A 57,671-nucleotide genomic window follows, 5' to 3' on the forward strand; every position below is an offset into this window, starting at 1 on the left:
GAAGATCAGGTTAGAGTGCAGCTCAACTTCCGCGTTGCTGAACCAATCCTGGGTATCCATGATCGATGCCTCGACCACGATATCCATGGTTTCACCCGCTTCCAGGGTGAACTCGCTCGGAGTCACCTTGATAGACACACCATTTTGCGCCATCTGTGAACGAGAATCGAAGGCCCAGTTCATCACGTCGTCATGGGTCACGCTCCAGCTACCGGCGGTTGTCGCCTTGATGGTACGGATCCACTGACACTGTGGCTTACACTCGAAGTTCACCAGCTGAGGAATATTCAGCTTGTGCACCGCGCCGCCATTTTGCGGATCGGCAGCCTTAAAGTTTTCAACCGTTTCATCCATGATGAAACCGGCCTTGGCGGCGTTAGCCACGTTGATACGACCCGTACCGGCACGGTAGGTAGACGCTAGTGCCACATCACCGTTCTCGTCGTTGAGTCTGTGATATTGCACCTTGTTCTCCGCCGTCATCGCCAGCGCAGATTGGATCTCGGTAGCGCTCCAGCTCGGCTTGGCCTGCTTGAGCAGCGCCATGGCACCGGCAACGTGTGGCGAGGCCATAGAAGTACCGCTTAGGAAGGCGAAATCACCGGATGCGCCACCAGAGACGAATGGATGCTCATCGGCAAAGGCGGCGTAGATGTTAACGCCAGGGGCCGCAACCGCAGGGATAAGGGCTTCTGGGGTCGATGGGCTAGGACCGCGTGACGAGAAGGCCGCCAACCAGTCTGCGCGCTCTGGATCCAGGTCGCGATCGATTGTGGTTTCAGAGATGGTTAGCACATGGTTGCTACCCTTGGCCAGCCAGTCGCTCAGGCCGTAACCTGACATGCCGTTGTCCCAGCGACCATCCCACTCCTGCTTGGTGATATGTATGCTTGGCACAGAATAGGCTGCCGTCGCCACAATACTGTCGGCATTGGCGTAGTTGTACATGATCATGCCATCGGCGCCGCCAGCCAGGATGTTGTTGGCCTTGGCGCTACGGGCGATACCGTTAGGATCGTTCAGATCGTTACGCTTACACACCACGATCACATCGGTCGGGTTGCCATCGGCGTCGGTCAGATCGAAGGTGCCAGCCGGGAACGGCTCACCGCAGTACTCGTCGCCATAGTCGCTGGCCTTAACCACCATACCCGTCACCGAGCTGGTGTTTACCGCGCCGCCGACGATCTCGCTCCAACGTGGTGCTTCATCGCCACCCATAGGATCGACCAGCTTGGTCTCAACCAAGATCTCACGAGAGTGGGTACTCGCCGCCACGTTCATTAGCCAAGGCGAGGCATGATCGATAGCGCCGAAGTATTCCTTGTAGCCTGCTGGCTGACCCGAGTTACCCGCCGCAGCCGCAACTGAGATGCCGGCTTCGCGAGCCGACAGGAAGGCTAGCTCGACGTCGTCGCTCCATGGGTGAGAATCCTGGCCACCGATAGAGAAGTTAATCACGTCGACGCCGTCGCTGATGGCATCTTCGATACCGGCGATCAGGGCTTCACCCGGACAGCCTGGGTTGAGTTCGTTCGATGGGTGACATACCTGGTAAGAGATGATGTTGGCGTGAGGCGCCACACCGCTCATGCGCGGGAAGAGTGCCTCTTTGACTACGCTACCATCGTTAACCGCGCCTGGCGCCGGATTGACGAAATCCACATCCAGCAGCACGTTACCCGCGGCGGTCGAGGCCACGTGAGAGCCATGGCCCTGGTAGTCTTCACCCACGGCTGGGCGGGTATCGCCATATTCACCGCTGGTGAAAAAATCTGTGATCACTGGGTATGAGCGCACACCGATAAGCTTGTCGTTACACATGCCCTCGAAGCCCTCTTTGAGACAGTCACCCACGTACTGGCCCGCCCCCCAAGGGTTTTGATGGTCATAGCCATCGTCGCCCACATCGGCAAAAGATCTGTGGTCTGTGTTCACCCCGGTATCGATAATACCGACGATCACATTCTCCCCCTTGTAGGGAACCGAATCTGTCACAGTACCTGTCCAGATCTTGTCGGCGCCGATCAGCTCTGGGCCGACATCGGACAGCAGGTCATAGGTCTTAGAGCGACGAACAGAGGCGACACTTGCCATCTGAGAAACACGCTGCGCCTCCTCCTGGGTCATGGTCATAGAGAAACCGTTGACCGCATTGGTAAACTGCTGGCGCACAGGGCGATCGCCCAGGGTAGCCGACAGCTCAGAGATGACTGCCTGCTGCTTGCTTAGCAGTTGGTCGCGGTACTGTTTGATCTCGCGGTTAACCGGCTGACCGGCCACAAACAACTTAGCCTCACCAGGCTTAGCCTTGACAGCACTACGCTCGGCACCGCCTTGAGCCAGCAGACTAGCGCCCGCCTGAGCCAAGGGCTTCTGATAGAGCCTGACGATGTAGACGTGCTCACCAGTCAGTCCCTCTTCGGCAACGAACTTCTGGTTCTGATGGCTGATCTGAACGTTCAGGCCATCGTTTTGCAACAGGTTAACCTCTTGCGTGCTACCGGCATTGAGTTTTTTCGCCTGCTCGGCGGTGATCTTCAGCGGCTCGAGTCTTTCGACCTTACCCGGCTGTATCGCCGCATGGGCCATACCGGCACTGTAGAGTGCGGCTGCCACGGCTGTTACTAATGTTTTCACCTTCATGGAACTTCCACCTTTTTTGTAGTTATGCCCTGATGAAGCTTGTTGTTTGCATACTTATTCACCAGCGGACTAACATATAATCATGATGGCTTAACTAAGGTGGATAGCTTTGGTGTAGCATTTTGTAGTTTTGTTAAAAAACAAACATTTGGTTAACACTCGGTGTTTTTTGAAGATGCCAGGTCAGACCAGAGTTATCCAAAAAACTTCAAATACAAACAAAATCATTTAAAAACAACCAAATAAAACATCACCACCGAAAATCGCTCGAAACAAAGCATGATAACAAAGCCGCTACAAAAGTAAGGCGACGCACAGCACAACCGATAGGCAAGTGTGAAGCATCACCTTCTTATCCCCATGCTTGCCACATAGCAAAATGATGTTATGCTCTGGCGGCGTTAAGAGGTTGAAGCATGATTATCCATTCAATAGACACGAGTCGCTCAGCGGACTCACCATGAGTGAAAAAATCGACCGGATGACTCTGATTTCGAGCACTGATGTCGATCAAGGATGCCAGCAAAGCGAAAGCGCAGATTTGCCAAGCTTAAAATTGCCAAGCTGAAATTTGGCAAGCGGCAGCTCTTGGGGATTCGATATGAGCTAACCCAAAGCCTCTACTCGAAAAATTTCTCCAAGGCATGTAGCATTTTGTACACTTATATATATTTTTACAGACTTTTAACCTGAGATGGTTTTAGATGCTAATTTCAGTTTCAGGATGTGGATGAAGGCCATGAAGTACCTCTTGTCCGGTCTTATTTTCCTCACGGTTTTTTTCCTGTACGAGGCTAGGGCCGAAGAGCAGATAGATGACATTACCACGGGCGAATTTCACTTCACCCTCGCCTTAGGCTATGGCGGAATCGAGAACCCCAGGGCCAAGTCAGACGATATCACCACCTACGCTCTGCCTAGCTGGTCCTACTATGACGACCGCTTCTATGTGGAAAATTTCACTCTGGGTTACAGCCTGTATGAGTCCGATAGCCTGCTGGTCGATCTACAGACCCGCCTGAACGAAGATGGCTTCTTCTTCGAACTCGACGGCTGGAACAAGGTCTTCCTGAGCGACATCCTCGGCTTTAAACCCAACAAGCAGCCGATATTCGGCCCGGCGATCCCCGAGGTGCCGATCGAACGCAACATCTCCTATCTCGGCGGACTGAGCACCACCTGGCTCACCCCCTACAGCGATTTCACCCTGGGCTATTTTCACGACATCAGCGGCGTCCACCAGGGCAACGAGATCCATCTTAAGGCCAAGAAGAGCATGGCATTTTCCTGGGGGGCCCTAGGGTTCGAGGTGGGCGCGATCCGCAAGAGCAGCCAGCTGATCAGCTACTACTACCATTTCACCGAGGAGGAGTTGGGCCGCAGCCGGGTGCAGCAACCTCAGTCGGCGGCCATCAACTACCACACCAGCGGCGTCGTCAATGTGCCCCTGTGGCAAGACATTAATTTTGTAGCCATTATCACCTACACTTGGTTAGGAGACGAGATCACTAAGAACCTCATGATAGAGAAGGATGGATACCTGTCTGGGTTCATCGGAGTCAGCTATGCCTTCTAATGCCATCAAGCTGATACAGTGCATGTTACTGCTGGCCCTGGCCACCAGCTTCTACAGCCAGGCCAACAGCACTCAGGTCAATTTTAAGCCCAAGACCTGTGCAGTACTCGAGGCCGGCACGCCCTGTCAAATGACGCTCAAGATCAGCTATAAACTCGAGGCATTGGAACAAACCTGTATCTGGATAGCCCTTAAGGAGGCTCCTGAGCAGTGCTTCGATCGCCTTAGCGTGGATCACCTGCTGGAGCTGACGCTCACCAAGGATACCCAGGTACTGATCAAAGATCTCAACAATAAGGTGCTCGATGAGGTGACCATACAGATCGCCACCTATCAGCCCGTTAACACTCGCAAACGACGAGGACTCAACTGGAACCTGTTATGAGCAAACCTAAGATTCTCCTGATTGAAGACGATCTGGATTTGGCGGAGCTCACCCTGCTCTACCTGACACAGCAAGGCTTCGACCTGACCCACAGCGAATCGGCCCAGGCGGTGGCTAATTTGCCCACCGATCTAAGGTTCGATCTCATCATCTGCGACATCATGCTACCCGACAGCGACGGCTTCAGCCTGTTCGCCGAGCTACAGGCGCGCTACCAATGCGTGATCATCTTCATGACCGCCCTCGACGGCCAGCAGGAACAGATAAAGGGCTTAGAGCTGGGCGCCAGCGACTATATCGTCAAGCCGGTCAATCCCGAACTCTTGGTGGCTCGCATCAAGGCCAACCTGAGAAAGCTCCCCAGCGAGGCGCCGCCACAGAGCGTCACTCTGCACGATTTCACCATAGATCATACCCATCAACAGCTGACCATAGGCGACCGCCCACAGAAGGTGACGACCCAGGAATTCGACCTGCTATGGATCTTCGCCCAGCACCCGGGCAAGGTGCTCAGCCGCGAATACCTGTTCGAGCAGTATGTGGGCCGCCCCTACGACGGCCTCGATCGGGCAATCGATCTTAAGATCAGCCGCCTGAGAAAGAAGATAGACAGCTATCAGATAGACGGCCTCACCATCAAGACGGTGCATGGCCAGGGCTATCTGTTTAACTATCAGCCCCAGCTCTCGGACAAGGGATGAAGTTTCAATTCTACCGTCTCTATGCCCTGCTGATCTTAAGCAGCGCCCTGATCATCTGGTCTTTCAGCGAGATCCACGGCGCCATGCAGCACCAGGTGGAGTCCTACCAGATAGATGTCGACAGCGTGTTTCGCGGCCTGAGCGAAGAGGACAACAGCGTGCTGTTCCGCCAACTCTCCCGCGACGAACTGGCGCTGCCCCAGGACCTGGCCGATAAACTGGATGGCGGCGAAACCATCGCCCTCACCCTGAGCGGCGGCAAGACCTACTACTACCGCCAGGCCCCAGAGATTAGCGATTCAAACAACAAAGAGCCGGCCAAGGTGATCGCCTTCGGCCCTGTGCTGCGCAAGCCCACTCAGGCGGTGCCCACAGAGCTTATCATCTTCGCCCTATACGCCAGCCTGGGCTGTCTGGCGCTGCTGCTGATCTGGCCCCTGTTTCGGGATCTCTCCCAGCTGCAGGCATCCGCGGTGGAGTTCGGAGCCAATCCAAGAAAGATGGAGCAGACGATCAACAAGCGCTCGGCCATCTATCCCCTGGCCAAGGTATTCCATGAGGTAACTGTGCAGATCGTCGACTTCCTGCAGATGCACAAGGAGCTGTCGCGCACCATCTCCCACGAAGTCAGGACGCCTCTGGCGCGCATGCGCTTCGCGCTGCAGCTGAGCAAGGCGGAGCTGGATGAGAAATACTGGCAGCGACTCAACGCCGATATCGACGAGATAGAGCAGCTGGCCAACAACTACCTCTCCTTCGCCAAGCTGGAACACAGGGAGGCGCAGATAAAGAAAGAGGCCGTCAGCACCCAAGCCTTCCTCGACCAGTTAGAAGAGAAGTTTGCCCTCTACCAGGACAAGATAGGCATCACTTTTATTGCCGACGACAGGCTTGCGGTATTCGACGCCAGCTCAATGAGCATAGCCACCCAAAACCTGATCATGAACGCCTTGCGCTTCGCCAAGCAGAACATCCTGGTGCGTTTTATCTGCGAAGGCGATCTGTGTCAGATAACCGTTGAAGATGATGGCCCAGGTTTCGAAGGCAAGGGCAAACAGCTGCTGGCCGCTTTTGCAAGGGACAAGGAACAGTCCGACGGCTCAGGCTACGGCCTGGGGCTCTACATAGCACGCAAGATCGCCATCTGGCATCAGGGCCGATTAGAGGTGGCTAAGTCCGAAGAGCTAGGCGGTGCCAGCCTCACCCTGCTCTGGCGCAATCGGCCAGCAAAATAGACTCGGCTCGCCGCTCCGTTAAACTTGTCTCATCCTAAAAAAGCCCACCCAGCACGCCGAACAGCATCCCCGCCAGCGCGAAGCCTAGTAACAGCATGAGAATGCTGGGCCGATAACGCACTTGCCAGGCTAATCCTGTTAACACGAGCAGCGCATCGGGCCAGGCGAGGATGGCACTGGCTATCACAGGCGAGATAAGCGCCGCCAGCAGCAAGCCTACCACGGCGGCGTTGATTCCCATGATGGCGCCGCGAAATCTCGCCCGCCCCATCAGGCCATGCCAGCTGCGCAGCAAGGAGAGTTGCAGCAAGAATCCCGGGAGGAAGATGGCAAGCGTTGCCACCAGAGCCCCCAGCAGGGGCGACTCCAGCCATGACTCTGCGCCGAGAAAGGCCGCCAGGGTAAACATGGGGCCAGGCACCGCCTGAGCCAGGGCATAACCCGTCAGGAAACGTTCGCTGGTCAGCTGCTGGCCGACACTCGCCTCCAGCAGCGGCAGCACCACATGACCGCCACCGAACACCAGGGCACCCGCCTGATAAAACTGGGCAAACAACTGAAACAGGCTATGGCCAGTCCCTAGCCAGAAGAGCGACAGACCAAACAGCAGGATAAATAGCATAAGCGGCAGCATCTGCGGCCGTAAGCCGCCCTCTCCTCCCTTCGCACCTTGCTGCCCTGTATCCTGCTCAAGACCTTGAAGCGCCGATGGTGCCAGCCAGACGGCGCCGATGACAGCGACCAAGATCAACAGGCCTAGCTGGCTGGCCAGGGTGCCGACAAACAGGGTGAACGAGGCGCAGAGCATCATAATTAGCCGGGTGGCGCCGCGACGACAGAACTGATTGAACATACTCAGCACGGCATCCGTCACCACCACGACCGCCATCAGCTTGAGGCCGTGGATCAGTCCCTGAAACCAGCTGGTATCCAGCCAGCTCAGGCTAGCCACCGCCATGAGGTAGAGGAGCAGAAATGAGGGCAAGGTAAAGCCCAGGAAGGCAGCGAGCGCGCCGGAAAGTCCCGCCTTGTGATGGCCGATAGCGAAACCCACCTGGCTCGAGCCCGGCCCGGGGATCACCTGACTCATGGCGACGATGGCGCCAAAACGCTCGGCGTCCAGCCAGCCAAGTTCATCGACGAAGCGCCGCTTGAAATACCCGATATGCGCCGCCGGCCCGCCGAAGCTCATCAGCCCCAGGAGCAGAAACTGCTTAAATACCTCGCCCAAGTTGTCATCCTCCGTCAACGCGCGCCCGAGATTTGACCACGCCGCTTAAGCCAGCGTAGCCTTTTGAATAGCATGGCTATTTAAATTATGACAGACAGATGACAGCCTGATGACAGACTCAAAAAAGAGACTTGAGAGCTAACATTAGCAACTTGGCCGGTTACTCGCCGATGCGCTGCAGCATCACCAGCACCTCGAAATGATCTGTGTGGGGGAACATGTCAAACAACTGTACCTTGGTCACCCGGTAACCTGAGATGCAATGTAGATCTTTGGCCAGCGTCTTGGGATTACAGCTGGAGTAGAGAATCGCCTTAGGGGCAAACTCACTCAGGGAGTGGCACAGGGCCTCGCCGATACCGCGTCTGGGCGGGTTGACTATAATAAGCTCCGGCTTCTCTTGACCGCGGCTGTCGCTGGCGAAGCTGGTCGAGTCCAGCGCGGTGAAGCGCACCTTATCAAGCCCCAGCGTCTCGGCCGACATCTTGGCGCAGGCGATCGCCTCGGCCTCGATCTCTATGCCGGTGAGGGCCACATCCTTCGAGGCGCAGTGCAGGCCGAAACCGCCGACGCCGCAGAAGAGATCCCAAATGGATTTAGGCGCCAGCTCACGGATCCACTCCCGCGCGCTCAGGTAGAGTTTGGCCGCCACTTCGGGATGGGTCTGGAAGAAGCTCTTGGGACGAATGTAGAGGGGCACGCCATTAAATTCCTCCTCCAGCCGGGTCGCCTCGGTGAGGAAGATCTCCTCCTCTCCCTCCAAAATAGCCATATGTACGGGCTGCAGATTTACCGACACCACCTTGATCTCTGGGTGCTCGGCTAACAGCCTTGGCAGTTCACGTTCGATACGGGGAATGGCCTGCTCTGAGCGCAGCACGAAACGCAGCATATACTCGCCGCGTACTTGACTGCGGGTCAGCAGGATAAATTTAAGCTCGCCCTTGGCCTTATCGACCCTATAGGGCGGGATGCCGGCCTGGCGCACGAACGCCTCTAAACGATGCAGCAACTGCTGCATATCCTGAGGATAGAGGCTGCAATCACACAGGCTTACCGCCTCGCCGCTCGGGCTTACCAGCCCCAATATAGGTTGATGGGCGGCGCCCAGCACCACCATCTTGGCCTTGTTACGAAAACCGCTCTCTGGCCCCACCACGGGAGGAAGCCACTGCCCCACCGGCAGATCTTTCAGTAATGCCTCCAGGGTCGCCGTTTTCGCCGCCAGCTGATCACTCAGGGGCGTCTTGAGATGACGACAGGAAAGACACTGATTAGCATCGAAATAGGCACACTTCACGGATGGTTTGCTCGCAGCTTGGCTTAAAAAGGCGCCCTACTTTAGCCTTTTTGAGGAGAAAAATCACCTGTCGCCGAGGGTGACAGGCTTACCAATGATTCATCTACCACGGGCGTGAGGCGCAACTTATCGACATCGGCACGTATCGGCTTGGGCCCGCGGCGACTCTTGACCCAGGCCAACGCCTCCTTGGCCGTGTGCCTGAAGGTGGTCAGCTTGCCACCATAGACGGTAAGCAGGTTGGGATGAGTATCGCGCGACAGCATAATGGTATCCCTGGGCAGATCGAACGCCTCGCCGCCCTGCTTGGGCAGCACTCGCACGCCGCAGTATCGCCCTGTGATGCGCCCTTCGTGTGCGCCATCATTCTCACTCAGAGGGAAATAGTGGCGATAGATCCCCAGCAGATAGGCCTCCTCGGCCGGCGTCACACCCGCCGCGTCCACCGCATCGATTGGGGTCTCTGTGGTGCCTATCATTGTCTTACCCTGCCAGGGCATGACAAACACCACCCGCTTATCGAAGATAGACTCCAGGTAGAAGATGCCGCTGGGTGCTGGGATATCCAGCACAAGATGGCTCCCCTGCACCAGCTCTACCGGCGAAACCTCCACCTTAGGGATGACCCGCTCGAGAGTCTGATTGACCCAGGGCCCGGTGGCATTGATGACGCAGCGACTGCTGAGGCGCCGCGATTCACCCTTATGGCTAAAGCTGACGATGCAGGAGTCTGGCCTGTGCTCTATCTGCTCAAGGCTGATCTGGGTCAGCAGCTCGGCGCCTAACTGTCTGGCACTCTGGGCCACAGCGCGAGTCAATGCGCCATCGTCGGTCTGGGCGTCCCAGTAACGAAATACGGCGCGCAGCCCCTTGAGCTTGAGACCGGCCAGCTCACTCCAGCGACTGGCCGGCACAGACTGAAACTGGCCCAGGGGATCCAGCTCGCTGAGCAAGGCATACAAACTCAGCCCCGCCCGAATGGCCAGGGGACCACGCTGGCTGCCACGGTAGAGGGGAATGTAGAAAGGCACAGGCTTTACCAGCTCGGGCGCCAGTGTCAGCAGCGCCTTGCGCTCACTCAGGGATTGGCGCACCAAGCCGAGTTGGCCCGATTCTAAGTAACGCAGGCCGCCATGGATCAACTTACTGGAGTTCGACGAGGTCTTCTCGCCCAGATTATCCTTCTCAAGCAGCACCACAGAGTAGCCGGCGGCCTGGGCACACTGGGCGATACCCACCCCGGTTATTCCGCCACCAATCACCACTAAATCCACTGCTTGCATATCGCATCCTTTCGCCAAATAAACCTATCTATTCTCTCTCTGGCTCGCCGCATCCAGATAGCGGTAGGCCTTGTCACACAGGCGCTTGAGTTCAATAAACTCTTCGGGCTCGCCCCCAAGTTTGCAGCGCATCTGCATAGGGATCGACCGGGCCTGCTGCTGCAGCTCACGGCCTGCGTCGGTCAGCTGCAACACCCGCACCCGCTCGTCGGCTTCGCTGCGCCCGCGGGTCACCAGGCCTTTGCTTTCCAAGCGTTTTAGCAGAGGCGTCAGGGTGCCCGAGTCCAGGTGCAGCTGCTCACCCAGGGTCTTGACGCTGATCCCCGGCTCCTGCCACAGCACCAACATCGCCAGATATTGCGAATAGGTCAAGTCCAACGCCTCCAGCAGAGGGCGGTAGGCACGCACCATGGCATTGGCGGCGCTATAAAGCGAGAAGCAGACCTGGTTTTCGAGGGCCAGGGGATTAGGGTGAGAATCTTGGCTCGTGGATTGACTCATGAATTGGATCGCCATTATTAAATTGCACACAACTTTTACCAAGTTTACGCCATGCGCAGGCCAAAGTGAAAAATTATCAAAAAAATTTTTTACTGCATAGTTAGTCAATAATCTGTCATCTTTACAGAGACTTAATCAAATAATTAAGTAAAACCATCTAGATGCGGCTCGACTGAATCCTGACGCTAGGTTAAATACTCAAAAAGGCTGAAACTTCCGCCCCTTTCCACCAACAAAGATGGTTGCTTTTCGAGCGATAATCCCCTAAATTCCCCCCACTATTCAGCTCGATACACTAAAAAACACAATGGAGGTGTTCACTATGAAGCAATTGCTGCTAGTGATGTTGTCATTACTCTTTGCCGCCCAAGCCAGTGCCGCCTGCCCGCAAAACATCAGCTTTGGCGATATTCCTTTTGAGAAAAACAGCTCTTACTTTGATAGCCGATATGCCAAACAGTTGCAGGCGCTGATCGAGAAGACTCAAGCCGACAGCGGTTACCTGCTGCTGGAGTTCCCCCTCTATAAGGGCGAGACAGATAAGAAGATCAGAGACTATAACCTCTGGCTCGCCAACCGCCGCATCGAGCGGGTCAAGACCTTCCTGACCAAGGCCGACTACAACCAGCCTGTGGTCACTAAGCTACTGACGGCCAGCAAGGAAGATACCCGTACCCTGAGCCTTCACTGGTGCCAGCAGGGCGAGAGCGAAACCACCATCGCCAGCACGGTAGACCCAAGCCGTCACCAGTTAAAGTAAGCGCCTCAAGGGGTATGCTGTAGCCAATAGGCTGGAGCTAAGTAAGCCCTAGCTAAATAGGTGCTAGTCGGCAGGCCGCCTCCCTCAAAATTGGCGAGGCGGCAGCTTGACGATAGACAAAAATCCGCGCCAGTTAACACTTCCTGTACATTTCAAGATTTGCGTTGCAAATCTTAAACATAAACTTAGTCTCCCCCACCACCCGCAGTAAACTGTCCCTAGGGTCTGTTGATCTTTCCTGTTTGTTTTTGCAGCATTCTGTAGGCCATTTATACAAGACAGAGTCCGTGTAGTGTAGTTATTCTACATGAGCGGGCGATAACGCAGTAGAAATGGCCTACACAAGCTGCCCGAAGGGTTCATCTAAACGCGCCTTGCGCTGTGTTGCCTGCTATTTACATAGCATAACTATGCCGCACAGCATGCGCCTTGAGCAAAACGCGTTTAGATTGAACAAAAATTAAACCTGAAAAATAAACAGGCCCTAGAGGATTCACGCCTTTGTCATCGTCTTTTGGCAAGTCAGCCCCGGGGAGGGATTATGTTTAGAGCCCTGATGTTTTGTTTTCTGTTACTCTCGAGCGCACTACCCAGCTTCGCACAGGCCGAGGAACACACTGCGTCTCAGAATGCCACCTGGCATTATGTCGACGCCGACGGCCAGCTGAAGATTAAGCTCTATTTCTTCTGGTCTAAGACCTGTCCGCACTGCGCCGAGGCGCACCCCTTCATCGACAGTCTGCCGGAAAAGTATCCCTGGATAGAGCTGGAGTCACACATGGTGTCTCAGGCCGGGACTCAGGAGAAATGGCAGGCAATCGCCGAGCAGACCAAGGTTGCCGCTCGCTCCGTGCCCTATATCGCCGCCTGTGAACAGGCGACCGTGGGCTACAGCAGCGAAGCCGTGACGGGGCAATTTATTCTGCAGCAGCTCAAGGCCTGTTACCGCGCCCTGGGTGGTGTAGTAGCTGACGATGATCAGGCGGCCCAGACAGGCTCAGCAGCCTCAGAGGGCGAGCCACTGTTTGCCACCTGTAGCGCCAGTAGCGAGCCCGGTACCTGTGACCTGGGGCTGGAAGAAAGCGCACCTGCCGCGCCCGTCACTAAGGTACAACCCATAGAGCTGCCACTGATCGGCGTGGTGGCGCCAGAGCAACTCTCCTTGCCAGTGTTAACCGTGGTGCTCGCCGGGGTCGATGCCTTTAACCCCTGCGCCTTCTTCGTGCTGCTGTTTCTGCTCTCTATCATGGTAAATGCCAAGAGCCGCAGCCGCATGCTGATCGTCGGCGGCATCTTCGTCTTCTTCTCGGGCTTTATCTACTTCCTGTTTATGATCGCCTGGCTCAACATCTTCGAACTGTTGGGCGCGGGGAGCGATGGCGGCCTCATCATACTCGGGGCCGGCCTGATGGCCTTGGTCGCTGGTGCCATCAACATCAAGGAATACTTCTTCACCAAGGGCGAGGTCAGCCTCTCCATGTCGGCGGAAAACCGCACCGGGCTTATCAAGCGCATGGGTAAACTCACCAGCGCCAGTAGCATGGCGGCGATGATTGCCGGCACTGTGGTCTTGGCCATATTGGCCAACGCCTATGAGCTGCTGTGCACCGCAGGCTTCCCAATGATCTACACCAGCGTCTTGTCTATGCATGAGCTGCCGGCATTCGAGCGCTATCTCTACCTGGCCTTCTACAACATAGTCTATGTGATCCCGCTGGCGGCTATCGTGATCGCCTTCAGCGCCACCCTGGGTAAGCGCAAGCTCACCGAGAAAGAGGGACAGACACTGAAGCTGATGTCGGGGATCATGATGATAGGCCTGGGCGGCATGCTGGCCCTTGATCCGACCGCGCTGCAAAATGCCGGCCTGGCCATTGGCTTGATCTTCGCCTCCATCAGCCTGACCTTCATCATCAGCATGGGACGTAAGTTGATAGAGAGACGCGGCGCCACCAGTTAATTTGGCAAAGGCTAAAGTTTTCCAAAACGCTGCCGATAGCACTATAGTTAACCTAAGCGAATTTTTCGGTTAACTATAGTCACAAAGTAAGTAGGCTCTCACCCAGTTTAAGGCGGTAATCATGGCAATAACAGTTGGAACCAGTAATCTACAACCTAATCTAAGCAATGGAAGCGTTGGGGTTAAAGTTGCACAGCTCGCCAAAGAGCAGCAGCAGGCAGAGGGAGAGATTGCACTACAACTGATTGAAGCAGTTGACTCGGCGCCTAGCGCTGGGCCTGTGGGAAATAGTGGTCACAACATTAATACCACAGCTTAGATCAGAGCGAACTTCGCAAAGCCCTCATCATGAGGGCTTTTTTTATGGCCCTTATTTGTCGCTGTTTGATGTTGCCTCAGGCTCATCACTCCCCTTGCCTGCCTCAAGGCTTGCCGACATCAGACAAAGTTATTTGGCTAACGCGGTAAAAAATACTAAGCTGAGCCGACCTTGCTATATGCCCAGGCGAGCAAATCTGGCAAAACTGGTTACAGATAGCTAGTCACAAACAGTGGAAGATTAATTATGGAGGATAACAAGATGCGAGGAGCCGGCGGCAGTTCCGGAGGAATAGGCCTGTTTTTAGTGGGCTTGGTGATGATGTGTGGTGGTTTCTACCTGCTGCTAAATGCCATTTCCGTGACATCAAACTTTAGCCTAGGCTATCGACTCTACAACGTCGGTGGCATGGGGATCACCGGTGGCACCATACTGATCCCACTGATCTTCGGCATAGGCATCATCTTCTACAACGCCAGAAACCTGCTGGGTTGGCTCTTGACCCTAGGCTCACTCACGGCGCTTATTTTTGGTGTACTCTCCAGCGTCAGATTCAACCTCAGGACCATGAGCACCTTCGATCTCTTGGTCATACTGGTGCTGGCAATTGGCGGCCTGGGGCTGTTTTTACGCTCGCTCAAGGCCATAGACGCCAAATACAGCTAGCCTTTTATGGGCGCCTTCCAGAGGCGCCGTCAAGACTGGTAGGAACTGACGACCTTATCTTCGGCCGCCTCCCCCTTGGCCACCCCAGTACTGTATCTATCCCGCCCCTGGGCCTTACTCTGATAGAGGAGCTGATCGGCGCAGGCCAGCAGCTCATCCGCATCCAAGCCCGGCTGCCACAAACAGACCCCCTGAGAGACGGTGACATAGGCGCCGAGAGTAGAATCGGGATGGGGGATCTCGGCGTCCTTGAGCTCATAACGTATCTGCTCGGCAATATGGCGCGCCCCGTCGAGATCTGTATCGGGCAAAATGATGGCAAACTCCTCGCCGCCATAGCGCGCCGCCAGATCCCGAGGCCGGGAGGCCACACCATGCAGCACCTCACCCAGCCTTACCAGACAGCGATCGCCATCGCTATGGCCCAGGCTGTCGTTAAGGCGCTTGAAGAAATCCACGTCCAACAAGATCATGCTCAGAGGATCGCCGGTGCGCTCGGCGGCCTTGATCTCCAAGGCGAGCACCTCATCGAAATGACGCCTGTTACTCAGGTCAGTTAGACCATCTATCAGCGCCATACGCTTAAACTGCTGCAACAACTGCTGTTTCTCGGCGTCGCGCAAGATAGCCTTACGAAACCATTGCAGCAACACCTTCTGCCCGGTAATGATGATCACCAAGAGGCAGACAAACTTGGTCAGGGCAAAAATGGGATTTTCCGGGATCTCGATAAGCCGGGTCACCAGGCTAACCAATAGCAGAGGCACCACACTGACCAGTAGCCAGCGGCGCACCGGATAGAGAGAGATGGCGAAGGTGAATACCAGCACGTCGGTTACCGAATCGACGGTGGCAAGAGAGCCATATTCGCCCAACAGGTTATAGGAACTGGTGAGCCAGTAATGGCCCACCACAAAGTAGATCCAGGCAACTTCTAACACCAGTAGATAGGCCAACACCAGCCCCATGCGATGCTGCTCTGGCTGACGATAGAGGATCCCCGCCAGACCAAACAGGGCGATGCACAGGGTTGGCATTTGCAGCACCAGAAGATCCTGCAGCGTCAGAAGACTATTCTTCTGTAGCATGGACGCAAGGAAAATGGCGACAAGTAGGAACACAGAGAGATAGGCGGTCCATTTTACCGAGCGGCAAAGATAGATATGGGTTTCTTGGACTAGTAGTTCGTCAAAGCTTTTTGGCTTACTATTCATCGTGTCTGTGCCCGCCCTCTTCTGCTTTCGTCATAAGCTTAAGTAATTATAAAGACGAAAAAAAAAACAGCCAGCATAAAGCTGACTGTTTATTTTGTGGCATTTTGTACCTTTAGGCGGCTACCGCGTCTGCTGGCTCGCCGAGGCGGATCAGGTAATCGAATGCGCCCAGAGAGGCCGTTGCGCCGCTACCCATGGCGATGATGATCTGTTTAAAGGCTGAGTTGGTCACATCGCCTGCGGCAAATACGCCTGGCAATGAGGTCTGGCCTTTAGCATCGACGATGATCTCACCGCGATCACTAAGATCCACTGTGCCCTTGAGCCACTCGGCGTTAGGCACCAGACCTATCTGTACGAAGATACCCGCCAGGGCAACATGGTGCTGCTCGCCCGTGGCTCTGTCTGTGTAGTTCAGGCCTTGTACCCGTGTGCCATCGCCCACCACTTCTGTGGTCATCGCCTGGGTAATGATCTCTATGTTGCCCATGGAGGCTGCCTTACGCTGCAACACCTCGTCGGCGCGTAGCTTGCTGTCGAACTCCAGCACGGTAACATGCTCGACGATATTGGCCAGATCGATGGCCGCCTCTATGCCCGAGTTACCACCGCCAATCACGGCGACACGCTTGCCCTTAAACAGCGGGCCGTCACAGTGTGGGCAGTAGGCGACGCCTTTGCCGCGATATTCTTTCTCACCCGGCACATTCATCTCGCGCCAGCGAGCGCCCGTAGCCAGTAGTACCGTCTTGCTGCGCAGCAGTGCACCGCTTTCGGTCTGGATCTCAAACAGCTCGCCTGACTTAAGGCTCATGGCACGCTGGTTGTCCATGATGTCGACATCATAGTCGTGAACATGGGCTTCCAGGTTGGCCACCAGCTTAGGCCCTTCGGTCGCCTTGACCGAGATAAAGTTTTCGATGCCCACGGTTTCTGCCACCTGACCACCGAACTTGTCCGCCAGGATGCCGGTTCTCAGTCCCTTACGGGCCGCATAGATGGCCGCCGATGCGCCAGCCGGGCCACCGCCGACCACCAGCACGTCGAAAGCCTCTTTCTGGCTGAGCTTTTCCGCCTGACGGCTTGCCGCATTGACATCCAGCTTATTGAGGATCTCGACCACGCTGATACCACCGACAGAAAACGGTTCGCCGTTCAGGTAGACAGAGGGGACCGCCATGATATTGCGCTCGTTCACTTCATCTTGGAACAGGGCGCCATCTATCATGGTGTTTTGAATGTTAGGGTTGATCGCCGACATCATGTTGAGCGCCTGCACCACCTCGGGACAGGTCTGACAGCTCAAAGACACATAGGTCTCGAAGCGATACTCGCCGGGTAGGTCGCGGATCTGCTCGATCACCTCAGGTGCAAGCTTGATCGGATGGCCCCCTGTGTGCAGCAGGGCCAGCACCAGAGAGGTAAACTCGTGGCCCATTGGCAGGCCGGCAAAATGGATCTGACTGCCGGTATCGGCACTCTTCACAGTCATCGACGGGGTACGCTCACCCACGGATTCGGTCAATGACACTAATTGGGATAGCGCGGCAATATCGGTTGCCAGCGACAATAACTCTTTTGCTTTAGGACGCTCATCTGCCGATACGACAAGTTCAACTGGGCGCTTGAGGTTTTGCAGATAGGTAGTCAGCTGATTTTTCACATTCGCATCTAACATGATAACTCCTAGGAAAAAGTGGCCCCCAGAAGGGAGCCAAAAACATAGGGAAAAATTGCCGGCTCGCATGCAGGGGGAGGTGAACCGGCAATGAAAAAGAATGATGATTAAACTACTTTGGCTTTCGCCGGGTCGCCCGAGATGATGAGGCCCGGGCGACCTTGAGGAGGAAGATCTTAGATCTTACCAACTAGGTCCAGTGAAGGCGCTAGGGTCTCTTCACCTGGCTGCCATGCTGCCGGGCAAACTTCACCGTCGTGAGTCGCAACATACTGGGCCGCTTGGATCTTACGAACCAGCTCAGAGGCGCTACGACCAATACCCAGGTCGTGAATTTCGGCAACCTTGATCTGACCTTCAGGGTTGATCACGAAGGTACCGCGCAGTGCCAGACCTTCCTCTTCGATCATCACGCCGAAGTTGCGTGAGATAACACCCGTTGGGTCGCCGATCATTGGGTAGTTGATCTTGCCGATAGTGTCTGAGCTATCGTGCCACGCCTTGTGAGTGAAGTGAGTGTCGGTAGACACTGAGTAAACTTCAACACCCATAGACTGTAGCTTCTCGTAATGGTCAGCCATGTCACCCAGCTCTGTTGGGCAGACGAAGGTGAAGTCGGCTGGGTAGAAGAAAACCACAGACCACTTACCCAGTAGGTCTTGCTCAGTCACAGAGACAAAGTCGCCCTTGTGATATGCGGTGGCTGAGAAAGGCTTGATTTCGGTGTTGATGATAGATTGAGTCATTGCTTGCTCCAGTGCTCGTTATTAACAGTAAATTTGTGGGGTGAGGCGTTTGCCTTAACCCCGTGTTCTTTGTCGATGAAGAGATAATAACGAGACTGGAAAATTAAATATAACGGATAAAAGCTATCATGCTAATCGGTTTTTAAGATTATCATTGGCATGACGACATAAAACCGATTAAGGGGAGCGAGTCGGTCTCACTCCCAGGTTTCGAAGCGGGTCAGGCTGCGGCCCAATTGAAAATCCAGCTGCAGCGATAACTGCTGCGCCTCCGCCTTGAGCCCGCTGGCACTTATCTGCCGCGCCTGTTTACCGGCGAGCACCACCCAGTTGCCGCCACCTGTCAGGCAGGCGCGCACGTCGCTAAAGTGTTTCTGTAACAGGGCCAGCAGGGTGGCGTTACGACTATGCTCCTTCCAGCAATTAAGCACCAAATAACCTTCACTCTTGAGTAGCGCAGCGGCGTTAGCGATAAAGGTCTCGCTGAGCTGCTGCTCATCCACGCCGTCGCCATGGTAAATATCGGCGAAGATCACGTCGGCTTTCTTATGATCCGCATCTACCAGAAACGCATTGGCGTCCTGATGGATCAGGTTGAGCTTCTTACCCTGCGGCAACCAGAAATAACGCTTGGCCACCTCGATCACCGCCTCCCTCAGCTCGACCGCGGTAATATTGATCCCGCGGTCGAAATTACGCAGTGCATGAATGAGGCCGCCACCACCCAGGCCGAGTACGATGACGCGTTTAGGCTTGATAAACAGCAGCACCAGCAACATGGCCTGCAGATAGGTATGCATGGGCACATGCAGCGCCGACTTGAGCAGCTTGCTCTGCTCATCGTTATCCCCAAAGGAGAGCAGGCGAACCTCCTTATCTTCCATGACCAGCAGTGGGCCGTGGTCATCTTCGCCGGTATATAGGGTGGTATAATCTGACATCTGTCTCTCCGCAGGACGCCTCATCTTAGGTGCAGGTCTTCAAACGCAACAAAAGATAGGCGAAATAAAGGCGCTAGTATGCCGCAAAAGCCCCCAAAACGGCAAAGGCAATAGCAAAGGCAACAGTGCGCACAACAGCAGACAGCTCCCTTTCCTGAAACCTTTTACAGAGCCTTATACAAAACGTGAGGCTGGCGCGCGGGTTTAGTTCGTGAATTAAGCATAAGAGCTAAGCGACCTCCTCTGATGCCGAGCCCCTCCCTTCATTCGGCCCATCATTCTCGCGTTGCAATCGGACAAGCCTTGTAGTATTTGTTTGAAATCTTTGGCTCATTTGCAATTTACCATGACACAAACCCTACTCGTCAGCTGTCTCTACATAGGCATCTTCATCTTCGCCCAGCGTCTGCTCACCAACTGGATAGCCAAACTGGCCGAGTCCAAACAGGTCTCCTTTAAACGCACCAAGATGGTGACCCAATATATTACCTACCTGCTGTTTATCATCATCGCCTGTCTCTGGGTGATCTCACTCGGCATCGAATATCAGCAGGTGTCACTGTTTATCTCCTCGGTATTTGCCGTGCTCGGCGTGGCCTTGGTGGCCCAGTGGTCAATTTTGAGTAACATCACCGCCGGGATCTTGATCTTCTTCGTCTTCCCCTACCGTATTGGCGATCGCATCAAGATTATCGACAAGGATGAAGATGTCAGTGGCGTCATTGCCGAGATCAGCCTGTTTCACGTGTTGATCGAGCGTAGCGACGGCATCACCATCACCTACCCTAACAACCTGATGCTACAGAAAGGGGTTTTGAAACTGACTCAGGCGCACACTCAGGCCAAGCCCTTGAGCGAATCGCCCGAGAAAGACCATACTCAAGTACAAAGCGATTAACCGACAGGGGGCCGCGATGCTCACGACATTACTCTATGATCCGCAAAATAATTCGCTCACCCGGGGCGATGCGTCTCAGGTCGCCAGCTGGCAGCAGAGGGACGACACCATACTCTGGCTCAATATCGACGGTGAGATAGACGATGAGTTGAGCGAGTCGCTGCAGCAGGATTTCGGTCTGCACCCATTGGCGCTACAGGACGCCTCGCGGGATCGCCATCCTCCTAAGATAGAGGACTTCGACGACCATACCTTTATTCTGCTAAGGGGCTTGTCGGCCGATTCGGACTCCATCAACTGCGACAACATAGTGCTGGCGCTGTTTGTGGGGCCGCGTTTTATCGTGACCCGTCACAGCAAGCGTTCCCTCTCCATCGAACGCACCATGACCTCGCTTGAAGCGGGCGAGCTGTCGCTGCAAAACACAGGTGCCGTGGCGCTGAAGCTCAGCCGCTATGTGATCAAGCGTTATCATAAGATCCTGTTTGATCTCGAGAGCCGCCTGGAGGAGCTGGAAACCGTGATGCTCACCACGGCGGACGATAAAATTCTGGCCGAGGTGGTGCTCTACAAGACAGATCTCACCCGGCTGAGACGCAACTTTCACTACCATGTGGAGCTGTTCGACAGCCTGCGCAGCGAGCCCTCAGTGCCCTTCGACGACAGCCTCTATCATGAGATCAACGACGTGTGCGAGCATCAACACAGGGCGGCCAGTCTGGCGGACCTCTTCTATCAGGTCTCCAGCGATCTGATCGACGGCTACATCTCCATCAGCGCCCACAGGCTGAACAACATCATGAAGGTGCTGACCATCATCACCGCCATCTTCGTGCCGCTCACCTTTATCGCCGGTATCTATGGCATGAACTTCGAGTATATTCCCGAGCTGAAACATAAAGATGGCTACTTCATCGTTTGGGGGGTCATGCTCAGCATCACTGCGGTACTGATCTGGCTGTTCAGGCGCCGCAAATGGCTCTAACACCAAACCTCTCGAACAAAATATCTAGGCCAAAGTAAAAAGGCGAACCTTAGGTTCGCCTTTTTGCTCATAATACTTCTACATAATCAGTTTAGCGCAGCACCCTATGGAAGAAGGCTACCGCCTGCTGATAGATCTGCAGCGCCAGCGCGGGATCGTATCTGTCTCCCTCATCACGCATAAAGGCATGCTGGGCATTGACCTCGAGATAGGTAAACTTGCGCCCCGTCTCAGTGAGTCTATCGTAGATGAGCCTGCGCCCCTCGCTCGGCACGTGGGGATCTTGCTTACCAAACACCAGTACCAACTCCGCCTCGATATCCCCGGTGCGGCTCAGGGAGTCATTACCCGGATTGGCCGGCAAGGTACCTGAGTGGATGTCCGTAGGATAGAGACAGAAGGCACCGACGACGTCGATATTTAGCGCGGCGCGGTAGGCCAGATGACCGCCGATACAGACACCCATGGCACCAACCTGATTGGTACAGAAGGGCTGACTCATGGCAAAGTCGACTAAGGCCTGGGTATCGCTGTCGTGATGCTCCAGCGCCTTGGTAAACTTATCCTGGTTGCCCTTGTCTTTGCCCTCATCGTCATAAGCCAATACCGTGCCTATGGGGTTGAGTTCATGGAAGACTTCCGGCACCAAGACCACGAAACCGTGACCGGCCAACATGGTCGCGGCCCTGGCGATAGGGGCGGTCTGCTGGAAAATCTCCGAGTAGAAGATGATCGTCGAGAACAAGCCCTCGCTGTCGGGACGATAGAGATAACAGCGCATCGTGCCCGTGGGCGTGTCTATGTCGTGAACTTCCTGTTTTACCATCATAATCTTGCCCTCAGGCCAATAAACTTATCCCTAAGTTATCAGCCTGAGCTCCCCTTGTCAGGTGAAACCCGGCTGACGAAATTAAAGATGTGAAAGAAGTGAAGTGAAAGAAATTAAAATAGCTGGTTAGGACACGCTTCGCCATCGAGCAGCTGACGCACATTGGTCAGGCTGGTATGAGCAATGGCGCCCAACGCCTCTTCGGTGAGGAAGGCCTGGTGACCGGTAAAGATCACGTTGTGGCAGGCCGACAGGCGTCTGAACACGTCGTCCTGGATGATCTGGTTCGACTTATCCTCGAAGAAGAGCTCTTTCTCATTCTCGTACACATCCAGTCCGAGGGAACCAATCTGCCCCGTCTTGAGCGCCTCCATGGCATCGAAGGCATTTAGCAAGCCGCCACGGCTGGTGTTGATCACCATAACACCAGGCTTCATCTTATCGAAGCTTGCCTTGTTGAGCAGATGATGGTTCTCTTTGGTCAGCGGACAATGCAGGCTGATGATGTCGCTCACCGCGTAGAGCTCATCCAGCGACAGGTATTCGATGCCCATATCCAGCACCGCCTGGTTAGGGTAAGGATCGTAAACCACTACCTTACAGCCGAAGCCCAGGAGGATCTTGATGGTCGCCACACCTATCTTACCCGTGCCGATCACACCGACTGTGCGGCCATACATGTTGAAGCCCACCAGCCCTTCGAGGGAAAAGTTAGCATCGCGGGTACGTTGATAGGCCTTGTGCACTTTACGATTAAGGGTCAGCATCAGGGCCACAGTATGCTCCGCCACCGACTCGGGCGAATAGGCGGGAACGTTTACCACCCTGATCCCCAGGCGTTTGGCTGCCTCGAGATCGACGTTGTTAAATCCGGCGCAGCGCATCGCAATGATCTTAGTGCCATTTTTAGCTAGCTCTACCAATACCTCTTCACATAGCGAATCGTTGACGAAGGCGCAGATCACCTCGAAACCATAGGCCAGCTTGACCGACTGCATACAGAGGCGATAGTCGAAATACTCAATCTGAGCGCCAAAGGCCTGGTTGGTGCGGTTGAAATGTTCCATGTCATAGTGCTTAGCACTAAAAAAACCTATTCTCATCTTAGCTACCTAAAAGTGATTCAACATTAGACAGAGATTTGTCACCCTAGTATCACAAAGCCCCTGCCTGTCTTGGCTCCATTATAGCCAAGGAAATATGTGACTTAGCAAAGATAAATCGCGCTTAGATCACGAAATAGTTAACTTTGTGAGCCGTCAATGTGTTTTATGCCGATTTCCTGCTAAGCTGGCGCAAATTTTCAGTCTTCTTTCGCCCCATGAGTCAAAAGCATAAGCAGATTTCCGAGAAACAGTTTTGGCTGCAACGCCTGAGCAAGACCAGCCTGCGTGCCCTGCACATCTTAGGCATAACAGGTGCCGGTGGCGGCATCTTACTCGGGGTGGATAAAAGCCTGTGGTGCAACTACTGGATCTTGGCCATGAGTACCGGCAGCTTGCTGATGCTATGGGAGGTGGTCAGAGACTGGCGCTGGCTGATCCAGCTAAAGGGAGTGTTGACCCTGGTGAAACTCTGCCTGCTGGCGCTGTTTATTCCCCTCGCCGACTACAAGCCCGAACTGCTGATCGCCATCGTCTTGCTGTCGGTGATCGTCTCCCACGGCCCGGCGGGGCTCAGACATTTCTCGGTAATTCATGGACGACGCCTCGATGGACGAAAAGAGATTAAGGGCTGAAGCCGCCCCGCTGCTGACGCTGCACCCCCAGCTTTTAGGGCTCGATAACCAGCTTTTAGGACAAGAGCATCATCTCCAGGTGCTCGACCTTGCCTGCGGCAGCGGGCGTAACGGCCTCTGGCTGGCCGCCCATGGCGCCCAGGTCACCTTTATCGACAGAGACCTTGGCAGGCTAGCGGCTGTACCTAAACACTGTCAGGCCTTAGCGCTCGACTTGGAAAGCGGCACGCCACAACTTCCCGAGTCTCGATATGACATAGTTCTGGTGTTCAACTACCTGCACCGCCAGCTGTTTGAGCTCATCAAAGCGAGCATCAAGCCCGGCGGTCTCATCATCTACGAGACCTTCATAGAGAAGCAGGCCGAGGTGGGCAGACCCAAGAACCCCAACTTCCTGCTGACCGAAGGCGAATTATCGCAGCGCTTTTGTGGCTGGGAGACTTTGCACGCTTTCGAAGGTAATGTAGGCTGTGAGGAGACGCCCTGCTTCAAGGCGCAATATATAGGCCGTAAACCGGCTAACTAGGAACTCACAGCGTTAAGGACGATAGATGTTTCCCTATCCCGAACAGTACCGACTCGCCGCACCGCCATTGATCACCGCCCTCATGGTGTTATGGTCGATAGTGTCTCGCGCCCTGTTCGGCGACGACAGCGCCATCGCCTTCTACCCGCTGTTTATGCTGTTTCCCCTCAACATCTTACTGCATGGCAAATTGATCTGGCAGGCAAAGGGAATCGAGCGATTGGATCAGAGCATCTACGCCTTTATCCACCTCAGCCTGGCGTTCGTGGTCTGGACCTTTGCCATCATGCATGTCAATGGCCACAGCTTTTAGGCCCGCTAAACCACGCAAGATTCGTTGGTAAAACTTGCACCGGCTGCGCCCTAAAGGTATCTTTGCAGCCCGATTTAACACCCAAGGTTTGCCATGTCTGATTTCGTGTATGCGCCGCCCACCGAGCCCTGGCTCGAGATCCTCCACGAGGATAAAGATATTCTGGTGGTCAACAAGCCCTCTGGCCTACTATCTGTGCCTGGCCGTGACCCCGCCTATCATGACAGCGTCTACACCCGCGCCCTGCGTGATCACCCCAACGCCCAGATAGTTCACCGCCTGGATATGGCGACTTCAGGCGTTATCGTGGTGGCCCTCAGGCGCAGCGCCGAGCGGGAACTTAAGCGCCAGTTTCGCGATCGCGAAACCCATAAGATCTACTACGCCCGGGTCGCCGGCCATCTGAAGGCGGAGCAAGGTAGCGTCGATTATCCGCTGATCTGCGATTGGCCCAACCGCCCGAAACAGAAGGTAGATCATAGCGTAGGCAAGGCCTCTAAGACCCTGTTCGAAGTCGTCAGCCGCGCCAAGCGCTCGACCCTGGTTAAGCTCACACCGATCACAGGTCGCTCTCACCAGCTGCGTGTGCATATGATGGCCATAGGGCACCCCATCCTGGGTGATAACTTCTACGCCGACCCGCTGGCGAAACGCCTGGCACCGCGTCTGCTGCTCCATGCCCAGTCGCTGAGCCTGACCCATCCCTACAGCAGGCAGCCTATGACCTTTAGCACGCCAATCCCCTTCACGGATGTCACCGAGCAGCAATAGAGCCCGGTGTTTACTTATCGGCATTCACTGGGCCTGCTCCGCGATAAAATCTACTTAATTCGTTAAAAGATTAGCAGTTAGCTAACCAATACCGTAAATTAGCTCATAATGTTGACTTAAAACGGTATGTAGCAATGGATAGTTCATTTCAGCGAGACCAGCTCGACAACCAGATCCTCTCGGCGCTTATGGAAGAGGCGCGCACCCCCTTCGCCGAACTGGCCAAACGTTTCGGCGTCAGCGCCGGCACCATACATGTGCGGGTAGAAAAGATGAAACAGGCGGGCATCATCACGGGCGCCCAGATCACGGTAAACCCTAAGGCCCTCGGCTATGACGTCTGCTGCTTTATCGGCATCAACCTCAAGAGCGCCGGCGACTATCCCGCCGCCATCGCCAAACTCAACGCCTTAGAAGAGGTCACCGAAGCCTACTACACCACGGGCAACTACAGCATCTTCGTCAAGGTAATGTGCCAGTCGATCGACGGCCTGCAACATGTACTGATCAACCGCATCCAATCCATCGATGAGATCCAATCCACCGAGACACTCATCAGTTTACAAAATCCTATCAGCCGCGCCGTGAAGCCTTAATCCAGTACCACTGGGGCTTACAGCCTTAGTGGATACTACTATTTAAAAACCGCTTACAACTTTTTCTTCTACCAGCTTTAACTTTGGTAATCTTTTGTGTTAAAAAGAACAAGCCGTCAACATGGCGGCAACAAAATAAGAAAAGATTAGTAACCAAAGTTACAGCAATACCAATAGTGTTTTGTGTCTCAAAACACTTCTATTTGACAAGGAAGAAGTTGTGAAAACTAAATTATCTCTAGCCATTTCAGCGGCGCTGATCTCGAGTGCGGCTGTAGCCAGCAACCAGTACACCGCAAATCCCTATGCTCCGGAAATCACTTCTGCTGATAGCTACAAGAAGCCAGCAGCTTCTCAGCCTTCACAAGTGGCTCCGCAGCGCTTCATCATCGAACTAAACTCTCCTGCCGTTGCTAAATACCAAGGCGGCATTGAGTCAATGGCGGCCACAGCCCCTAAGAAAGGCCAAAAAGTTAACGTACAGTCTGCGCCAGCTCAAAGCTACGCCAGTTTCCTCGCCAAAGAGCAGTCACAATTTGTGAGTGAACTGGCTAAGAAAGTACCTAACGCCAAAGTTGAGCAAAGCTTCAAGACCCTATTCAATGGTGTGACTATTGTTGGTCAAGGTCTGAGCATCGAGCAGCTAGCGGCCATGCCAAACGTTAAGTCTGTCTACCCTGAGACTATGTACGAAGCTAACATGGACTCATCTCACGACGTCATTAACACTGAAGCGATGTGGGAAGCGGTTTCTGGCATGGAAAACGCCGGTAAAGACATTCGTGTAGCGGTAATTGATACAGGTATTCGCCCAGAAAACCCAATGTTTGCTGGCGAAGGTTTCACAAAACCAGCCGAAGGAATGCCAAGCGACGACTACTGTTCGACAGTAGATGCAAGCTTCTGTAACGACAAACTAATCGTTGCCCGTTGGTCACAACCTACTTTTGAAGTGTGTGCCGACGAGCATATGAGCCCACTGGGTTACGGTGGTCACGGCTCTCACGTTGCCGGTACCTCTGTAGGTAACAAAGTCACCACTACCTACGAAGGTGTTGAAGTTGAACTATCTGGTGTTGCACCTGCAGCCTACCTGATGGTTTATAAGGCACTATTTACTAAGACTGACTGTGCACGCGGCAGCGGCTCTAACATCATGCTGATGGAAGCAATGGAGCACGCCGTAAACGATGGTGCAGATGTTATCAACAACTCTTGGGGTGGCGGCGCTGGTGGCGACCCAGCCAACAGCCCATACAAGGCTATGTATGAAGCTGCTGAAGCGGCTGGCGTAGTCGTTGTTACCGCTGCAGGTAACGATGGTAACGGCCCACAAACTATCGGTTGTCCAGCCTGTATCGAATCAGGTATTACCGTTGCTAACACTACTACTGGTCGTTTCTTTGCTAACACCCTAACCGTTGATGGTGAAGAGATTCTTGCACTGCAGGGCAACAATGGCCTGCTAGAGGCAGATATCACTGCACCTATCATCGCTGCAGCTAACATTGACGCAGAGAACACCCTTGGCTGTACGCCATTTGCTGCCGACTCTTTCAAAGACGGTATCGCCCTGATCTCTCGCGGTTCATGTTCATTCGCAACCAAGGCTGAAAATGCCGAGGCTGCGGGCGCGAAAGCTATGGTCGTTTACAACAGCGTACCAGGCGCTCCAATCTCTATGTTCATGCCAGATTCAACACTGCCAGCAGTGATGGTTTCTGACGCCGACGGCGCAGCTATCCTTGAAGGTCTGGGTGATGACACCACAGGTACTATCGCGGCTGAAGTGACTCGTATCGTTAACAGCAAGTTTGCCGATATCCTGAACCAGTCTAGCTCTCGTGGTCCTAACGGTAACCAAAACATTCTGAAGCCAGATCTTGCTGCGCCAGGTACCTCTATCCTGTCGGCAACTTCTCCTGATGAAGATGGTACTGACTTTACCACTATGTCTGGTACCAGTATGGCGAGCCCACACGTTGCAGGTGCTGCTGCACTGATGAGCCAGCTACACCCTGATTGGTCAGCAAATGACATCAAGACAGCGCTAACTTCTACTGCTCACATGGCAGGCGTACTCGATGATGATGCGGCGACTCCTGCCGATCCATTTGCAATGGGCGCGGGTCGTATGGATCTAGATGCTGCGGCTAAAGCAGTACTGACCTTCGACAAGCCTTCAATTGCTTCTGACTCTTGTGTCGGTCCTTGTACTTTCACTCGTACCGTATACAACAAGAGTGACGAGAAGACCTCTTGGGAGCTTTCAGCTTCTTCTGACAGCGCAGGTATCAGCGTATCGCCTTCATCACTGGAACTGGAAGCTGGCGAATCAGCAACCTTCACTGTGACTGTTGATTCAACCTTCAGCGAATACGGTGCTTGGATCTTCGGTAACGTCATGATCAAGAGCGCATCTCACCAAGACGCTCACCTACCAGTTGCTATCCTGGCTAAAGAATCAAGTGATTCTTCACTGATCTCTACCATGGCAACCAAGGCTGATCTGACAGCTGCTGAAGATATGCCAATCAAAGCCGTTGTAAACAACACAGTATTTGAAAACACTGTAACTGTTACCGCTATGGCACCAGAAGGCACTAAACTTACTTCTGCCGATGACGTTGACGTTACGCTAAACGGCGCAACGCAAAACGGTTTCGAAGTTGATGAAGCGCTTGGTCGCATCACCTGGGTAGGTCAACTGGATCTGCCACAGATTAAGTCTGCCAAAGGTACTGGCGCTAGCCCAAGTATCTTCGACCTAGACCTGGCCTATGTACCAGCTTGTGCTGATGGTTGTGATGAGAAATCATTCACCTTCAACCTACCTGAGTTCAAGTACAACGGTGCAACTTACACCCAGCTAACCATCTCTGATAACGGTATCGCAATCGTTGGTGGCGGTTCAGCATCTGGTACTTGGAACAACAAGGAACTGCCAGATAGCGCAAATCCAAACAACATCCTGGCACCGTTCTGGAGTGACTACGACCTGAGCGACGGCACTGTCGGCGACACGGGTGGCGGACAGCTAGGTATCCAGGTTGTTGCTGCTGGTGGTAACGAGTGGATTGTTGTCGAATGGAAAGATGCCCAGCTATATGCTGACGCCTCAGGCAACAAGTACAGCTTCAGCCTTTGGATCCAAACTGGTGACGTAGAAGATATTTGGTTCAACTACCTAGATATCCCTAACATGCCAAGCAATGTCACTATCGGTGCAGAAAACATCAGCGGTAGCGTAGGTACAACCTTCCACTACAACGGACAAGGTGGCACAGTCACTACTGACGATTATGTTGCACTGCAAGCGACCTCTTCAGGCAGCGTAGAGATCGACTATCTGGCGACACCAACTAGCTTCAACCCAGGTCAAACAGACAACTTCTCTGTTGACGAAGAAGCGACCTTGGAAGCAAACGTGTTAGAAAACGACACTGTTAGCCAGAAAGTAGCTCGCGTCTCTGTAACTGGTGACGGCATGACAGCTAACGCACAACGCATCATCGATGTTGCGCCAGCTGGTGCACTAGGTGAAGCAACACTGGTTGACGAGCCTGCGCACGGTGAAGTAACTCTAGAGAAAGATGGTTCTATTACCTACACACCAGAAGATGACTTCTTCGGTAAAGACTCATTCACTTACACCTCTAAGGATGCCGAAGGCAACCTGAACGCTGCGACCACAGTTAACGTTATGGTTAACAACATCAACGATGCACCTACCGTGGCTCCTACAGGTATGACAAGTACCGAAGGCTTCGTGGTAACCGCTAAGGCCAATGGCAAAGACGTTGATGGTGACAACCTGACCTACACTTGGACACAGACTGCAGGTACACCTGTTACCTTTAACAACGGTGGCGCAGAAATTAAGTTTACTGCTCCAGCAGGTAACAACACCCTGACTTTCTCTGTCGTTGCCAGCGATGGTGAGCTAGAGAGTGAAGCGGGTACGGCGACTATCACAGTTAATGCCAAGGAAGAGAAATCTTCAGGTGGTGGTTCACTGGGTTGGTTCGCACTGCTGATGCTACCATTTGCTGCGCTACGTCGTCGCAAATAAACAGATAGCTTAAACAGAAAAAGGGAGCCACTTGGCTCCCTTTTTTATTGATAACGCGAAAGGCGACTAAACCAAGCGCTAAACTATGAGGTACAAATCCTCCAAGCTAAAAGCCAAACCTAAAGCGCAAATACCTTAGTCATCACCTTATAGAGCTCTGTGCCTTGATACACAGACGCCGAGGCAAAATGCAATACGGGCACGCAGTCAACAGGCAGACTCAGTGGTACTATCGCATCCTCCTCGCCATATCTGTCGACACGCAAGATGTTGGCGAGCGGTTCACCGGCGATGAGCGGCTGCCCAACCTTCGCCTTATACTCCACCAAGCCGCCTTGCGGCGCGTGATACTTCTTATAGTCTTTCAGATAACAGGCGTAGCGAGGCATCTCAGCTGGCTCTACTCGCTCACTTATTACGCCGCGCAGGCTGAGATAGGCCATGATCCCTTCGACATCCACTAGGGCATCGGCCAGGTCAACATTCTCCTGACTACCAAGCTCCAGGGTAAAGGCCGATACGGGCACCTCAATCTCACGGCCCTGAGTCGCCAGATATTCGCTCAACTGCCACCAGGGACAGAAGATAGACTCATCCATGGCCCCGCCAAACTCATTGGGGATCAGCAGGGTATAGGGAATAGAAAAGTACTTGGCGGCATCTTGATCATACTCGGGACAATAGAGATGCTTACACGACTTAGGGCCCGTGTGCAGATCCAGCACGATATCCGCCTCATGGCCCATCTGCTGCAGGCTCACCGCCAGACGATGACCCGTGGTGATGCCCCATGGCTCATGCAGACGGCTATAGCAGCGCTCAACCAGCAAGGCCCTGAAATGGGCGATCAGCTCGGCATCGTTCAGATGTTTATGACCCTGATACCAGCTAGCAATATCCAGCTTATGGTCTAGATATTCACGGTTCCAGTTCACCCCAGTTATGGGATCGAACCGGCCCAAGGTAAACTCGCCACTCTTTTGATTGATCCCCAAAGGATTGGCCAGGGGCACCAGGGTGATCTTACCGCGCAGCTCGCAGCGTTCGAGCGCCTGCATCAGCTGATAGATCACCGCATTGCCCTGCACCTCGGCGCCGTGGACGTTGGCCTGTATGTAGACACTCGGCCCTGTCAGCACCTCAGGGGCAAATTCAAACAGGTTTAGCTCGAGATCTTGGCCTGTTGCAAGCTCGCCAATCTTTAGCGTGGAACGACCCGGTTTCATAGCGACCCTTCAAACAAGTTTTGATGCAGGGCGCTGACGACCTGAGCCGCCTCAGACTCGGCCACCAGGACACATAAGTTGTGTGGGCTGGCGCCCTGACAGATCATACGCACATTGTGAGGCTCTAACACCTCGAATACGCGGCGACACACACCCGACGTGGTGGCAATCTTGTTACCCACTATCGCCACCAGTGCCAGACCATCTTCGACCCGCACCCGGCAGTGCTGCGACAGCTCCTGCAACAAGGCCTCGCTCAGCAGGCTGTTTCCGGCCGAATCTGAGCCCGTCTTATCTAGCGTCAGAGAGACGTTTACCTCTGAAGTAGTGATTAAGTCCACACTGATCTTGTGCCGCGCCAGGGTGGCGAAGGTCTCGGCCAGGAAGCCTTGGGCGTGAAGCATCTGTAGGCTATGCAGGTTAAGTAGCGTCTGGTCGCGTCGCACTGCCACGGCGCGATAGATAGGCTCGTCGTTCACCTGATGACGTATCCAGGTGCCACCTAGCTCAGGCGCCTTGCTGGAACCGACAAACACCTGAATCTTGTGTCTGACCGCCGGCAAAATGGTTGCCGGGTGCAGCACCTTGGCACCAAAGGTGGCCATCTCGGCCGCCTCGTTGAAACTTATCTCAGGGATAGGGCGCGCATTCGGCGCAAGGCGTGGGTCTGTGGTGAAGATCCCCGGCACATCCGTCCAGATCTCAACCGCAGACGCATCCAGCGCCTCGGCAAGCAGGGCCGCCGAATAGTCGCTACCACCACGCCCTAACGTGGTGGTAGCCCCCTGTTCATCGGCGCCGATAAAACCTTGGGTCACGATTCGCTGCTCACTAAGCAGGGGTAGCAGATGCTCTGTGCAAAGCTGCTTCACCGCTTCGATCTGCGGCTCCGCGCGGCCGAAATGACTGTCGGTACGCATCACCTGACGCACATCGAAGGCGCTCGCCCGCTCGCCCTTCTCTCTCAGCACGGCAGCAAACAAGACTGATGAACACTGCTCACCCTGGGCAAGCAGTTCGTCTGTAGTCGCCTTATTACGGTTTTGGGAGAGCGATTCGCTTAGGCTGGCAATCTTACTTAAGATGGCATCGAGGCGGGCGGCCACATCATGGGGCTGACCCAACTCGTCGAGGATCTTATATTGAATCGAGGCAATTGCCTTGAGCAGCTGCTGACGACGCTCAAAGTCCACATGCTCCTGAGTTAACTCCACCAGCAGATTGGTCACACCGCTCGAGGCGCTGACGACCACCACACGGGTTTCAGGATTGGCCAATACGATATCGGCGCAGCGGTTCATCGCCTCATAATCGGCAACCGAGGTACCACCAAACTTAGCAACAACAATAGACATTAGCGCACCTCAACCCAAGTAGCTGACGATGACACAAAAGAAATAGATAACATTGAATACGCTCCGAACTTACTTCGTTCGAAGAGCCTGGTGCAAAGATGACGCACCCCAAGACGGGAAACAGCGATTGCCACCAGAAGCTCTCCACCAAAAAACAGGTGACAATCGATGGGATTCAGCCCAGTCGACCGATAAACAGATGAAACCAAACATCTCTTTACCTCGGCGTTAATCTCCCTCATAAACCGTCAACGGAGTTTGGACTCCTCGGGCTTACTACCTAGTTAACGCTCCTCTTCTGTATCACTAACCTTAAGGTCAGGATGCAAGAAAACTATCAAATAACAGAATAAAAAGTCAACGATATTTTAGCTTGTCTTGATGAAAGCCTCTCAAGTTCCCCCGCCTGCTAGCGACTGATATCGGGCAGCTCGCTGACCAGGCAGACCCGGGCGGAAAACTTGCCCAGGGTGAGTTCGTCATACTCAATCAGACAAGGCACCAGTTGCAGCTCGTCTTCATCGACAAAATAGATGGCGTTTTGATTAAACACCTTGCCAAGATCCACCGCCGCGGCCTTATCGATAGACACGGCCCAGCTCTTCTCCATATGACCTCTGTCACTGGAGGCGCCGATCAGGGCACGATAGGGATATTGAAGACGTTGAATATGACGTTGAAGCTGTTTGTCGAGGAGACGGTTTTGCGAGGGAGAAAGGTGTTGACCTTTAGGATTATGAGCGGTAATGATTGCAAATGATAACGAAGGGGAGAAAGGTTGCGTAAGTAAGAACTGCGTTTGCTGATAGCATTGCCAAAGGTGTTCGCTTGCTGTGCTCATCACTAAAATATTCCTAAATTAGATTCCGTCGATTATAGCAAAATTCCTCCGCCTTCCTAGAGGTGTGAGACAGGTCACTTTATTAAATTTTATTAATACCATTAAAATCATAATCTTATGTACACAAATGTGATATACATCAAATCTCAAAGGAATTTTGTTAACATTTCATTTGTTAACAAATGACTAAAACGAGTACAATAAGTTCGTTGATTCACTTCCACTCATCTCACGATGAAATACTTTTTGTTACATCTTGTCGACGACAAGGTCATCAAAAGTTAGTCAATTTCCTGTATAAAATGTGAGCTTAGGCTGATTTAGCATTTAAACTTGAAAATATTAGATAGTTAACGGAACTATTCCCAACTATTGTTAATCGAAGTGAGTAACCGTTCGCGTGTCTTTTGAAAGAGATACGTATACTTTACTAATCATGAAGTGTGTTGCTGTACCAATTGGGTTTGATAAAAGCACTACGTGAGTTCGGTAATTGTCGCGAAGACAGATAGGGCGCAGCAGCACCAACTAGCGCTCATGGTTAGAACAGTTTTAAACAAATATTAGGTAAATAAATATGCAAAACCCGCACATTCTGATCGTTGAAGATGAAGCCGTTACCCGGAACACGCTAAGAAGTATTTTCGAGGCTGAAGGATATGTGGTAACTGAAGCCAATGATGGCGCAGAGATGCATAAAGCCATGCAGGAAAACAAGATCAATCTTGTGGTAATGGATATCAACCTACCAGGTAAGAATGGTCTGCTGCTTGCGCGTGAACTTCGTGAAATCAATAACATCGGCCTTATCTTCCTTACCGGCCGTGACAACGAAGTTGACAAGATCTTGGGTCTGGAAATTGGTGCCGATGACTATATCACCAAACCATTTAACCCACGCGAACTGACTATCCGTGCACGCAACCTGCTGACTCGCGTCAACAGCACCGGCGGCGAAACCGAAGAGAAGAGTGCCGTAGAATTCTACCGCTTCAACGGTTGGAGCCTAGAGATCAACAGCCGTTCACTGGTGAGCCCACAGGGCGAGTCGTACAAGCTGCCCCGCAGTGAGTTCCGCGCCATGCTGCACTTTGTTGAGAACCCAGGCAAGATCCTGACCCGTGCCGATCTGCTGATGAAGATGACTGGCCGTGAGCTTAAGCCACACGACCGTACTGTGGACGTGACCATTCGTCGCATCCGTAAGCACTTCGAAAGCTTGCCAGATACGCCAGAGATCATCGCCACCATCCACGGCGAAGGCTATCGTTTCTGCGGTAACTTAGAAGAAGCATAAATCACATCCAGCTAGCGCAAATGTGATTCGATTAAAAAGCCAGTCTAACGACTGGCTTTTTTGTACATGGACTGTACTTATCCCCTGTGGCCATGGATGGGCTAAGAGGGGGTTTGTGTCTGGAACACTTATACCAAAGTCCATGGATAGATAGCTTTGGTATTTGTACATGGATTTTCTGTTTATGTAGAGGTATCCCCGATGGCCATGGTTGGACATAGAGGGGATCTGTGTCTGAAACACTTATGACAAAGCCTAGGGATGGGTAGCTTTGGTATTTCTACATGGCTTCTACTTATCCCCGATGACCAATAACCTCTAGCCAAGTGATGCCGAGTAAATTCGTCTCTATTTATTTTATAACTAGAAAAAGTTGAGCAGCTCATTTTGCTACTCAGCAAGCTACAGATAACCCTTCGGCATATAGTAAAAGTCTTTAGCCATCTTATATATAAATCTTTAGCCGCCTTATAACTAAGTCATTAAGCACCATTTACCTAAGCCCTCAACCACGGCATAGGGAAACACTTCGAAAGCTTACCAGATGGGGGGCTTTGCGGCGCGCCATGGTAAAGGTTGTCGTTTATGGGAAGTAAAAAATGACATAGGGCTAACGCTGTTAGTGTTTGACGTTAAAGCCAGCTAGGTTGCCCCACCCGCTTTTGAAGACATCTGCTGTTAAAGACGCCTACATTGCACCATATTCTTTCAGCTTTCGATATAGCGTTGCCAGGCTCATCCCTAACTTCTCTGCAGCCTGAGTCTTATTGTTATCAAGTTTTTTTAACACCGCTAGAATATAGTCCTCTTCCACCTTATGTAACGCTCTAATGTCTTCCGATACTGAAGGCATACACAGACCATCACGTATTTCATCTGGTAGATCTTCTGGCATAATCTGAGGCCCAGGACTCAGAACCACCGCCCGCTCGATAGTATTCACCAACTCTCGCACATTACCCGGCCAAGAGTAATTCAACAGTAAATCTGCTGTCTTATAATTAAATCCAGTATGCTCTCTTCCAAGCTCTTGATTAAACTTCGACAAAAAGAAACGGCTCAAAGGTAAAATATCTTCTGAGCGTTCCCGCAGTGGTGGAACAACCAGCTCAATGACTTTCAAACGATAATAGAGATCTTGACGAAACTCTCCTTTGTCAACCGCGTCTTCAAGACAACAATTGGTCGCCGAGATTATGCGCACATCGACACTAATAGTCTCAGTATCACCGAGTTTTCGTATCTCTTTTTCCTGCAGGACTCTTAAGAGTTTCACCTGTAATGCAGGTGATAGCTCTGCCACTTCATCTAAAAATAAAGTGCCCCCATCAGATGCCTCAATCAAGCCTTTCTTGGTCGTTTCCGCCCCCGTAAAGGCACCGCGTACATGGCCGAATAATTCATTTTCTAGCAAGGTTTCATTCAAGGCTCCGCAGTTAATAGCAACCAATGGTTTATCTGCTCTCGGTGACTGACGATGAATAAATTGCACCAACTTTTCTTTACCAACACCACTCTCACCAGTAACAAGCACGGATGTCGGCACTTTCGCCACATTGGTTGCCAGCTCCAATAGTCTGCACATCTCATAGCTCTTGGACACAGGATAGCCATCGGCCATCGAGCGATACTGCATAGAGGAGTTAATTCGATCTTGCATGTTTTGCGGCAATGCATCCCCCCAACATTGCAAATTGCCAAGCTGCGCTGCGACACTCTCATTACAGATACCATCATATATAGGCAAGTAGGGCTTAATCTCTTCCCCCCACTCTTCTATGTAATTACCGCTAATATGGCAACAGCTATCACCTTTGGCTTTACATTCGTCCTCAATAAAGTAAACGGTACGATTCTCGATATTTGATACGTAGCCACTGGCAAAACCTATATGCTCCCAGCACACAGGCGCTTTACTTAAACCCCGTAGCTGTAAATGCTGCTCTGCTTCATATAGACTTATCGCGTGGGTTTCAATTAGAGGTTTAGCTTTAATTCCGTCGCGTCGCTGGCGGCTAAGAATTTCTCCAAAGCCACACATGGAAAACAGCAAAGGTCCAAGTTCGCCCTTACGCGCTTCTTTCCAAACATCCGGCATCTGGCGTTTTATCTGCTCTGCTAACAGCCAACCTCTTATATAACCTGAGCGCACAACAAGGGACTGTGTCATTTCTTGCCCAAGTTTTTCGCATAGCTCCATCTTATGTAAACCATGAGAAAAAATATCTGTCATATAAAGTCTATGGCCAAGGAAACTCATTGCCCCACCTCTGGGTTTAAAAGACAATAGTTCTCTTAAATCTAATTCCAAAGTTTTCATAAGAATCCAATCGCGAAAAGAAAATATTATAAACCAGCAGACAAACAACCTACGTGACTACCTTCAACTAATTTCATTATTAATAAGTATGTAGTGGCATAGTGAATGCTCTGTCGCTAGACAAAGCTAAATATGCTCTAGATCACACATTTAAACTCTAGCTAAAGGTGCTACCGGACTTAACAGCCTAGGATTCACTAGATTTATTTGATGATGAGCGCTGTTTCAGCATAAATGAGACTTGGTAAAAAATAATAAAGGGCACCGAGGTGCCCTTTATTTTAAGAAACATCTGATTATTTTACTCGTTATCCAAAAACTTGATGGCAGAATAAAAGCCAATTGAATCAGATATCAATACATTTAAAATTTGTAACGCAAGTAAGTCTGAGTTCGTACCATATCTCCCTCAGCACTTCCCATATTTTCAACATCACCGAAGCGGGTTCCCACGGCAAACTGCAAGTCTTTGGTGATATCCCAGTACAGATTCGTATGCCAAGAAAAAGCCTTCTTATTGGCCATTACGGTCAAAGTCCCAGAGTCAAAACTATCTTCGTCCTGCTCAGAGTAACCCGCTCCAACCTGCCAGCGTATACTTGGGGTTAAAGAAAACATCAAGCCACCAGTCAGGCTTTGATAGCCTAAGGTTTCAATATCCCCGTTACTGTCTATGCCAGCTCCCGCATTAAAGCCTAGCCCGGCGTAACGGCCAATACCATCCCCATAGGTATAATTAAGGACAGCCTTATGGCCCTGCCCAAATTTTACACTCGCGCCCACAGCAAAACCGTAACCAGTGCTGCTTTGACCACCCAAGTCAAACTGACGAATCACCACTCGAGGACTGATTGTTACAGGCCCCTTTGCAAGAAAATATTTAACAATTAGATCTGGGAGTTTCTCTTCACTTCTCGCATCGTGCACACCGTCACCGTTGGTGTCCAAGTTAACGTATCGAATCGGCGTGCCACCGATATTAGCCATACCATAAGCGGGATTCTCTAAGCTGGCCATCAAGTATTGGCCAGGGCTTAGATTGTACTGATAACGCACTTGTGCTTGACGTACAAACGAATTCCCCGGATCTGAAGAAAAGTCCATGGAAGGCAATGAGCTAGCGAAGTCCATGAAGGCGGTCCACGTCTGACCAACGAGTATAGAGCTGTCCTCTCTATCGATATTAATATAGGCATGACGGATTCTAAAACCGTGGCTGTTTGACCAAGTTGGACCATCAGAGTCGATATCCGCAAAGAAGTCACCTTCTAAATGAGAGGAGATAGTTCCTATATCTGTCTCTGTTTTACTCTTCAAATAAACACGACTCTCTCTAGCCGTCATATTGAAACGGGTTGTATCCGCGTTTGCAGTGCCGTCAATCGGTGTTGCATAGACACTGTAAAGGTGACCGTTATAAGGTGCGGTAACAGTACCGTTAGAATCGAAAGTTGCCATGCCCTTGATATAACCACCCACTGTTAGGTCGGTGTCAGCCACCTTAAAATCAACCGAGTGAGCCAGTGGAGATAAAGACAAACCTATAATTAGTGGTAACAGTGCTCTGCGAGCATTTATCATTTTCATCATTTTTATCCTTTATTAAGCCAAATCAAATCATGATATTTGGGCTTATAATCAATTAGGTATGAAACCATTAAGGCAGTTTTTTGAACTCAAAACGTTGGTGACAACCAATACAAGCATTCTCAGAAGGCTTATGTTGGTGATGACACTTGTTACAATTAGTTTCGGTACCGTTATGACGATTTTTATGAGGATTGGTGGGCTGTACATCTTTTGTTGTTGCGGCAAGCTCTTGCGTGTCGTGACACTGTAAACAAGCAAACATAGGAGCAGGCTGTTTTTTCTTAGCATCGCCATGACAATCTGAGCAGTTAAGCCCTGCATTGGCATGGAGCTTACCGAGTTCAATAGTCTCCGCGGAAGCGACTCCGTTGACACAAAGGATCATCGCAACGGTAAGCAAGAGTTGGTGTATTTTCAAAAATTTCATCTTCTTATCCCATAATTCTATTTATGATAGGAATGGCTTTAGTGCTTATCTAACCCTTCTAGCCCTACAACTTGGCAACGTACTTACCAGTCAAGTACCCAGCCGTGTAACAACGACCTAAAGACAGTCCGAATACAGTTAGCGGGTAATCAACGCCACCATAGAAACCGCCACCAAGATTGCCAACAACGTATAAACCGCCAATGGGTTTAGCGTCCGCATCCAATGCTTGGTAATTGTCGTTAACCAACATTCCCGAACAAACAGCCGACACCCGCATGCGACGATGGATGCCATAGAAAGGCGGTTTTAGCACTGGCACCATTTTTGATGAGGGTTTACCGAAATCATCATCCTGACCTTTTTTACACAGCTCGTTATATCGTTTGACGTTAGCTACGAATGTTTTTGGATCACATTCCAGTTTTACTGCAAGCTCTTCCAGGGTATCTGCTACGTAGGTATTTATGAGGGATGGATAGACACCGGTCTTTGGCGCAGGATCTTCTGGCATATAGGCTTTCATTTCTTCAGGAGAATATAAACGTCCCGGCCAGTCAGCTGCTTGCGTCATGTAATTTGCGTCGAATACTTGGGAGTAATGCCCCGCATTTTGTTCATCACGCAGGTAGTTATTCATTAGAGACATCTCAACAGTCTCATTGACAAAACGCTCACCTTTGCGATTCACAGCTAAAAATGGCATATCGCACATTGAAGCAGGACCAGCATCAAAATCATGGAGCATCTTAGTGTGGCCGGCAGGTTCTATCACACCACCAGCCCAATACGCCATCGCGAAACCGTCACCGGTACGGTCTTGCTGCTTGCGCTCAAAGTTTTTCAAATCGGGGATGAAATAATTGCTCATCGCTTCATTATTCTGGTAATCACCAGTCGACAAAATCACGCCTTTTTTAGCCATATACTTGTGATATTGACCATCACGAGATTGAGCAATCACACCGATCACTTTGCCTGATTTATCTTGGATTAGCTGTTGTGCAGGCATGTTGAAAAAGAACTTAACTCCGGCTTTCTCAGCAACCTTTGCGAGCGCGCGCATACCATCACCAACAGTGTATGGCTTAGGACCGAAGACTGAAGACACAAAGTTAAGTGGGTATTCGCTAACCCCATGAACGCCATGCTGTGGTTTAGTGCCTAGGTCTACGACTTTAGCTCCCCCTTTCTTAGCCCGGTCTATAACCCAAGATATCGCTTCTCCTGAGTTGTAAGCCCAGCTTCTCAAAAGACCAGGATGACAACGATGAGCACTATCTTTCATCAAACGAGAAACCAAGGCTTCGACAGAGGCTTTAGGGGTGGTTTTTAAATCAATACCTGAACCAAAGTTACCCTGTGAGACGACAATAGACTGCTTTTGTAACACAGCAACTTTAGCGCCATTCTCAGCAGCCGACAGTGCAGCAGGCACACCTGATGCACCAGCACCAACGACAACGACATCAAAAGTTTGTGTAGAAGCAATATCCTTATCAGCAATAGCTTTTGGCTTAGGTAGAAAATTCAGCGTCGCCTCGCCATCGATACTGTGAGCAAATTCTTGGCTAGAAGGCGTTGCGGCTGTTGCCATTGGGCCAGTTAACCCAGAAACCGCAATCGCGCCGGTACCTACGGCCGCACGAGTCAGGAAAGTACGTCGTGAAATACCATTTCTCAAAGTATTTTCTGTATACGGATCTAAAGCGATTTTTTCATTATCACTTTCTTTCTTCATTACTGATACTCCTATTAACTATGATAATAGAGGCCAGCTAATCATCATTTCAAGCCATTAAGTTTATGCAATCCCTGTTATACCCAGGTTCAGCATAAAATTGAGTGAAACTTAAATATCAGCCACTTTTATATAACGACTCATCACAACATAAAAATGAATAGCCAACCCCTGCAAACGGATATATAAAACCCAAACAAACAAGCACTAGGCTCATTTAATCCGTTTAATTGCAGAAGCTATGCCAAAGGAATGGCAAATTGTAATACATTGATTTAAATGCACTTACAAAAACGCAGAACGTGAAGACCATTTAATAATGAGAAATGGATTTTCATTTAATTAGTAGGGAGGAGAAAATCAAACAGTGAAATAGATCAAATTAGAATCACGCCAATTAGAATTAACGAAAAAACAACAAGCATCACACTAAATGTATTATTGAGAACAAAATCCATACACTCCCAAAAAAAACAATTAAACATATAATAAATGCATCTAAAAAAATTGAACAACAAACCTCCTCTTAATCGATAAAACACTATTTAATAGAAGTAGCATACGACACCCTTTAATTTTGCGAAAAGTGATTATTCAATTGCGATACAGATGAGGTCGGGCAGGATCATTAGCTTGCAAAATAAAAGTGCAACCCTGTCTCTATCCCATAACAGGGTGCACTTCACTTCGCATGGCTCGCTAGCAACAAATAATTTTTAATCAAAATGATAGGTGATGAATGAGTTAGCAGACCGTACTACTCAGAGCTAAGTTGATACCTAAGAATAGGACATGAGTAAATCGACTTAATCCCAGCAATGAGAAACAATAAAGGGTTAACCCTACCGTAGAGGCAATTCGCTTTTCATTATGCCTATACGACTCACAAAAAAGCCCTGCCGCTTCTATCAAGCAACAGGGCTTTTGTTTTGCTAAGGCTTAAGAGCGATAGCCTAGTGCTTCAGCTGCCTCTCGAGAAAGTCAGCCAGTGAGCGATACAGGTGGGTACGCACCTTCTCACCGCGCATCGAGTGCTTAGAGCCGGGATAATCAATCATTTGGAACAGCTTGCCCTCGTCCTGCAGCGCCTTGTAGACCCGGGTGCTGTTCTCAAACAACACGTTGTCGTCGGCCATACCGTGGTACATGAGTAGCCCTGACTGATAGCCTTTCACATACGGCAATACGCTACTGGCCTCATAGCCTTCAGCATTGGTCGCCGGATGCGACAGGTAACGCTCTGTGTAGTGGCTGTCATACAGAGACCAGTCGGTCACGGGTGCGCCCGAGATAGCCGCCTTGAAGTAATCCGGCGCCTTAAACAGGCTCATTAGCGCCATGTAGCCGCCATAGCTATGACCATAGATAGCGATATTCTTGCCATCGACATAGCTCAGGCTACGCAGGTAGTCGACACCGGCCTTTTGGTCGTTCACCTCGGCCTCGCCCAGATGCTTGTAGATCACCTGCTCAAACTTGGTGCCACGATGAGCCGAGCCGCGGTTATCCAGCTGGAACACGATGAAGCCCTGCTGCAGCAGATACTGGGTAAAGTAGTCGTGCTCGCTCCAGCTGTTAACCACCAGCTGGGCATGGGGACCACCGTAGACGCGCACCACCACTGGATATTGCTTAGTGGCGTCAAACTGCGTCGGCTTAAACAGGCGATATTGCAGCGCCTGACTATCTTCTGCCTTTATCTGACCAAATTCAGGCAGCTGCCACTGACCAAAATAGGGATAGAGTGGATGGCTCTTGTCCACCTTGTTCTGCTCGACCCAGGCCAGGCGTTTGCCCTGCTCGTCATGAAGGCTTATCTGCGGCGGCTGCGCCAGGCTGTTGAAGTAATCCAGATAGATCGCCTGATTGTCGGCAAATACCGGCGCGTGCATGCCGCTGCGCTTGCTCAGCTGCTCTATCTTGCCGCCCTTGAGCGGTACGCGAAACAGGTGCTGCTCGACCACGCTCGCCTTGCGGCCGGTAAAATAGACCCAGCCTTCCTGCTCATCCACATGCACCAGCTCGTCCACCGCCCAGTCACCTTTGGTCAGCTGCCTGAGCTGTCGCCCTTGCTGGTCGAACAAATAGAGGTGATTAAAGCCGTCACGCTCCGATGCCCACAACATCTGCGGTGATTTTTTGAGGAAATATAGGTCGTCATTCAGATTCACCCAGGCGTCACTCTCCTCGCGGATCATGGTCATGGGAGCATCCTGGCTACGTAGATCGATAATACGCAGATCTAAGGTCTTCTGATCCCGACTCTGCCATTGAAACGACAGCTGCAGGCTGTCTGGCAACCACTTCACTCTCGGCAGGTAGATATCCTTATCTTCTCCCAGGTCGACCCAGCGCACCTTTTTATCGGCCAGCGTCACCACACCCAGGGCGATGGCCACGTTGTTCTTGCCGGCATAAGGGTAGCGCTGCTCGGTTAGCTTGATGCCATCGGCATAGATCTCGTTGCGAGTAACCAGCTCAACGCCGGACTCATCGATGCGGGTAAAGGCGATGGCCGACTCATCCGGCGCCCACCAGTAACCCGTCATTCTGTCCATCTCCTCCTGGGCGACAAACTCGGCCATGCCATTCTTGATGGCGCCACCACCGTCTGTGGTCATGGCAGTCAGCTTCTGGCTGCGCAGATCGAACACATAGAGGTTTTGATCTCTAACGAAAGAAACATAATGCCCCTTTGGCGACAGCTTGGCATCTGTGGTAAAGCCCTCCCCCACAGTCAGCGGCGTCACCTTGTTATCGCTCAGCGAATAGTAATAGAGAGCGCCCGATGCCGGGATCAGCAGCGCCTGGCTGTCATCCGCCCAGAAATATTCCATGATCCCCTGACCATAGATGCGTTGACGCTCGCGCCGCGCCTTCTCCTCATCGGACAGCTCGCCGCTCTTTAACTTGTCGGCATCCAGCAGCAGGCTCTGTTTACCGGTGGCCACCTCCATCTGCCAGAGATCGTAGAAGTGTTGATCCTCTGCCCGACCAGCCAGATAGGTCACACGCTTACCATCGGGCGACAGCTTTAAGCCCCTGGGGCTGCTGCCCGCCAATGCGGGAGAGGCGTAGAGCCTTTCTATGGTGAGAGGTTCATTGCCGCCGACAGGCTGCGCAAGTTGGGGTTGTGACGCACTTACCGCGTGAGATAGAAACATAGGCACCGCCATCAAGGCTGAACTTATCCATTTTTTAGTCATTATTATGTCCTGGATAGAAAACAGGTATAGGTCAAATTGCAGGCTAGCATTGTGCCCTAAAGTGACGCAAAACGAAAACCGCGATCCAGACGGGCTAAATTGCCGCTGAAAAAATGATTCATCTGGGGTAGAATCGCCCGCATAACAAGATAAACAAGATCTGACCTCCAGTGCGAGCCTAGCTCCCATTTGTCATAGGAAATAACATGCAAACTCTGGCACAACACCTTAGTTCTCAAGGAATTCAAGCCCCGCTGGCCCAGCTGTTAACCACGCTGGCCGATACCTCTAAAGCCATTAGCCACGCGGTGCGTCACGGCGCCCTCGCCGGCGTACTGGGCGCCACCGAACAGGAAAACGTTCAGGGCGAAACCCAGAAGAAGCTCGACGTGATCACCAATGACATGCTTAAAGAGGCGCTCACGGCCGACAGCACTGTACGAGGCCTGGCCTCAGAAGAGGAAGATCATATCGTCGAGGTAGGTCAGAGTGGCGACTTCCTGGTCTGTTTCGATCCACTGGATGGCTCATCTAACATCGACATCAACTCGCTGGTCGGTACCATCTTCTCGGTTCTGCCGGCACCGAGCGGTGAACTGAGCGAGCAGAGCTTCCTACAGCCCGGCCGTCAACAGGTCGCTGCCGGTTACGTGCTATATGGTCCATCGACCATGCTGGCCCTCACCACAGGTAACGGGGTACAGCTGTTTACCCTCAACCCAGAGACTAACGAATACCTGTTGACCAACGAAGCCATGTCCATCAGCAAGGACACCAGCGAATTCGCCATCAACATGTCAAACCAGCGTTTCTGGGAAGCCCCGATGCAGACCTATATCGCCGACCTGCTACTTGGCAAGATAGGGCCGCGCGAGAAGTCATTCAACATGCGCTGGATCGCCGCCATGGTAGGCGACGTGCACCGCGTACTGTCACGCGGCGGCCTGTTCACCTACCCCACCGACAACAAGAATCCAGAGAAGCCATACAAGCTACGTCTGATGTACGAGGCAAACCCTATGTCTTTCCTGGTCGAACAGGCGGGCGGCAAGGCCTCTACCGGCTATGAAACCATCATGGACATTCAGCCAAGCGAGATCCACCAGCGCGTCGCTGTGATCTTAGGCTCGGCCAACGAAGTCGATGCCTGCCTGGAATACCATGGTCAGGACTACAGCGAAGAGCCAAGCCTGTAAGCTAGTCTCCTGCTTTAATAAGTAAAAAGTCGCCAATTGGCGACTTTTTATTGCCTCATGGCAAGCATGTAAAAAGCCAATTCACGACTTTGATTCCAGCAGTGCCCTAAGTGGCGCCGGCAGTAATGCTCTCGATTTTTCGGTAATGGCTTTTTCATGCTTCTGCCAGAGCACACCGAGATAAACCACCCCGAGACCAATTAACGATAATGCGATCGGGAACAGCCAGTTATCCTTAAAGACGTCGTAAGCCAGGTAACTGAGATAGCCGCAACTGCCAAGGGCACCAAACACCACAAACACTCTTCGAACTAACAGCGCGCCAACCCCAATCATCAACAGGTTAATGCAGAAATAGATGAACTTTGATAGTTCACTGTCAGAGTGCTGGAAAGATAAACCACACCAAAAAGCGATAACCCCAAAAATGTAGATCCAAAAGCCATAGTCAGCCTTATGGTGAGACCTGATGTCGACCCAAAAGGCGAGCCCTATCATTAACAGGCCTAAATACATTGAGACTAAGGATCTAAGCTCCCATGTTATATCATCACCCGAGATCACCACCGTCATGTCCATCGTCATATACCAGAGCGTGACCGCAATAGGCATGATTAAAAAGGGATATTTATATCGCCACGCGGTGATGACGCCGACGGCTAGTGTCCCCAGTTCCATGTATAGCCAATGCCATTTTATGACTCTGTGATAATCCCTGTATCTACTCTCATCTGGCCATACACCTAACCATTGTTGCAGCCCATAAATCGCTAAGGGGGTCAAACAGACGACAAAGGTGGCACAAATGCCAGCGGGAATGACGAAGCCTCTTGCCGAAAACCTGTTGGTCAGGGTTAAGCCAACAGCCGCATACAGCATCGAGATAAACAAAATACCTGCGCCGCCGAAGGACTCCCACCCTAAGTTCATGAAAAGTGTCATTGCGCCGATGGCGATAAGCCCACCCAAGTAATAGAGCACATGGGTAAAGGTAAATTTGGGATTGGCACTAGGCTGAGCGGCTAAGAACTGATAGAGGGCTTCAGCTTGCCGAGCTGAAATAATATTTTCCCGCGCCGCAGCATCTAACTGCTTCTTACTGACATCCATGTTTACTCCCTGATATTAATTTTTGTCGAACACTGTGGCTACAGTGGTATTGCGATAATCACTTGTTATCTTTGACTTTCTCGATTGAGTTTATCGATAAGCGCACGCAATTTTGTCAACTTAAGTTCGGTAAGCAGCACGACGACAAACAACCACAGGGCTCCGGCAATAAAAACAGCATTAATTAAGCTGTCACTATGCTGTTGATATCCATAAAGGCCGAGCATAAGAACCAAAGAAGCGGATAACGACATGCCCCAATCGTTGCTACCAAGCTTATACTCGTCCTTCGCAATATCCTTGGTGACAGTGACAGGGTTAGCGAGGCCATCTAACTTTACTAGAACTTTGCTATTCTTTTGACGAACGTTAAACCCTTCACGCTCTAGCACTTCAACAACACTTTGCATAATTTAAGGTTTCCTTTCCTTATCGTTTCCCAATACCTAAATAGATACAGTCAATGCATATAAGCTATCGGAAGACAGCACTCACCTCTTTCGCAGCCTAAACTCTTTATTAGCTGATTTTTCCTAAAGCGCTGCGCCTAAACCAGTAGAAACAATATATCCAGCCAACCGGCGGCATAAAAACATTTAGGATGCACGTATAAAAAACAACCAAAGAAAGATTGTTAGAAATGCCTTTTGCATATCTAATTGTCAGATAAATAACGATAAGAGCAAGAACCAAATACACTTGCCCCCAGAGAGTTGCGTTTAAATCCATTCGACTTAACACTCCATTTTCTAAACTGCGCTTAATTATAAGATGCGAAATATCCTACTTAGACAAACTTAAGACTCTAGGTTCGAATCATACAGGCAATTTGTTTCTTTGCTAACTTTGACTTTTCATTGGTAGAACCTCGGCGCTTTCATTATCGAGCAAACTCAATACACTCTCATAACCATATTTGGGCTGCCAGCCAAGCTCATGCTGTGCCAGGCTTGAATCATACACACGATCGAGCGATTGTGGCATGCTCCAACCTCGAACCGCAAAGCTCTCGGCAAGCCCCGGTATCGCCTCTCGAATAACATCATTGGCCTCTCGATAAAGCCTTTCACAACATGCTTTGCTAAAGGGGGTCTTACCGGAAATGATGTAACGCCTGAATCCCGACAACCTACGCTCCACGGCGCAGGCATGGGCACGGGCAACGTCTCGAGCATCTATGCCGCGGGTCAAACGATAGACAGCCATTAAGTTCACCGGTTCAGGAAAACAGCGCGACATCTGCAGAACCGTGACAGGTAAATCAAACGAGCTTGAGATATTTTCGAGTAACTGCTCAGCCTTAATCTTTGAATGATGATAGATCGTCTTAGGCCTTGGCATCACAGTTTCATCAACCCATCCAGCACGTCCTTCGGGAGTTGACGCAAAACCATAAAGGGCAGTAGTGCTGGTGAATACAAAGTGTTTGATCCCCTTTTTTCCCCCCATCAGAGCCAACTGCTCTGTCGCTTTGATATTGATCTCTTCAAATTCATCATCTGGTACCAACCCAACATGGGGCGCATGCAGCGCCGCGGTATGAATGATCACCTCGACACCTTCTAACGCTTCTGCCAATAAGGCATTGTCACGGATATCTCCGACAACATCAGCGGTCGAACATGGTGTCCTATCGATCCCAACGACTTCATGCTCTTTCATTAGGTGAATATAGATGGCCCGACCGACCCTACCCGCAGTGCCTGTAACTAAAATTTTCAACTTTGCTGCCTATTTGAATACAGGAAACCATTCTAACAACGAAAAGCCTAATAGTACGAAATCCCAAACGCTTAACCCTTAAATGACAGAGTTAAAGCCTAATCTAAGAGGTAAAACTTCCTGTATAAATGCATCTGCGAACGTCGATATCAGGGCCACCGGGGATAACGTCCCCATAAACGTAAGTCCCTATACAAACACCAAAGCCTTCCATCCCTGGGCTTTGGCATAAGTGTTCCAGACACAAATCCCCTCTTCGGCCTTCCCTAGCCACCGGGGATAAGCATATCCCTATACAAAAAAGCCACGGCGGTGGCCGTGGCTTTTGGCGGTGGCTTCCTAGCCACCTTTTGGAGTGTTAACTATGTTAGTAACCGGTTTATATTGATTAAGAAATATTAGTGTTTCTTAGCGTAATCAGCGGCTTGTTCACCGGCTAGGCGACCAAAGGTGATGATGTCAGAGATAGCGTTACCACCAAGACGGTTTGCACCGTGAACACCACCTGTCACTTCACCCGCGCCGTATAGGCCTGGAATCACCTGCTTCTTAGCATCCATTACCTCGGCCTTAGTATCGATCATCACGCCACCCATGGTGTGGTGAACACCAGGAGTCACTTCGATGGCATAGTAGTTACCTTCGTTCAGTGCGCGTGGTAGGTTAGGACGCTCGAAATCGGCATCTTTACCACTGGTCACGAAGCTGTTGTAACGAGCGACAGTTTCGGTCAACGCCTTACCATCGATACCTTCCAGCTTACCTAGTTTTTCCAGGCTATCTGCGCTAGGTGCTACGCCCAGGCCGATATACTTGTCGATCTTCTTCAGTGACTTACGTACTGAATCATCGAAGATCAGGTAAGCAGACTTACCAGTTTGCTGCAGGATAGCCGCAGCCGCCTTGTCACGAGTAGTGATCTCGTTGACGAAACGCTTACCTTCACGGTTAACCAGGATAGCGCCGTTACCACGAACCGCTTCGGTCACCATCACACCACCTTTAACAGATAGGGTTGGGTGAGCCTGGATGTATTCAAGATCTTTCATCGCCGCGCCAGCATTTGCCGCTACGTCGATACCGTCACCGACTGCACCTGGTTGGTTAGTCGATACGAAGCCTTTCAGCTTAGGATCCAGCTTAGACACGCGCTCGTTGTTCTTCGCAAAACCACCGGTAGCCAGAATCACTGCATCGGCTTTCACCCAGTAGTAACCCTTGTACATACCCTTAACCAGGATACCTTTCACCTTACCGCTGTCGTCTTTGAGGATCTCAACGCCGCGAGTGTTCATGCGGATATCGATATTGCGCTTAACCGCGTTATCGTAAAGTACCTGTACCACGTGTGCGCCAACACCGGCACCACCTGTAGGACGGTGTGAACGGTTAACAGAAGCACCACCCATACGGCCTACGTCGCTTAGATCAGCGCCCATCCCAGTCATCCAGTCGACAGAGCCTTTAGAGTGAGAAGAAAGGATCTTAACCAACTCAGGATCGTTGATGTTACGGCCACCTTTCATGGTGTCTTTAAACATGATCTCTGGGTCATCTTTGATGTTTTTCGCTTTTTGCTGATCGGTCCAAGCGGCGTTCATACCACCAGCCGCCAACTTGGCGTTACCGCCGATAACCGGCTCTTTCTCGATCAGAATCACTTTAGCGCCATTATCGTGGGCCGATACTGCGGCAGAGAAACCTGCGCCGCCTGAACCAACAACCACTACGTCAACGGTATCGCGAGGTGCGCTAGCAAGAGCCGCTTGACGTTCTGCCTTGTCTTTCGCCAGTTCGGCGATAGTTGGCTCGTGACGTTCCCACTTCTTGGCATAAGGCATGTTGAAATCGAAGCTATGGCAAGAGTCACAGTAGACCATAGATTTTTCGTGTGCGCTGTGGCAAGAAGTACAAGAAACATCACCAGGGAAGTGAGAATCGTGGGCGTTGTAGTGTTCATGCTTAGTGCTTTCAGCCACTTCCGCTAGGGTACCGTGACAAGAAACACACTGAGCATTTTCATAGGTCAGGCTGTCGTTTGATAGCTCACCGTCTGCTTGGTGACAGCTATCACACTCTTGGTTTTGGGCGTGGAAATCAGCCAGGTTGTCGGCTGCCATGGCGTTGCCCATGAATCCGGCTGTGCCCATCAAGGTGGCTAGACAAACCGCAAGTTTCATCTTTTTCATCTTTGCTCCCCCTTCTAAACTTACAGGTTTAACCCGCTGAATTTAGAAGCACTTACATTATATTTAGATTAAAGTGGTTCACACTTCACTTTAGAAGAAAGCCTTAACCGGTATTGATGAGTACCTCGGGCTTTCACTATCGCTCAACTAAATGATTAACCAGGAAAGAGAAGCCAGCAATCTCGCCACCGCTTTAGGCTTCAGAAATGACACCTCAATCACAGCCCTCAAGATCGCCTATGCAAGTATGCATAATCACAAAGAGGTATATGCAAAAATGCATAGCCCTGTGAGATCCCGGTCACGCAGCATTTCTACTGGGATTGGGTTAGATAAGAAATCGCTAATTCGCGTAATACAGCACAGTTTATTGCTGCGGAAAATTGTAGTATTTCAGCATGAAACGCTTACTGCTCTGCCTAATCTTCTTCAGCTTTCCCGCACTATCGCAGGAGAGTATCGTCTTTGGCGTCCACTCGAAAACCGCGCCGCTGGAGTGGCGCAACAACGGTGTGGATCAGGGTTTCAACATAGAGTTGATGCACAGAATTGGCCAGCTGACCGATAAGCGGATCATCATCCGCCGAAAGAGCTTTCAACAGCTGGTGAAAGATGTGCACAATCCCGGCAGCGACATCGACGTGATCGCCGTGGTCAGCCCGGTAAACCTGGATCGCAAGCTCAGCCAGTCCGATCCCATCTACGCCACCCACGCCAAGGCCTATACCCTGCAAGGCAAGGCGCTGATCAACAGCTGGACAGATCTGGTGGGCAAGCGGGTCGCCATCAAGAAGGGCGCCTTCGTCGACGTCTACCTGTCGGGCTACCCACAGAAATTCAACCGTGTGGATGTCGACCTGTATGAGACCGGCTTTAAACAGCTGATCGAGGGCGAGGTCGACGTGGTGATCGCCGAGAGCTTCGTGGCCCGCCGCCTGCTGCCCCTCTACCCGTCGGTGCGCAGCTCGAGTGATGCCCTCATCTATGGCGCCTTCAACTTCGTCTGCAACGGCAAGAAAGCCGCCTTGATGCAGGAGATCAACGACGCCCTACGTCAGCTCAAGCTATCTGGGGAATATGACCGCCTGGTCAACAAGTGGTTTGGTACCGGCCGCGAGAAGGTGGATCTGACCTCCACCGAGAAGCGCATGTTCTCCCTGGCGATCCTGGTGGCCATCGTCTCGGCCAGCGGCATGATCTATACCGGCTTCATCAGCGCCAGCCTGCGCAGACGTAAGAAGGCCCTGGACGCCGAGCTCATTCAACGTCGCCGGGTCGAGGCGGAGATCTCCAACATCTCCAAGCAGTTTCAGTCGGTATTGGACGGTATTCCCCACGGCGTGACCATAGTCAATCGCGAGCTGCAACGCCTGTGGAGTAATGATAATAACGTGCATCTGCTGATCTCTGAGGACTTCCATTACATAGATGATCAAGCCTTCGATCTCAGGCCCGCCGTGCTGCAGGTGCTCAACGAGCAGAAGTCGCTGATTGCCGACATGATGTATCAGGAGCAATATTGGCAGCTGCAGATCCACCCCATCGCCAATGATCAGGTGGTGGTGCTGCTGGAAGAATCCACCGAGCAGCACAAGCTACGTCAGGCCAACGAAGAGGCCAGCCGTTTAGCATCGCTTGGGGAGCTGTCTGCCGGCATCGCCCACGAGATCAACAACCCGACTGGGCTGATCCTGCACGCCATCTCGCTATTTTCGGCGGCCATCAAGGACCTAAATCCGGCGGCCAACTATTATCAGCAGCAGAACCCCTTCTGGCAGATCGCCGGGCTCGCGCCCAGCCAGGCCATGGAGGAGATGGCGGTGAGCAGCGACACCATAGAGGAGGCCGCCAAGCGCATCAGCCGTATCGTCAACGATCTCAAGCGCTACGCCCTGCCTAATCTCACCCAAGATCATACGCTGGTCTGCCTCAATGAGGTGGTCGAGGTGGCACTGCGGCTCACCGCTAATCAGACCAAGACCCGTCAGGTGACTAAGCTGCTACACCTCCCCAGTCCGAGGATCATGGGGGATGCCCAGCAGCTGCATCAGGTGTTGATCAACCTGATCCAAAACGCCTGTCATGCCTGTGCGGCCCACGAAGGCAGCATTCAGATCAGCACCCAGGTGAATCAGGGGCGCGCGCTGATCAAGGTCAACGACAATGGCTGCGGCATGGACAGCGCCACCCTCAAGCGTATCACAGAGCCTTTCTTCACCACCCGACGCACCGAGGGAGGCAGCGGCCTGGGCCTGTCGGTCTGTAGCCGTATCATCAAAGAGCATCAGGGTCAGATGCAGATACACTCGGCGCCCGGTAAGGGCACCCGTATCCAACTTAGTTTTGCCTTGGTTCAGGAGTAGCAACAACAGATGAAACTTGCACGCAATATCCTTTTGGTCGACGACGAGGCCTCCTGGCTGCGCACCCTGGCGGTGACCCTCAACCGTCTGGTGCCCGAGGCAGAGATAGACACCTGCGTCGACAGTCGCCAGGTACTCAATCGCCTGCAGGTAGGCGACTATGCCTTGGTGCTGCTGGACCTCACCATGCCTTTTCACTCAGGTGAAGAACTGCTGGGGATGATCCGCGCCGAACACCCCAACACCCGGGTGATCATAGTCACGGGCGTCAACGAGGTGGATACTGCGGTGCGCTGCATCAAGCATGGCGCCTACGACTACTTCATCAAGACAGACAATGTCAGCGACCTGGCCCATACGGTGCGCCGCGCGCTGGAGGTGGTGGGGCTGGAGCGCAACTATCTGCATATCAAGGAGCGCTTTCTCAGCCGCACCTTAGATAACCCCAAGGCCTTTAATAATATTCTTACCTGCGAGCCGGCGTTGCTGGATCAGTTTCGCTATCTCGAGGCCGTCGCCTTCAGCCCAGAGCCCCTGTTGATCCACGGCGAGAGCGGTACCGGCAAGAGCGAGTTTGCCCGCTCCTGCCATCAGCTGTTCAGCCCAGAGCAACCCTTCGTCAGCCTCAACCTGGCCGGGATCAACAGCGACACCTTCGAGCTTAAGCTGTGTGGCCGCCTCAGCCATAAGCCAAACGGTGAGGTCGATGCCGTCACCGGCTTGCTCCATCAGGCAGGTAGCGGCGTGCTTTATCTGAGCGAGATAGGCGCCCTGCCCCTGAGCGCCCAGATCACCTTGCTGGAACTTATCGAGAGCCGAAGCTACTCGCCCCAGGGCAGCGACAGCCGCTTCCCCATCAAGTGTAAGTTTGTGGTCTCCACCCAGGACGATCTGCTGACCCTCAACAAGGCGGGCGAGTTTCGCAGCGATCTCCTCTACCGGCTGCGCGCCCACAAGATAAGGCTACCGCGCCTGGCCGAGCGTCCGCTGGATATCGCCATGCTGATCAACCACTTCATCGCCGAGGCCGCCGAGGAGATGTCGCTGAGCGCGCCGCAGCAACCCAGGGATCTGGCGCCCAAACTACTGGATTACGACTTTCCCGGTAACCTTAACGAGCTCAAGGGGATGGTGTTCGATGCCGTCAGTCGCAGCGACGGTGTCACCCTCAATATCTCCCCCTTCATGGAGGCGATAAAGGAGCATAAGTCGCTGGACACCGCCCCCGGGGATCACATCATCTTTCCTAAGTCGCTGCCCACCCTGGCACAGATGAATCAGGCCTTGATCGACGAGGCCATGAGCCGCACCGCCAACAACCAGACCGCCGCCGCGCAGATGCTGGGGATCAGCCAAAGCGCCCTCAGCCGGCGCCTGACCAAGGGGCAGGAAAACTAGCCCCGCCAAATGGGCATAAAAAAAGCCTCTCATCATGAGAGGCTTTTTCATTTAAAGGTCTTAGGCCGTCTGCTGCTGACGCGCTTCTTCTTGCGCCTCGTCATGGGCGTTCTCTGTGGCGTCGACTATGGTGAGCACAGCGGCGTCACCCACGACGTTACAAGAGGTCAGTACCATGTCGATCAGTCTATCCAGCGCCGCGACAATCACGAAGGCCTCGACTGGCAGACCCATCTGGTGGATCAGCACGCCAATCATCACCATGCCGCCGCCTGGCACGCCACCTGCGCCGACAGACAGCAGGAAGATGCTGAACAGCAGGGCTGGCAGCTGATCCATGGCAATCGGAGCGCCGAAGGAGTTGGCCACGAAGAAGATGGCGATGGTGATATAGATAGAGACGCCGCCCATGTTCATGGTCGCCCCCAGCGGCACGCCAAAACCGGCCACGGCACGCTTCACGCCCAGCTTCTCTGTGAGGGTACGCATGGTAACAGGAATAGTGGCATTCGAGCTGGCTGTCGACAGGGAGAACAGAATCTGCTCCTGGGTCTTGGCGCGGAAGGTCTTAGCAGACACTGGGGTAAACAGACTCACCGCCCAAGGGTAGACCACGAAGATCCACAGGAGCAGCAGGCTGAGGATCACCACCAGGTATTCGACCACGCTGAGGAAGAGGCTCGCCTCCAGGGTCGCGCCCAGCTTAAACATCAGCGCAAACACACCGATAGGCGCCAGCTGCATCACCACACTGATAAGCTTCATCATCAGCTTGTTGCCTTCCATAAAGCCCTGTTGCAGTAGCGGCACGGCGCCATTCATCGCCTTGATGACACCACCGACCAACAGCGCCATGAAGATCACCTGCAGCATATTGCCCGAGGTGAAGGCGGCTACCGGGTTACTCGGCACTATATTGACGATCAGCTGCATCAGGTTAGGCAGCTCGGTAGCTGTGATCTCGGCGCCCGTGCCCCCCGTCATGTCGACCCCGAGTCCCGGCTTAAGCAGCAGGGCTACGGTCAGGGCGGCGAAGATGGCCACCAAGGTATTGATAATGTAGAAACCGAAGGTCTTGCCGCCGAGGCGACCAAAGCTCTTGAGGTCATCGAGTTCCAACACGCCGCAGACGATGCTGACGAAGACCAGGGGAACCACCATCATCATGATCATGTTGACGAACATGGTACCCAGCCCGGAAGCGACCTCGACCAGGGTGCCGGAGAAGAACCCGACATCGGCCAAGAAATATTGAATGATGCTACCCAGAATCAGGCCAGAAAAGAGGCCGATAAAGATGCGCGTAGAAAGTGATTTAGTCATATGCTTGCCTTGTTTTGTTGCGCATCTATCGTGCGCTTTTTTTCTTCTCCATCTGACGTGGAGATAGTGATGAGAGCCGTGGCTCTCCCGTTACTGGTCAGTGATAGTGGATCATGCTAGTGATAATTTCAATCACAATCTGGGCAAGTTAACAAACGCAGAACGGCTAGTTGAAAGCATCATCCATAACAAGATGATGATTTTTATGATTAAAATATTAGACAGGTAAGTTTGGGCTAATCGGCAAGTTTTACTTATTAGCACAAAAAGCCAACAGTTCGATCACAAAGACGGCACACAAGCCAGTGAAACACGCCAACAAGAGCAAATTCAACAAGATTAAAAACCATGCAAAATTGAATTTACAGTGATAGTCATTACCCACAGGCAGAGGCTAGTGAGATCAACTAGTCACAGACGAAAACGCAGCAGATAGCCAAGAAGGCAGTTAAACAAAAACCGCTAAACCAGCATTTTGATAAGTTACTGATTTAACGGTTTTAAGTGATTTTTAGCATCAGATAGCAACCGGATAAGCAGTCACTATATTAGTTAACACCTGATCACGGATAATGCTTAAGCTTGAGCTTAGGCCAACCACAACTCCACGTCACGTATGATGAAGTTGCCGCTATACACAGGATGGCGCTCGCCTATGGGCTCAAGCTCGAAATAGCGTCTATGCTCCTCGGGCAAGCCCTCATAGCCGCAGATCACCTGATACAGCCAGCTCTCGGTATCCCAACTAAGTGCCTTAGCCTGATGGTAATCCAGCGCCGATTGCCTCAGCCCTGAGTCGATCACGGCGCAGAAATACTCATCCACCGCCAGCTTGAGCGGATTGTCGGGAATATCGAAGTCTTCCGCCTCCACCAGGGCGAAGGGCACGTCATGATCGCGCATCACAAGATCGCGACCGGCGCGGCTAATGCTCTTGATCTGTGACACCATGGCCAGCAACTCGACTTCCTGCGCCGTGTTGGTCACGTCTACCGCCGCCGGTGCCAAAATCGCCTCGGCGCGGTTAAACAGGGTCGGCAACTGCTTGTGACTCACATGATCCGCCACCTCATAATCTGGATGCATATCCGTGTAGAGCAGCCAGCCCTTGAGCAGACGGGTACGTCCCTGGATCTGACGGAATCGTCCCAGCAGCTCCAGCAGACGTCCCTGCACCACGCTAAGCTCCTGGGTACAGTCGCTCAGAGTCTCCTGCAAGCGAGTCACCAGTAGCTTACGCAGCTCGCGGATATCGCCGGCGATCTCACCCAGCTCGCTAAACTGGAACATCTCCAGTCCGTTAAGCAGCTCGGTCACCTGACTCTGAGCCAACTCGTTTTCGCGTATCTTGGCGTTGATGGTGCCCACATAGCCGAACTCGTTGTTGATACGGCTCCAGAGCACACGAATCGAGTATTTCAGCCCCTCGGTGAAGCTGTAGACCTGCTCGCTGAGATCCGCAAGATAGGCCTCGCTGGCGCTGTAATCGGCGGCCTGACGGGCCTCCTTGTAGTGGTCGGCAAGGGTCTTGATGGTGGCCAAGGATGAGCCCACATTGGCGTCGATCTGACGATTACGCTCGTCGCTCAGCACCTCTTCCAGCAGGGCACGCACCGAGCGTTTCAGTCTCAGCCCCTGTTCCCCCTCGGGCTGCCACAGGATATCCGCCTTACGCAGCTTGTCGATGGCACCGGCGCGCTCGCCCTCTTCGGTCACAGAGCCGGAGAGGTAGACATCCATGATGAGATCCGCATGGCGCCCCAGCTGCTTAAGTAGCGTGACCCCCGCCTGATGTAAGTTGCTACTCATATCAGATCAAGTCCCTCTGGGTTGCGGTTTCCGCCTGGGCCTCCAGGCTGAGTCCTTCGGTTTCATCGATAAAGCGGATCACCTCGTAGAGGTAATCCAGCTTGCCGGTGGCGATATAGATCTGCTTCTCCTGGTTGGGACGCAGCAGATATCCCAGCTCCACCAGACGCTTAAACACCAGCTTGATCTGCGCATCCACCTGGGTAGAGCTGGAGCCAAACAGGCGATAGTGACTGATCTTGGCCAACTGTTCGCGAAATGCCGGAGTATCTTCGATGCGGGTCTGCAGCTCGTTGAGGCGCACCGCCGCCCCTTCGGACAGGGGCGCATCCTGGCCGCTGGCCTCCTGTACCAGCACCAACCACTCCACCAGAGGGATCAGCGCATGGCAGATGTCGCGAAACTGACTGGAGATCACCTTACGCTCATCGTCACCCAGTTGCAGGTAACCGCAGAAGAACACCTCGCCCTCCCCGGCCGAGGCCAGGGTGCGATTGATCTGATTCAGGTATTGCTCGACATTATCACGAGTGGCCTGCGACTTGAGTGCGCGCCAGGCGTCTTCGTTACTGGTACGGCAGATAAACTCGCCACGCAGCAAGGCTTCGATCAGGGCGCCCTGGCCCACGAGTACGGTTTGTGTGCTACTGCTCATTTACACAGCCTCCTTGGCAAAACGCTGGCTCAG

General features: G+C 52.3%; 47 protein-coding genes and 1 riboswitch (2 of these 48 running past the window's edge). Of the genes, 20 read left to right on the forward strand and 27 right to left on the reverse strand.

The genetic code is table 11. The features are described from left to right. Positions 1–2,646: the 5' portion of a S8 family serine peptidase gene (locus K0H81_RS20335; protein ID WP_220058968.1), read on the reverse strand. Its footprint begins 2,472 nt before the window's first position; only the first 2,646 of its 5,118 coding nucleotides appear in the window; the start codon lies at positions 2,644–2,646; the stop codon falls past the left edge of the window. Between the two features lie 739 nt (positions 2,647–3,385). Between K0H81_RS20335 and K0H81_RS16040 the strand changes: the two genes are divergently transcribed. From K0H81_RS16040 to K0H81_RS16055, 4 genes are read left to right on the forward strand one after another with little or no spacing between them, the layout of a single operon-like run. Beyond that, a complete protein-coding gene (locus K0H81_RS16040) occupies positions 3,386–4,222 on the forward strand; it encodes a MipA/OmpV family protein (RefSeq protein ID WP_258406316.1) in 837 nt (278 codons plus the stop codon). Then, positions 4,212–4,607, forward strand: coding sequence for a DUF3019 domain-containing protein (locus tag K0H81_RS16045; RefSeq protein WP_220058970.1), 396 nt, complete (start codon positions 4,212–4,214; stop codon positions 4,605–4,607). Before K0H81_RS16040 ends, K0H81_RS16045 begins: the two co-directional genes overlap by 11 nt. Continuing rightward, positions 4,604–5,308 carry a response regulator transcription factor gene (locus K0H81_RS16050; protein ID WP_220058971.1) on the forward strand — a complete coding sequence of 235 codons (705 nt, stop codon included), beginning with the start codon at positions 4,604–4,606 and terminating at the stop codon, positions 5,306–5,308. The genes K0H81_RS16045 and K0H81_RS16050 overlap by 4 nt, the downstream gene beginning before the upstream one ends. Beyond that, entirely contained in the window at positions 5,305–6,543 is a 1,239-nt protein-coding gene (locus tag K0H81_RS16055) for an ATP-binding protein (protein WP_220058972.1), read from the forward strand. Before K0H81_RS16050 ends, K0H81_RS16055 begins: the two co-directional genes overlap by 4 nt. A gap of 34 nt (positions 6,544–6,577) precedes the next feature. Here the strand turns inward: K0H81_RS16055 and chrA are convergent, their stop codons facing one another. The 4 genes from chrA to ohrR all read right to left on the reverse strand — a co-directional run bounded on the left by chrA (position 6,578) and on the right by ohrR (position 10,858). Beyond that, positions 6,578–7,774: a chromate efflux transporter gene (gene chrA / locus K0H81_RS16060; protein WP_220058973.1), complete on the reverse strand. Its 1,197-nt coding sequence runs from the start codon at positions 7,772–7,774 to the stop codon at positions 6,578–6,580. A 160-nt stretch (positions 7,775–7,934) separates the two neighbouring features. Further along, a complete protein-coding gene (gene rlmC, locus K0H81_RS16065) occupies positions 7,935–9,074 on the reverse strand; it encodes a 23S rRNA (uracil(747)-C(5))-methyltransferase RlmC (protein ID WP_220058974.1) in 1,140 nt (379 codons plus the stop codon). A 41-nt stretch (positions 9,075–9,115) separates the two neighbouring features. Then, positions 9,116–10,357, reverse strand: coding sequence for a glycerol-3-phosphate dehydrogenase/oxidase (locus tag K0H81_RS16070; protein ID WP_220058975.1), 1,242 nt, complete (start codon positions 10,355–10,357; stop codon positions 9,116–9,118). Between the two features lie 24 nt (positions 10,358–10,381). Next, positions 10,382–10,858, reverse strand: coding sequence for a transcriptional regulator OhrR (ohrR, locus tag K0H81_RS16075; RefSeq protein WP_258406317.1), 477 nt, complete (start codon positions 10,856–10,858; stop codon positions 10,382–10,384). 322 nt (positions 10,859–11,180) lie between these two features. On the opposite strand from ohrR, the gene K0H81_RS16080 reads away from it, so the two are divergent. The 4 genes from K0H81_RS16080 to K0H81_RS16095 all read left to right on the forward strand — a co-directional run bounded on the left by K0H81_RS16080 (position 11,181) and on the right by K0H81_RS16095 (position 14,563). Beyond that, positions 11,181–11,618, forward strand: coding sequence for an OmpA family protein (locus K0H81_RS16080; protein ID WP_220058977.1), 438 nt, complete (start codon positions 11,181–11,183; stop codon positions 11,616–11,618). A 541-nt stretch (positions 11,619–12,159) separates the two neighbouring features. Then, positions 12,160–13,578, forward strand: coding sequence for a cytochrome C biosynthesis protein (locus K0H81_RS16085; protein WP_220058978.1), 1,419 nt, complete (start codon positions 12,160–12,162; stop codon positions 13,576–13,578). Between the two features lie 121 nt (positions 13,579–13,699). Next, positions 13,700–13,897 (forward strand): hypothetical protein, encoded by a 198-nt coding sequence (locus K0H81_RS16090; protein WP_011864602.1) that lies wholly within the window; start codon positions 13,700–13,702, stop codon positions 13,895–13,897. A gap of 261 nt (positions 13,898–14,158) precedes the next feature. Continuing rightward, positions 14,159–14,563, forward strand: a complete 405-nt coding sequence (locus K0H81_RS16095) for a hypothetical protein (protein ID WP_220058979.1) — start codon at positions 14,159–14,161, stop codon at positions 14,561–14,563. 29 nt (positions 14,564–14,592) lie between these two features. Here the strand turns inward: K0H81_RS16095 and K0H81_RS16100 are convergent, their stop codons facing one another. The 4 genes from K0H81_RS16100 to K0H81_RS16115 all read right to left on the reverse strand — a co-directional run bounded on the left by K0H81_RS16100 (position 14,593) and on the right by K0H81_RS16115 (position 19,142). Further along, on the reverse strand, positions 14,593–15,777 hold the full coding sequence (locus K0H81_RS16100; RefSeq protein WP_144203967.1) for a GGDEF domain-containing protein: 1,185 nt from the start codon (positions 15,775–15,777) through the stop codon (positions 14,593–14,595). Between the two features lie 112 nt (positions 15,778–15,889). Further along, positions 15,890–17,455, reverse strand: coding sequence for an alkyl hydroperoxide reductase subunit F (gene ahpF / locus K0H81_RS16105; protein WP_220058980.1), 1,566 nt, complete (start codon positions 17,453–17,455; stop codon positions 15,890–15,892). Positions 17,456–17,631: 176 nt separating this feature from the next. Then, on the reverse strand, positions 17,632–18,201 hold the full coding sequence (ahpC, locus tag K0H81_RS16110; protein WP_011864598.1) for an alkyl hydroperoxide reductase subunit C: 570 nt from the start codon (positions 18,199–18,201) through the stop codon (positions 17,632–17,634). Positions 18,202–18,398: 197 nt separating this feature from the next. Next, a complete protein-coding gene (locus tag K0H81_RS16115; RefSeq protein ID WP_220058981.1) occupies positions 18,399–19,142 on the reverse strand; it encodes a spermidine synthase in 744 nt (247 codons plus the stop codon). A gap of 346 nt (positions 19,143–19,488) precedes the next feature. On the opposite strand from K0H81_RS16115, the gene K0H81_RS16120 reads away from it, so the two are divergent. Together K0H81_RS16120 and corA are read left to right on the forward strand one after the other, a co-directional pair. Beyond that, positions 19,489–20,040, forward strand: coding sequence for a mechanosensitive ion channel domain-containing protein (locus K0H81_RS16120; RefSeq protein ID WP_220058982.1), 552 nt, complete (start codon positions 19,489–19,491; stop codon positions 20,038–20,040). A 16-nt stretch (positions 20,041–20,056) separates the two neighbouring features. Beyond that, positions 20,057–21,025: a magnesium/cobalt transporter CorA gene (gene corA / locus K0H81_RS16125; protein WP_220058983.1), complete on the forward strand. Its 969-nt coding sequence runs from the start codon at positions 20,057–20,059 to the stop codon at positions 21,023–21,025. A 91-nt stretch (positions 21,026–21,116) separates the two neighbouring features. Here the strand turns inward: corA and K0H81_RS16130 are convergent, their stop codons facing one another. Together K0H81_RS16130 and K0H81_RS16135 are read right to left on the reverse strand one after the other, a co-directional pair. Then, positions 21,117–21,854 (reverse strand): dienelactone hydrolase family protein, encoded by a 738-nt coding sequence (locus K0H81_RS16130; protein ID WP_220058984.1) that lies wholly within the window; start codon positions 21,852–21,854, stop codon positions 21,117–21,119. 113 nt (positions 21,855–21,967) lie between these two features. Further along, entirely contained in the window at positions 21,968–22,957 is a 990-nt protein-coding gene (locus K0H81_RS16135; RefSeq protein WP_144203973.1) for a 2-hydroxyacid dehydrogenase, read from the reverse strand. Between the two features lie 218 nt (positions 22,958–23,175). On the opposite strand from K0H81_RS16135, the gene K0H81_RS16140 reads away from it, so the two are divergent. From K0H81_RS16140 to K0H81_RS16165, 6 genes are all read left to right on the forward strand, one after another. Further along, positions 23,176–23,592: a hypothetical protein gene (locus tag K0H81_RS16140; protein WP_220058985.1), complete on the forward strand. Its 417-nt coding sequence runs from the start codon at positions 23,176–23,178 to the stop codon at positions 23,590–23,592. After that, positions 23,567–24,118, forward strand: a complete 552-nt coding sequence (locus K0H81_RS16145) for a class I SAM-dependent methyltransferase (RefSeq protein WP_220058986.1) — start codon at positions 23,567–23,569, stop codon at positions 24,116–24,118. Before K0H81_RS16140 ends, K0H81_RS16145 begins: the two co-directional genes overlap by 26 nt. A gap of 25 nt (positions 24,119–24,143) precedes the next feature. Beyond that, on the forward strand, positions 24,144–24,431 hold the full coding sequence (locus K0H81_RS16150) for a hypothetical protein (protein WP_144203976.1): 288 nt from the start codon (positions 24,144–24,146) through the stop codon (positions 24,429–24,431). A gap of 93 nt (positions 24,432–24,524) precedes the next feature. Then, positions 24,525–25,202, forward strand: a complete 678-nt coding sequence (gene rluA, locus K0H81_RS16155; RefSeq protein ID WP_220058987.1) for a bifunctional tRNA pseudouridine(32) synthase/23S rRNA pseudouridine(746) synthase RluA — start codon at positions 24,525–24,527, stop codon at positions 25,200–25,202. Between the two features lie 134 nt (positions 25,203–25,336). Next, entirely contained in the window at positions 25,337–25,798 is a 462-nt protein-coding gene (gene asnC / locus K0H81_RS16160) for a transcriptional regulator AsnC (RefSeq protein ID WP_011864588.1), read from the forward strand. A gap of 220 nt (positions 25,799–26,018) precedes the next feature. Then, positions 26,019–29,870 carry a S8 family serine peptidase gene (locus tag K0H81_RS16165; protein WP_220058988.1) on the forward strand — a complete coding sequence of 1,284 codons (3,852 nt, stop codon included), beginning with the start codon at positions 26,019–26,021 and terminating at the stop codon, positions 29,868–29,870. A gap of 119 nt (positions 29,871–29,989) precedes the next feature. On the opposite strand, the gene K0H81_RS16170 is transcribed toward K0H81_RS16165, so the two are convergent. From K0H81_RS16170 to K0H81_RS16180, 3 genes are all read right to left on the reverse strand, one after another. Then, a complete protein-coding gene (locus tag K0H81_RS16170) occupies positions 29,990–31,096 on the reverse strand; it encodes a succinylglutamate desuccinylase/aspartoacylase family protein (RefSeq protein ID WP_220058989.1) in 1,107 nt (368 codons plus the stop codon). Further along, on the reverse strand, positions 31,093–32,451 hold the full coding sequence (lysC, locus tag K0H81_RS16175; protein WP_011864585.1) for a lysine-sensitive aspartokinase 3: 1,359 nt from the start codon (positions 32,449–32,451) through the stop codon (positions 31,093–31,095). The genes K0H81_RS16170 and lysC overlap by 4 nt, the downstream gene beginning before the upstream one ends. A gap of 129 nt (positions 32,452–32,580) precedes the next feature. Beyond that, positions 32,581–32,757: riboswitch (Lysine riboswitch) on the reverse strand. 103 nt (positions 32,758–32,860) lie between these two features. Then, positions 32,861–33,292 carry a DUF3293 domain-containing protein gene (locus tag K0H81_RS16180; RefSeq protein WP_220058990.1) on the reverse strand — a complete coding sequence of 144 codons (432 nt, stop codon included), beginning with the start codon at positions 33,290–33,292 and terminating at the stop codon, positions 32,861–32,863. A 577-nt stretch (positions 33,293–33,869) separates the two neighbouring features. On the opposite strand from K0H81_RS16180, the gene arcA reads away from it, so the two are divergent. After that, positions 33,870–34,589 carry a two-component system response regulator ArcA gene (gene arcA / locus K0H81_RS16185; RefSeq protein WP_011864583.1) on the forward strand — a complete coding sequence of 240 codons (720 nt, stop codon included), beginning with the start codon at positions 33,870–33,872 and terminating at the stop codon, positions 34,587–34,589. Between the two features lie 688 nt (positions 34,590–35,277). Here arcA and K0H81_RS16190 read toward each other — a convergent pair. The 5 genes from K0H81_RS16190 to K0H81_RS16210 form a co-directional block, all read right to left on the reverse strand. Then, a complete protein-coding gene (locus K0H81_RS16190; RefSeq protein WP_220058991.1) occupies positions 35,278–36,909 on the reverse strand; it encodes a sigma 54-interacting transcriptional regulator in 1,632 nt (543 codons plus the stop codon). A 363-nt stretch (positions 36,910–37,272) separates the two neighbouring features. Continuing rightward, a complete protein-coding gene (locus K0H81_RS16195; protein WP_220058992.1) occupies positions 37,273–38,499 on the reverse strand; it encodes a DcaP family trimeric outer membrane transporter in 1,227 nt (408 codons plus the stop codon). A 67-nt stretch (positions 38,500–38,566) separates the two neighbouring features. Further along, entirely contained in the window at positions 38,567–38,926 is a 360-nt protein-coding gene (locus tag K0H81_RS16200) for a cytochrome c3 family protein (protein ID WP_033537872.1), read from the reverse strand. Positions 38,927–38,990: 64 nt separating this feature from the next. Then, complete coding sequence (locus tag K0H81_RS16205; protein WP_220058993.1) at positions 38,991–40,667, reverse strand: FAD-dependent oxidoreductase; 1,677 nt, start codon at positions 40,665–40,667, stop codon at positions 38,991–38,993. 953 nt (positions 40,668–41,620) lie between these two features. Next, the gene (locus K0H81_RS16210; RefSeq protein ID WP_220058994.1) at positions 41,621–43,873 is read right to left on the reverse strand and encodes a S9 family peptidase; all 2,253 of its coding nucleotides are present in this window, start codon (positions 43,871–43,873) and stop codon (positions 41,621–41,623) included. 206 nt (positions 43,874–44,079) lie between these two features. On the opposite strand from K0H81_RS16210, the gene K0H81_RS16215 reads away from it, so the two are divergent. Continuing rightward, positions 44,080–45,069: a class 1 fructose-bisphosphatase gene (locus tag K0H81_RS16215; protein WP_220058995.1), complete on the forward strand. Its 990-nt coding sequence runs from the start codon at positions 44,080–44,082 to the stop codon at positions 45,067–45,069. A gap of 81 nt (positions 45,070–45,150) precedes the next feature. On the opposite strand, the gene K0H81_RS16220 is transcribed toward K0H81_RS16215, so the two are convergent. The 4 genes from K0H81_RS16220 to K0H81_RS16235 form a co-directional block, all read right to left on the reverse strand. Further along, positions 45,151–46,179 carry a DUF2157 domain-containing protein gene (locus K0H81_RS16220; RefSeq protein ID WP_220058996.1) on the reverse strand — a complete coding sequence of 343 codons (1,029 nt, stop codon included), beginning with the start codon at positions 46,177–46,179 and terminating at the stop codon, positions 45,151–45,153. Positions 46,180–46,244: 65 nt separating this feature from the next. Further along, a complete protein-coding gene (locus K0H81_RS16225) occupies positions 46,245–46,589 on the reverse strand; it encodes a hypothetical protein (RefSeq protein ID WP_220058997.1) in 345 nt (114 codons plus the stop codon). A gap of 430 nt (positions 46,590–47,019) precedes the next feature. Next, entirely contained in the window at positions 47,020–47,901 is an 882-nt protein-coding gene (locus tag K0H81_RS16230) for an NAD-dependent epimerase/dehydratase family protein (RefSeq protein WP_220058998.1), read from the reverse strand. A gap of 398 nt (positions 47,902–48,299) precedes the next feature. Next, complete coding sequence (locus K0H81_RS16235) at positions 48,300–50,090, reverse strand: flavocytochrome c (RefSeq protein WP_011866908.1); 1,791 nt, start codon at positions 50,088–50,090, stop codon at positions 48,300–48,302. 398 nt (positions 50,091–50,488) lie between these two features. On the opposite strand from K0H81_RS16235, the gene K0H81_RS16240 reads away from it, so the two are divergent. Both K0H81_RS16240 and K0H81_RS16245 read left to right on the forward strand, forming a co-directional pair. Beyond that, on the forward strand, positions 50,489–52,453 hold the full coding sequence (locus tag K0H81_RS16240; protein ID WP_220058999.1) for an ATP-binding protein: 1,965 nt from the start codon (positions 50,489–50,491) through the stop codon (positions 52,451–52,453). Between the two features lie 9 nt (positions 52,454–52,462). Next, positions 52,463–53,851 (forward strand): sigma-54-dependent transcriptional regulator, encoded by a 1,389-nt coding sequence (locus K0H81_RS16245; protein WP_220059000.1) that lies wholly within the window; start codon positions 52,463–52,465, stop codon positions 53,849–53,851. 60 nt (positions 53,852–53,911) lie between these two features. Here K0H81_RS16245 and K0H81_RS16250 read toward each other — a convergent pair whose 3' ends face one another. From K0H81_RS16250 to K0H81_RS16265, 4 genes are all read right to left on the reverse strand, one after another. Beyond that, the gene (locus K0H81_RS16250; RefSeq protein WP_220059001.1) at positions 53,912–55,174 is read right to left on the reverse strand and encodes a dicarboxylate/amino acid:cation symporter; all 1,263 of its coding nucleotides are present in this window, start codon (positions 55,172–55,174) and stop codon (positions 53,912–53,914) included. A 588-nt stretch (positions 55,175–55,762) separates the two neighbouring features. Next, positions 55,763–56,983, reverse strand: a complete 1,221-nt coding sequence (locus K0H81_RS16255) for a phosphoenolpyruvate carboxylase (RefSeq protein WP_144202060.1) — start codon at positions 56,981–56,983, stop codon at positions 55,763–55,765. A 1-nt stretch (position 56,984) separates the two neighbouring features. Further along, positions 56,985–57,638, reverse strand: coding sequence for a condensin complex protein MksE (locus K0H81_RS16260; protein ID WP_011866913.1), 654 nt, complete (start codon positions 57,636–57,638; stop codon positions 56,985–56,987). Further along, positions 57,639–57,671, reverse strand: partial view of an ATP-binding protein gene (locus K0H81_RS16265; RefSeq protein WP_220059002.1) — the 3' portion only. The gene runs 3,639 nt beyond the window's last position; the window shows 33 of its 3,672 coding nt (coding positions 3,640–3,672); its start codon lies beyond the right edge, outside the window; the stop codon is at positions 57,639–57,641.

The sequence above is a fragment of the Shewanella halotolerans genome (genome assembly GCF_019457535.1).
Taxonomy (GTDB): domain Bacteria; phylum Pseudomonadota; class Gammaproteobacteria; order Enterobacterales; family Shewanellaceae; genus Shewanella; species Shewanella halotolerans.

Excerpts from the sequence above, each read along its gene's own strand:
- rluA (WP_220058987.1), top strand. The coding sequence starts at position 24,525 with ATGTCTGATTTCGTGTATGCGCCGCCCACCGAGCCCTGGCTCGAGATC.
- K0H81_RS16080 (WP_220058977.1), top strand. The coding sequence starts at position 11,181 with ATGAAGCAATTGCTGCTAGTGATGTTGTCATTACTCTTTGCCGCCCAA.
- K0H81_RS16215 (WP_220058995.1), top strand. The coding sequence starts at position 44,080 with ATGCAAACTCTGGCACAACACCTTAGTTCTCAAGGAATTCAAGCCCCG.
- K0H81_RS16085 (WP_220058978.1), top strand. The coding sequence starts at position 12,160 with ATGTTTAGAGCCCTGATGTTTTGTTTTCTGTTACTCTCGAGCGCACTA.
- K0H81_RS16205 (WP_220058993.1), bottom strand. The coding sequence starts at position 40,667 with ATGAAGAAAGAAAGTGATAATGAAAAAATCGCTTTAGATCCGTATACA.
- arcA (WP_011864583.1), top strand. The coding sequence starts at position 33,870 with ATGCAAAACCCGCACATTCTGATCGTTGAAGATGAAGCCGTTACCCGG.
- K0H81_RS16120 (WP_220058982.1), top strand. The coding sequence starts at position 19,489 with ATGACACAAACCCTACTCGTCAGCTGTCTCTACATAGGCATCTTCATC.
- K0H81_RS16090 (WP_011864602.1), top strand. The coding sequence starts at position 13,700 with ATGGCAATAACAGTTGGAACCAGTAATCTACAACCTAATCTAAGCAAT.
- K0H81_RS16100 (WP_144203967.1), bottom strand. The coding sequence starts at position 15,777 with ATGAATAGTAAGCCAAAAAGCTTTGACGAACTACTAGTCCAAGAAACC.
- K0H81_RS16135 (WP_144203973.1), bottom strand. The coding sequence starts at position 22,957 with ATGAGAATAGGTTTTTTTAGTGCTAAGCACTATGACATGGAACATTTC.
- K0H81_RS16240 (WP_220058999.1), top strand. The coding sequence starts at position 50,489 with ATGAAACGCTTACTGCTCTGCCTAATCTTCTTCAGCTTTCCCGCACTA.
- K0H81_RS16180 (WP_220058990.1), bottom strand. The coding sequence starts at position 33,292 with ATGAGCACAGCAAGCGAACACCTTTGGCAATGCTATCAGCAAACGCAG.
- K0H81_RS16250 (WP_220059001.1), bottom strand. The coding sequence starts at position 55,174 with ATGACTAAATCACTTTCTACGCGCATCTTTATCGGCCTCTTTTCTGGC.
- K0H81_RS16195 (WP_220058992.1), bottom strand. The coding sequence starts at position 38,499 with ATGATGAAAATGATAAATGCTCGCAGAGCACTGTTACCACTAATTATA.
- K0H81_RS16045 (WP_220058970.1), top strand. The coding sequence starts at position 4,212 with ATGCCTTCTAATGCCATCAAGCTGATACAGTGCATGTTACTGCTGGCC.
- K0H81_RS16130 (WP_220058984.1), bottom strand. The coding sequence starts at position 21,854 with ATGATGGTAAAACAGGAAGTTCACGACATAGACACGCCCACGGGCACG.
- K0H81_RS16220 (WP_220058996.1), bottom strand. The coding sequence starts at position 46,179 with ATGGATGTCAGTAAGAAGCAGTTAGATGCTGCGGCGCGGGAAAATATT.
- K0H81_RS16050 (WP_220058971.1), top strand. The coding sequence starts at position 4,604 with ATGAGCAAACCTAAGATTCTCCTGATTGAAGACGATCTGGATTTGGCG.
- lysC (WP_011864585.1), bottom strand. The coding sequence starts at position 32,451 with ATGTCTATTGTTGTTGCTAAGTTTGGTGGTACCTCGGTTGCCGATTAT.
- K0H81_RS16190 (WP_220058991.1), bottom strand. The coding sequence starts at position 36,909 with ATGAAAACTTTGGAATTAGATTTAAGAGAACTATTGTCTTTTAAACCC.
- K0H81_RS16140 (WP_220058985.1), top strand. The coding sequence starts at position 23,176 with ATGAGTCAAAAGCATAAGCAGATTTCCGAGAAACAGTTTTGGCTGCAA.
- ahpF (WP_220058980.1), bottom strand. The coding sequence starts at position 17,455 with ATGTTAGATGCGAATGTGAAAAATCAGCTGACTACCTATCTGCAAAAC.
- ahpC (WP_011864598.1), bottom strand. The coding sequence starts at position 18,201 with ATGACTCAATCTATCATCAACACCGAAATCAAGCCTTTCTCAGCCACC.
- K0H81_RS16200 (WP_033537872.1), bottom strand. The coding sequence starts at position 38,926 with ATGAAATTTTTGAAAATACACCAACTCTTGCTTACCGTTGCGATGATC.
- K0H81_RS16235 (WP_011866908.1), bottom strand. The coding sequence starts at position 50,090 with ATGAAAAAGATGAAACTTGCGGTTTGTCTAGCCACCTTGATGGGCACA.
- K0H81_RS16245 (WP_220059000.1), top strand. The coding sequence starts at position 52,463 with ATGAAACTTGCACGCAATATCCTTTTGGTCGACGACGAGGCCTCCTGG.
- K0H81_RS16150 (WP_144203976.1), top strand. The coding sequence starts at position 24,144 with ATGTTTCCCTATCCCGAACAGTACCGACTCGCCGCACCGCCATTGATC.
- corA (WP_220058983.1), top strand. The coding sequence starts at position 20,057 with ATGCTCACGACATTACTCTATGATCCGCAAAATAATTCGCTCACCCGG.
- K0H81_RS16040 (WP_258406316.1), top strand. The coding sequence starts at position 3,386 with ATGAAGTACCTCTTGTCCGGTCTTATTTTCCTCACGGTTTTTTTCCTG.
- K0H81_RS16170 (WP_220058989.1), bottom strand. The coding sequence starts at position 31,096 with ATGAAACCGGGTCGTTCCACGCTAAAGATTGGCGAGCTTGCAACAGGC.
- K0H81_RS16095 (WP_220058979.1), top strand. The coding sequence starts at position 14,159 with ATGCGAGGAGCCGGCGGCAGTTCCGGAGGAATAGGCCTGTTTTTAGTG.
- K0H81_RS16055 (WP_220058972.1), top strand. The coding sequence starts at position 5,305 with ATGAAGTTTCAATTCTACCGTCTCTATGCCCTGCTGATCTTAAGCAGC.
- K0H81_RS16210 (WP_220058994.1), bottom strand. The coding sequence starts at position 43,873 with ATGACTAAAAAATGGATAAGTTCAGCCTTGATGGCGGTGCCTATGTTT.
- K0H81_RS16255 (WP_144202060.1), bottom strand. The coding sequence starts at position 56,983 with ATGAGTAGCAACTTACATCAGGCGGGGGTCACGCTACTTAAGCAGCTG.
- K0H81_RS16225 (WP_220058997.1), bottom strand. The coding sequence starts at position 46,589 with ATGCAAAGTGTTGTTGAAGTGCTAGAGCGTGAAGGGTTTAACGTTCGT.
- ohrR (WP_258406317.1), bottom strand. The coding sequence starts at position 10,858 with ATGAGTCAATCCACGAGCCAAGATTCTCACCCTAATCCCCTGGCCCTC.
- K0H81_RS16145 (WP_220058986.1), top strand. The coding sequence starts at position 23,567 with ATGGACGAAAAGAGATTAAGGGCTGAAGCCGCCCCGCTGCTGACGCTG.
- K0H81_RS16070 (WP_220058975.1), bottom strand. The coding sequence starts at position 10,357 with ATGCAAGCAGTGGATTTAGTGGTGATTGGTGGCGGAATAACCGGGGTG.
- asnC (WP_011864588.1), top strand. The coding sequence starts at position 25,337 with ATGGATAGTTCATTTCAGCGAGACCAGCTCGACAACCAGATCCTCTCG.
- K0H81_RS16260 (WP_011866913.1), bottom strand. The coding sequence starts at position 57,638 with ATGAGCAGTAGCACACAAACCGTACTCGTGGGCCAGGGCGCCCTGATC.
- K0H81_RS16115 (WP_220058981.1), bottom strand. The coding sequence starts at position 19,142 with ATGTCAGATTATACCACCCTATATACCGGCGAAGATGACCACGGCCCA.